Origin of the sequence: Streptomyces lanatus (assembly GCF_014655715.1) — a bacterium.
GTDB classification, from domain to species: Bacteria; Actinomycetota; Actinomycetes; order Streptomycetales; family Streptomycetaceae; genus Streptomyces; species Streptomyces lanatus.
In genome coordinates this window covers 355,737-403,691 of record NZ_BNBM01000009.1, presented here as the reverse complement: position 1 = coordinate 403,691, position 47,955 = coordinate 355,737, and the positions used below count along the sequence as shown (strand labels likewise).

The 47,955-nt window shown below is 72.1% G+C and carries 46 protein-coding genes; 23 read left to right on the top strand and 23 right to left on the bottom strand.

Features of this window, described 5'->3' with window-relative positions:
• The 7 genes from glyA to IE325_RS25210 form a co-directional block, all read left to right on the top strand.
• Positions 1 to 839, top strand: an 839-nt coding sequence (gene glyA / locus IE325_RS25240) for a serine hydroxymethyltransferase (RefSeq protein WP_190072309.1), incomplete at its 5' end; no start/stop codon positions are given.
• A gap of 33 nt (positions 840 to 872) precedes the next feature.
• Positions 873 to 2,255, top strand: a complete 1,383-nt coding sequence (locus IE325_RS25235) for an L-serine ammonia-lyase (RefSeq protein ID WP_190072308.1) — start codon at positions 873 to 875, stop codon at positions 2,253 to 2,255.
• A 158-nt stretch (positions 2,256 to 2,413) separates the two neighbouring features.
• Positions 2,414 to 3,157 (top strand): hypothetical protein, encoded by a 744-nt coding sequence (locus IE325_RS25230; protein ID WP_229912011.1) that lies wholly within the window; start codon positions 2,414 to 2,416, stop codon positions 3,155 to 3,157.
• The gene (locus tag IE325_RS25225) at positions 3,154 to 3,696 is read left to right on the top strand and encodes a SixA phosphatase family protein (RefSeq protein WP_190072307.1); all 543 of its coding nucleotides are present in this window, start codon (positions 3,154 to 3,156) and stop codon (positions 3,694 to 3,696) included. Before IE325_RS25230 ends, IE325_RS25225 begins: the two co-directional genes overlap by 4 nt.
• A gap of 20 nt (positions 3,697 to 3,716) precedes the next feature.
• Positions 3,717 to 4,343, top strand: a complete 627-nt coding sequence (locus IE325_RS25220; RefSeq protein ID WP_190072306.1) for a YigZ family protein — start codon at positions 3,717 to 3,719, stop codon at positions 4,341 to 4,343.
• Positions 4,344 to 4,456: 113 nt separating this feature from the next.
• Positions 4,457 to 5,626 carry an exonuclease SbcCD subunit D gene (locus tag IE325_RS25215; RefSeq protein WP_190072305.1) on the top strand — a complete coding sequence of 390 codons (1,170 nt, stop codon included), beginning with the start codon at positions 4,457 to 4,459 and terminating at the stop codon, positions 5,624 to 5,626.
• A complete protein-coding gene (locus IE325_RS25210) occupies positions 5,623 to 8,685 on the top strand; it encodes an AAA family ATPase (protein WP_190072304.1) in 3,063 nt (1,020 codons plus the stop codon). Before IE325_RS25215 ends, IE325_RS25210 begins: the two co-directional genes overlap by 4 nt.
• Here the strand turns inward: IE325_RS25210 and IE325_RS25205 are convergent.
• A complete protein-coding gene (locus tag IE325_RS25205; RefSeq protein WP_190072303.1) occupies positions 8,679 to 9,125 on the bottom strand; it encodes an Lrp/AsnC family transcriptional regulator in 447 nt (148 codons plus the stop codon). The genes IE325_RS25210 and IE325_RS25205 overlap by 7 nt on opposite strands.
• 94 nt (positions 9,126 to 9,219) lie before the next feature.
• Between IE325_RS25205 and IE325_RS25200 the strand changes: the two genes are divergently transcribed.
• The 3 genes from IE325_RS25200 (at position 9,220) to IE325_RS25190 (ending at position 11,225) form a co-directional block, all read left to right on the top strand.
• Positions 9,220 to 9,702, top strand: a complete 483-nt coding sequence (locus IE325_RS25200; protein WP_190072302.1) for a rhodanese-like domain-containing protein — start codon at positions 9,220 to 9,222, stop codon at positions 9,700 to 9,702.
• 57 nt (positions 9,703 to 9,759) lie between these two features.
• The gene (locus tag IE325_RS25195) at positions 9,760 to 10,275 is read left to right on the top strand and encodes an immunity 21 family protein (protein WP_190072301.1); all 516 of its coding nucleotides are present in this window, start codon (positions 9,760 to 9,762) and stop codon (positions 10,273 to 10,275) included.
• Between the two features lie 116 nt (positions 10,276 to 10,391).
• Positions 10,392 to 11,225, top strand: a complete 834-nt coding sequence (locus tag IE325_RS25190) for an SDR family oxidoreductase (protein ID WP_190072300.1) — start codon at positions 10,392 to 10,394, stop codon at positions 11,223 to 11,225.
• Between the two features lie 13 nt (positions 11,226 to 11,238).
• Here the strand turns inward: IE325_RS25190 and IE325_RS25185 are convergent, their stop codons facing one another.
• Positions 11,239 to 12,927, bottom strand: coding sequence for a DUF885 domain-containing protein (locus IE325_RS25185; protein ID WP_190072299.1), 1,689 nt, complete (start codon positions 12,925 to 12,927; stop codon positions 11,239 to 11,241).
• 33 nt (positions 12,928 to 12,960) lie between these two features.
• On the bottom strand, positions 12,961 to 13,452 hold the full coding sequence (locus IE325_RS25180; protein WP_190072298.1) for an Lrp/AsnC family transcriptional regulator: 492 nt from the start codon (positions 13,450 to 13,452) through the stop codon (positions 12,961 to 12,963).
• 59 nt (positions 13,453 to 13,511) lie between these two features.
• Here IE325_RS25180 and IE325_RS25175 point away from each other — a divergent pair, with 59 nt between their 5' ends.
• Entirely contained in the window at positions 13,512 to 14,741 is a 1,230-nt protein-coding gene (locus IE325_RS25175; protein ID WP_190072297.1) for a trans-sulfuration enzyme family protein, read from the top strand.
• 12 nt (positions 14,742 to 14,753) lie between these two features.
• Here the strand turns inward: IE325_RS25175 and IE325_RS25170 are convergent, their stop codons facing one another.
• From IE325_RS25170 to pdxR, 5 genes are all read right to left on the bottom strand, one after another.
• Entirely contained in the window at positions 14,754 to 16,175 is a 1,422-nt protein-coding gene (locus IE325_RS25170) for a GNAT family N-acetyltransferase (RefSeq protein WP_229912010.1), read from the bottom strand.
• A gap of 130 nt (positions 16,176 to 16,305) precedes the next feature.
• A complete protein-coding gene (locus tag IE325_RS25165) occupies positions 16,306 to 18,966 on the bottom strand; it encodes a DUF7824 domain-containing protein (RefSeq protein WP_190072295.1) in 2,661 nt (886 codons plus the stop codon).
• On the bottom strand, positions 18,963 to 20,363 hold the full coding sequence (locus tag IE325_RS25160) for an SWIM zinc finger family protein (RefSeq protein ID WP_190072294.1): 1,401 nt from the start codon (positions 20,361 to 20,363) through the stop codon (positions 18,963 to 18,965). Before IE325_RS25160 ends, IE325_RS25165 begins: the two co-directional genes overlap by 4 nt.
• A 151-nt stretch (positions 20,364 to 20,514) precedes the next feature.
• Positions 20,515 to 22,089, bottom strand: coding sequence for an alkaline phosphatase D family protein (locus IE325_RS25155; RefSeq protein WP_190072293.1), 1,575 nt, complete (start codon positions 22,087 to 22,089; stop codon positions 20,515 to 20,517).
• Between the two features lie 139 nt (positions 22,090 to 22,228).
• Positions 22,229 to 23,680: a MocR-like pyridoxine biosynthesis transcription factor PdxR gene (pdxR, locus tag IE325_RS25150; RefSeq protein WP_190072292.1), complete on the bottom strand. Its 1,452-nt coding sequence runs from the start codon at positions 23,678 to 23,680 to the stop codon at positions 22,229 to 22,231.
• 47 nt (positions 23,681 to 23,727) lie between these two features.
• On the opposite strand from pdxR, the gene IE325_RS25145 reads away from it, so the two are divergent.
• The 3 genes from IE325_RS25145 (at position 23,728) to IE325_RS25135 (ending at position 25,558) form a co-directional block, all read left to right on the top strand.
• On the top strand, positions 23,728 to 24,645 hold the full coding sequence (locus IE325_RS25145) for an EamA family transporter (protein ID WP_229912008.1): 918 nt from the start codon (positions 23,728 to 23,730) through the stop codon (positions 24,643 to 24,645).
• Positions 24,646 to 24,695: 50 nt separating this feature from the next.
• Positions 24,696 to 25,049: a hypothetical protein gene (locus IE325_RS25140; RefSeq protein WP_373315207.1), complete on the top strand. Its 354-nt coding sequence runs from the start codon at positions 24,696 to 24,698 to the stop codon at positions 25,047 to 25,049.
• Positions 25,050 to 25,270: 221 nt separating this feature from the next.
• Complete coding sequence (locus IE325_RS25135) at positions 25,271 to 25,558, top strand: hypothetical protein (RefSeq protein ID WP_229912003.1); 288 nt, start codon at positions 25,271 to 25,273, stop codon at positions 25,556 to 25,558.
• Between the two features lie 13 nt (positions 25,559 to 25,571).
• Here IE325_RS25135 and IE325_RS25130 read toward each other — a convergent pair whose 3' ends face one another.
• Entirely contained in the window at positions 25,572 to 26,402 is an 831-nt protein-coding gene (locus tag IE325_RS25130) for an alpha/beta fold hydrolase (protein ID WP_190072291.1), read from the bottom strand.
• 170 nt (positions 26,403 to 26,572) lie between these two features.
• Here IE325_RS25130 and IE325_RS25125 point away from each other — a divergent pair, with 170 nt between their 5' ends.
• The 3 genes from IE325_RS25125 (at position 26,573) to IE325_RS25115 (ending at position 29,248) form a co-directional block, all read left to right on the top strand.
• Positions 26,573 to 27,460, top strand: coding sequence for an RNA polymerase sigma-70 factor (locus IE325_RS25125; protein ID WP_190072290.1), 888 nt, complete (start codon positions 26,573 to 26,575; stop codon positions 27,458 to 27,460).
• 170 nt (positions 27,461 to 27,630) lie between these two features.
• The gene (locus IE325_RS25120) at positions 27,631 to 28,392 is read left to right on the top strand and encodes a GntR family transcriptional regulator (RefSeq protein ID WP_190072289.1); all 762 of its coding nucleotides are present in this window, start codon (positions 27,631 to 27,633) and stop codon (positions 28,390 to 28,392) included.
• A gap of 196 nt (positions 28,393 to 28,588) precedes the next feature.
• Complete coding sequence (locus tag IE325_RS25115) at positions 28,589 to 29,248, top strand: maleylpyruvate isomerase family mycothiol-dependent enzyme (protein ID WP_190072288.1); 660 nt, start codon at positions 28,589 to 28,591, stop codon at positions 29,246 to 29,248.
• A gap of 25 nt (positions 29,249 to 29,273) precedes the next feature.
• Here IE325_RS25115 and IE325_RS25110 read toward each other — a convergent pair whose 3' ends face one another.
• From IE325_RS25110 to IE325_RS25100, 3 genes are all read right to left on the bottom strand, one after another.
• Entirely contained in the window at positions 29,274 to 30,431 is a 1,158-nt protein-coding gene (locus IE325_RS25110) for an ROK family transcriptional regulator (RefSeq protein ID WP_190072287.1), read from the bottom strand.
• A 112-nt stretch (positions 30,432 to 30,543) separates the two neighbouring features.
• The gene (locus tag IE325_RS25105) at positions 30,544 to 31,206 is read right to left on the bottom strand and encodes a response regulator transcription factor (protein WP_190072286.1); all 663 of its coding nucleotides are present in this window, start codon (positions 31,204 to 31,206) and stop codon (positions 30,544 to 30,546) included.
• Positions 31,207 to 31,220: 14 nt separating this feature from the next.
• Positions 31,221 to 32,390: a sensor histidine kinase gene (locus tag IE325_RS25100; protein WP_190072285.1), complete on the bottom strand. Its 1,170-nt coding sequence runs from the start codon at positions 32,388 to 32,390 to the stop codon at positions 31,221 to 31,223.
• Positions 32,391 to 32,498: 108 nt separating this feature from the next.
• Here IE325_RS25100 and IE325_RS25095 point away from each other — a divergent pair, with 108 nt between their 5' ends.
• Genes IE325_RS25095 through IE325_RS25085 form a run of 3 tightly spaced genes read left to right on the top strand, consistent with a single transcriptional unit; the run spans position 32,499 to position 34,603 of the window.
• Complete coding sequence (locus IE325_RS25095; RefSeq protein WP_190072284.1) at positions 32,499 to 33,419, top strand: ATP-binding cassette domain-containing protein; 921 nt, start codon at positions 32,499 to 32,501, stop codon at positions 33,417 to 33,419.
• A gap of 3 nt (positions 33,420 to 33,422) precedes the next feature.
• Complete coding sequence (locus IE325_RS25090) at positions 33,423 to 34,148, top strand: ABC-2 transporter permease family protein (RefSeq protein WP_190072283.1); 726 nt, start codon at positions 33,423 to 33,425, stop codon at positions 34,146 to 34,148.
• A gap of 41 nt (positions 34,149 to 34,189) precedes the next feature.
• Positions 34,190 to 34,603, top strand: a complete 414-nt coding sequence (locus IE325_RS25085; RefSeq protein ID WP_190072282.1) for a hypothetical protein — start codon at positions 34,190 to 34,192, stop codon at positions 34,601 to 34,603.
• Between the two features lie 16 nt (positions 34,604 to 34,619).
• On the opposite strand, the gene mug is transcribed toward IE325_RS25085, so the two are convergent.
• Complete coding sequence (gene mug, locus IE325_RS25080; protein ID WP_190072281.1) at positions 34,620 to 35,168, bottom strand: G/U mismatch-specific DNA glycosylase; 549 nt, start codon at positions 35,166 to 35,168, stop codon at positions 34,620 to 34,622.
• A gap of 13 nt (positions 35,169 to 35,181) precedes the next feature.
• A complete protein-coding gene (gene purB / locus IE325_RS25075; RefSeq protein WP_190072280.1) occupies positions 35,182 to 36,624 on the bottom strand; it encodes an adenylosuccinate lyase in 1,443 nt (480 codons plus the stop codon).
• A 260-nt stretch (positions 36,625 to 36,884) separates the two neighbouring features.
• On the opposite strand from purB, the gene IE325_RS25070 reads away from it, so the two are divergent.
• On the top strand, positions 36,885 to 37,712 hold the full coding sequence (locus tag IE325_RS25070; RefSeq protein WP_190072279.1) for an LPXTG cell wall anchor domain-containing protein: 828 nt from the start codon (positions 36,885 to 36,887) through the stop codon (positions 37,710 to 37,712).
• Positions 37,713 to 37,735: 23 nt separating this feature from the next.
• On the opposite strand, the gene IE325_RS25065 is transcribed toward IE325_RS25070, so the two are convergent.
• The 7 genes from IE325_RS25065 to IE325_RS25035 form a co-directional block, all read right to left on the bottom strand.
• Positions 37,736 to 38,518, bottom strand: a complete 783-nt coding sequence (locus IE325_RS25065) for an SGNH/GDSL hydrolase family protein (RefSeq protein ID WP_190072278.1) — start codon at positions 38,516 to 38,518, stop codon at positions 37,736 to 37,738.
• A 71-nt stretch (positions 38,519 to 38,589) separates the two neighbouring features.
• On the bottom strand, positions 38,590 to 39,603 hold the full coding sequence (locus IE325_RS25060; RefSeq protein ID WP_190072277.1) for a hemolysin family protein: 1,014 nt from the start codon (positions 39,601 to 39,603) through the stop codon (positions 38,590 to 38,592).
• A complete protein-coding gene (locus IE325_RS25055; protein WP_190072276.1) occupies positions 39,600 to 40,940 on the bottom strand; it encodes a hemolysin family protein in 1,341 nt (446 codons plus the stop codon). Before IE325_RS25055 ends, IE325_RS25060 begins: the two co-directional genes overlap by 4 nt.
• Before the next feature lie 142 nt (positions 40,941 to 41,082).
• A complete protein-coding gene (locus tag IE325_RS25050; RefSeq protein WP_190072275.1) occupies positions 41,083 to 41,508 on the bottom strand; it encodes a GNAT family N-acetyltransferase in 426 nt (141 codons plus the stop codon).
• A gap of 56 nt (positions 41,509 to 41,564) precedes the next feature.
• Positions 41,565 to 42,461: an LLM class F420-dependent oxidoreductase gene (locus IE325_RS25045; RefSeq protein WP_190072274.1), complete on the bottom strand. Its 897-nt coding sequence runs from the start codon at positions 42,459 to 42,461 to the stop codon at positions 41,565 to 41,567.
• A gap of 46 nt (positions 42,462 to 42,507) precedes the next feature.
• Positions 42,508 to 45,075: an ABC transporter permease gene (locus IE325_RS25040; RefSeq protein WP_190072273.1), complete on the bottom strand. Its 2,568-nt coding sequence runs from the start codon at positions 45,073 to 45,075 to the stop codon at positions 42,508 to 42,510.
• A 3-nt stretch (positions 45,076 to 45,078) separates the two neighbouring features.
• Entirely contained in the window at positions 45,079 to 45,903 is an 825-nt protein-coding gene (locus IE325_RS25035; RefSeq protein ID WP_190072272.1) for an ABC transporter ATP-binding protein, read from the bottom strand.
• Positions 45,904 to 46,108: 205 nt separating this feature from the next.
• Here IE325_RS25035 and IE325_RS25030 point away from each other — a divergent pair, with 205 nt between their 5' ends.
• Entirely contained in the window at positions 46,109 to 46,348 is a 240-nt protein-coding gene (locus IE325_RS25030; protein ID WP_190072271.1) for a toxin-antitoxin system HicB family antitoxin, read from the top strand.
• A 4-nt stretch (positions 46,349 to 46,352) separates the two neighbouring features.
• Complete coding sequence (locus tag IE325_RS25025) at positions 46,353 to 46,727, top strand: fic family toxin-antitoxin system, toxin component (protein WP_190072338.1); 375 nt, start codon at positions 46,353 to 46,355, stop codon at positions 46,725 to 46,727.
• On the opposite strand, the gene IE325_RS25020 is transcribed toward IE325_RS25025, so the two are convergent.
• Both IE325_RS25020 and IE325_RS25015 read right to left on the bottom strand, forming a co-directional pair.
• The gene (locus tag IE325_RS25020) at positions 46,728 to 47,417 is read right to left on the bottom strand and encodes a class I SAM-dependent methyltransferase (protein WP_190072270.1); all 690 of its coding nucleotides are present in this window, start codon (positions 47,415 to 47,417) and stop codon (positions 46,728 to 46,730) included. It lies immediately after the preceding gene.
• A 93-nt stretch (positions 47,418 to 47,510) separates the two neighbouring features.
• Positions 47,511 to 47,955: esterase/lipase family protein (locus IE325_RS25015; protein WP_373315206.1), on the bottom strand; the 445-nt coding region annotated here is incomplete at its 5' end.

Here is a 47,955-nt window from a genome sequence, read left to right as displayed (position 1 = left end):
TCAACGTCGTCGCCTACCACGTCGACGAGGCCGGTCTGGTGGACATGGCCGAGGTCGAGCGCCTCGCCAAGGAGCACCGGCCGAAGGTGATCATCGCCGGGTGGTCGGCGTATCCGCGGCAGCTGGACTTCGCCGAGTTCCGGCGGATCGCCGACGAGGTCGAGGCGTATCTGTGGGTCGACATGGCGCACTTCGCCGGGCTGGTCGCGGCCGGGCTGCACCCCAACCCGGTCGAGTACGCCGACGTCGTCACCTCCACCACCCACAAGACCCTGGGCGGGCCGCGCGGCGGCATCATCCTGGCGAAGAAGGACTTCGCGAAGAAGCTGAACTCGTCGGTCTTCCCCGGCTTCCAGGGCGGCCCCCTGGAGCATGTGATCGCAGCCAAGGCGGTGTCCTTCAAGGTCGCCGCGAGCGACGAATTCAAGGAGCGCCAGCGCCGTACGGTCGAGGGCGCACGTCTCCTCGCCGAGCGGCTCACCGCCGCCGATGCGCGTGCGGCCGGGGTGAATGTCCTGTCCGGCGGCACCGACGTGCACCTCATCCTGGTCGACCTGCGCGAGTCGGAGCTGGACGGGCAGCAGGCCGAGGACCGCCTCCACGAGGTCGGTATCACCGTCAACCGCAACGCCGTCCCGAACGACCCGCGCCCGCCGATGGTGACCTCGGGGCTGCGGATCGGCACCCCGGCCCTGGCCACCCGCGGCTTCCAGGCCGAGGACTTCGCCGAGGTCGCGGACGTCATCGCGGAGACGCTGAAGCCGTCGTACGACGTCGAGGCGCTCAAGGCCCGGGTCAGGGCACTGGCCGAAAAGCACCTGCTCTATCCCCATCTGTGACCGGCAACCTCCCGCCAACCCACGGAGCATGGTGTGGCAATCAGCGTCTTTGACCTGTTCTCGATCGGCATCGGCCCGTCCAGCTCGCACACCGTCGGTCCGATGCGCGCCGCCGGGATGTTCGTCGCCCGGCTGAAGCCGGACGGCGTGCTCGCCCAGACAGCCGCCGTCCGGGCTGAGTTGTTCGGTTCCCTCGGTGCCACCGGCCACGGCCACGGCACCCCGAAGGCGGTGCTGCTCGGTCTGGAGGGCAATGCGCCGCACACGGTCGATGTCGCCCGGGCCGACCTGGACGTCGAGCGGATCCGCGGCACCGGGCGCATCCGCCTGCTCGGTGCCGAGATCGGCCCGGCCCACGAGATCGACTTCGATGCCTCGACCCAGCTGGTCCTGCATCGGAGGCGGTCGCTGCCGTACCACGCCAACGGCATGATCCTCTTCGCGTACGACGCCGACGGCGTGCCGCTGCTGGAGAAGACGTACTACTCGGTGGGCGGCGGCTTCGTGGTCGACGAGGACGCGATCGGCGCTGACCGGATCAAGGCCGATGACACCGTGCTCGCCCATCCCTTCCGCACCGGCGACGAGCTGCTGCGTCTGACGAGGGAGACCGGCCTGTCGATCTCGTCGCTGATGCTGGAGAACGAGAAGGCCTGGCGGACGGAGGACGAGATCCGTGCCGGGCTGCTGGAGATCTGGCGGGTCATGGAGGGCTGCGTGGAGCGCGGCCTGTGCGGCGAGGGCATCCTGCCGGGCGGCCTGAAGGTGCGCCGCCGGGCCGCGGCCGCGGCGCGCCAACTGCGCGGCGAGGGCGACTCGTTGGGCCGCGCGATGGAGTGGGTCACCCTCTACGCGATGGCCGTGAACGAGGAGAACGCGGCCGGAGGGCGGGTGGTCACCGCCCCGACGAACGGCGCCGCGGGCATCATCCCGGCGGTCCTGCACTACTACCTCCACTTCGTGCCCGGCGCCGACGACGACGGAGTCGTCCGCTTCCTGCTCGCCGCCGGCGCCATCGGCATGCTCTTCAAGGAGAACGCCTCCATCTCCGGGGCCGAGGTCGGCTGCCAGGGCGAGGTGGGCTCGGCCTGCTCGATGGCCGCCGGGGGGCTCGCCGAGGTCCTCGGCGGCAGCCCCGAACAGGTCGAGAACGCCGCCGAGATCGGCATGGAACACAACCTCGGCCTGACCTGCGACCCGGTCGGCGGCCTCGTCCAGATCCCCTGCATCGAGCGCAACGGCATGGCGGCGGTGAAGGCGGTCACCGCCGCGCGGATGGCCCTCCGCGGCGACGGCCGTCACCACGTCTCCCTCGACAAGGTCATCAAGACCATGAAGGAGACCGGCGCCGACATGAAGGTCAAGTACAAGGAGACCGCCCGGGGCGGCCTCGCCGTCAACGTCATCGAGTGCTGAGGGCGGGAGCCGACCCGGAGCGTCTCCGTCCCGACGCCCGAGGTGCCGCCACGCGCGCGTGAACGCGCCGTACGCCCACGGGTGACCAGCCGACTCCCGGCAGTCGCGACGGCCGCCACGATGTCCGGAACACGGGCCGGAAGGCTGCGGACGGAGCCTTGTCCGCCTACGCTCACTTCGTGCTGCGCATCATCGACGCCCGAACCGGCGACCCCGTCGAGGCCGCGCCCGCCCGCCGTGGCCTGACCCGTGTCGAGGCGCATACGGAGGGCTTCGACGTCACCGCCCTGCGGGTCCTGCTGACCGCCGACCTCCTGGTCCGCGCCCTGGAGCTCGGCGGTACGCCCGTCTGGGCGCTGCTCGACGAGGAGCGGCAGCAGGCGGAGCTGCGGGCCGGTGCCGCCGCGCTGGGCATCCGGCCCTTCGAGGACGGCCGGGACGCCGCCTCGGGGCTGGGCGAGGCGCAGGTCATCCATGTCGTGCGCGAGGACGGGGGCGCCGAACCCGACGGCGTCCGGCTCGCCGTCGCCCCAGTGCACTCGGAGGCGCCCCCCGGGGACGCCGACCCCGCCGCCCTGCGCCTCGCCCTGCTCGCCCGGCGCAGAAATGTGCCCCTGCCGCTCGACGCGGCCACTCTGACCGACGCCCACGACACCCTCGTACGGTGGCGCCGTGCCGTGGCGGGCTGGGCGAGGCAGCCGTCGCGGCCCATCCCCGACGAGGTGCGGGCGGAACTGCGTACCGCCTGGGAGGACGATCTCGATGTGCCCGGCGTGCTCGGAGTGCTGCGCTGGGTGGAGAGCGCGCCGGACCTACCGGACGGCGCCCGCTTCGAGACCTACGCCTACGCCGACCGCCTGCTCGGCCTGGACCTCACCCGCGATCTGGGAGCCCTGACGTGACCGCACACTTCGGAGCGGGTCCGCTGCGCCGACTGGTCGTCCTGCGGCACGCCAAGTCCGCCTGGCCCGACGACGTCGCCGACCACGAACGCCCGCTCGCCCCGCGCGGCCGGCGCGACGCCCCGGTCGCGGGCCGGCTCATCGCCGACGCCGACTGCCTGCCGGACCTCGCCGTGTGCTCCACGGCCGTACGCACCCGCCAGACCTGGGAGCTGGCGTCCGCCCAGTGGGGCACACCGCCCCCGGTGCGCCATGACCCGCGCGTGTACGCGGCGGAGGTGTCGGAGTTGCTGGAGGTCGTCCACGAGGCGCCCCCCGAGGTCGGCACCCTCCTCCTGATCGGGCACAACCCCGGCCTGGAGGACCTCGTCCTCGAACTCGCCGGGGACGGCCTCGACGACGCCCTCGACGACGTCCGTACGAAGTTCCCCACCTCGGCGATCGCCGTCCTGGCCTGGCACGGCACCACCTGGCGGGCCCTCGCCCCCGGCACGGCGCTGCTGACCGGAGTGATGGTGGCGCGGGGCAAGAAGAAATGAGGGCCGCTTAAGCTGGCCGGATGCAGGACGAGTACCGCACAGTCGCCCACGCGGGCGTGCACGAGACCGAGGTCAACCGCTCACGCTTCATCTGTGCGCTCGCCCCGGCGGCCACCGAACAGGAGGCCCAGGACTTCCTCGCCGGCATCCGCAAGGAGCACGCGGACGCCACCCACAACTGCTGGGCCTACGTCATCGGAGCCGACGCCGGGATCCAGAAGGCCAGCGACGACGGCGAACCGGGCGGCACCGCCGGCGTCCCCATGCTGCAGATGCTGCTGCGCCGCGACATGCGGTACGTCGTCGCCGTCGTCACCCGCTACTACGGCGGCGTCAAGCTCGGCGCGGGCGGCCTGATCCGGGCCTACGGCGGTGCGGTCGGCGAGGCACTCGACACCCTCGGCACGATCACCCGGCGCCGCTTCCGCCTCGCCACGGTCACCGTCGACCACCAGCGCGCCGGGAAGGTCGAGAACGACCTGCGGTCGACCGGACGCGAGGTGCGGGACGTGCGGTACGCGGAAGCCGTCACCATCGAGATCGGCCTGCCGGACGCCGACGTGGAGGCGTTCCGGGCCTGGCTCGCGGATGCGACGGCGGGCACGGCGCGGTTCGAGCTCGGGGGAGAGGCGTACGGGGACGCGTGACGCCCATGGCTCGGGTGAAATGTCCGTAACGGGTGCATGGCGACCCCGTCATGACGGGGCGATACGGGAGTAACCACCCGTGCTGTCAGACCCGGCCGTTAGTCTCGGGGATCATGAGACTGCTGCACACTTCCGACTGGCATCTCGGCCGGGCGTTCCACCGGGTGAACATGCTCGCCGCCCAGGCCGAGTTCATCGGCCACCTCATCACGACCGTGCGTGAGCGCGGCGTGGACGCGGTGGTCGTGTCGGGGGACGTGTACGACCGGGCGGTCCCGCCGCTCGCCGCGGTCGAGCTGTTCGACGACGCCCTGCACCGGCTCGCCGATCTCGGGGTCCCGACCGTGATGATCTCCGGCAACCACGACTCGGCGCGCCGGCTCGGCGTGGGCGCCGGACTGATCGGCCGCGCGGGCATCCATCTGCGGACGGAGCCGTCGGCGTGCGGCACACCGGTCGTGCTGCGGGACGACTTCGGTGACGTGGCCTTCTACGGCCTGCCCTATCTCGAACCCGCCCTGGTGAAGGACGAGTTCGGGGTGGAGAAACCCGGGCACGAGGCCGTGCTGGCCGCCGCCCTGGACCGGGTGCGCGCCGACCTCGCCACCCGCGCGCGTGGCACACGGTCCGTCGTCCTCGCCCATGCCTTCGTCACCGGCGGCGAGGCCAGCGACAGTGAGCGCGACATCACCGTCGGCGGGGTGGCCGCGGTACCCGCCGGGGTCTTCGCCGGCGTCGACTACGCGGCGCTGGGGCATCTGCACGGCTGCCAGACCATCACCGAGCGCGTCCGCTACTCGGGCTCGCCGCTGGCGTACTCCTTCTCGGAGACCGACCACCGCAAGAGCATGTGGCTCGTCGACCTGGACGCCGAAGGCGCGGTCACCGCCGAACGAGTCGACTGCCCGGTGCCGCGCGCCCTGGCCCGCATCCGGGGGACGCTGGAGGACCTGCTCGCCGATCCCGGGCTCACCCGGCACGAGGAGGCGTGGATCGAGGCGACGCTCACGGACCCGGTGCGCCCCGCGGACCCGATGGCCCGCCTCGCCGAGCGCTTCCCGCACACCCTCAGCCTCGTCTTCGACCCCGAGCGCGCGCCGGACGACCCCGACGTGTCCTATGCGCAGCGCCTCGCGGGCCGTAGCGATCAGGAGATCGCGGAGGACTTCGTGGCCCATGTGCGCGGAGCCGGGCCCGACGAGCACGAACAGGGCGTGCTGCGCGACGCGTTCGACGCGGTGCGGGCCGACGACGCCGTGCGGGAGCGGGAGGTGGCGCGATGAGGCTGCACCGCCTCGACATGACGGCCTTCGGGCCCTTCGGCGCCACCCAGAGCGTCGACTTCGACGCGCTGTCGCTGGCCGGCCTGTTCCTGCTGCACGGACCGACCGGCGCCGGCAAGACGTCCGTCCTCGACGCCGTCTGCTATGCGCTCTACGGCTCCGTGCCGGGCGCCCGGCAGACCGGCCAGGGCATGACACTGCGCAGCGACCACGCCGCGCCCGGCACCCGCACCGAGGTCGCCCTCGAACTGTCGGTCTCCGGACGGCGATTGGAGATCACCCGGCAGCCGCCGTGGGAGCGACCGAAGAAGCGTGGCTCGGGCAAGACGCTCGACAAGGCCCAGAGCTGGCTGCGCGAATACGACGCGCAGACCGCGACCTGGAAGGACCTCAGCCGCTCCCACCAGGAGATCGGCGAGGAGATCACCCAGCTGCTGGGCATGAGCCGCGAGCAGTTCTGCCAGGTCGTGCTGCTGCCCCAGGGCGACTTCGCCCGCTTCCTGCGCGCCGACGCCGAGGCCCGCGGCAGGCTGCTCGGCCGCCTCTTCGACACCCACCGCTTCGCCGAGGCCGAGAAGCGCCTCGCCGAGCGTCGCCGGGCGGCCGAGGCGCAGGTGCGCGACGGTGACGCCGCGCTGCTGGCCGACGCGCACCGTATGCAGCAGGCGGCGGGCGACGCCATGGCGCTGCCCGACCTCGCACCGGGCGAGCCGGGGCTGGCCGAGGTCATCCTGGGTGCCGCGGCCGTCGCCCGCAGCACCGCCCGCGAACAGCTGACCATCGCCCACTGCGGGCTCCTGGCCGCCGAGTCCGCCCAGGCCGGTGCCGAGCGCGCGCTGGGCGACGTACGCGAAGTGGCCCGGCTGCAGCGGCGGTTCGCCGACGCGCGTGAGCGGGCCGGGCTGCTGGAGGACCGGGCCGACGCCCACCGGGACGCGCAGGCGCGCATGGAGCGGGGGCGCAAGGCGGAGGTCGTGGCACCGGCCCTGGAACTGCGCGAGGCCGCCGACGCGGAGCACGGGCGGGTGGCCACGGCGGAGGCACGCGCGCGTGCGCTGCTGCGGGGCGCCCTGGCGGGCGGGGGAGCGGATGCCGCCTCCCGTGCCCTGGCGGGCGGGGGAGCGCTACCTCAAGGCGCTGCTCTCGCCGAAGCCGATGCCGCAGGGCTCGCCGCCGTGGCGCGCCGGGTCGCCGAGGAGCTGGGCGGGCTCGAATCGGCCCGCCGAGGCGAACGGCGGCTGGCCGAACTCATCGAAGAGCGCACCCGGTTCGACCGCCAGGAGCGCGCCGACGACGACGTCCGGGTGGAGACCGAGGCATGGCTCGCCGGGTGGGACGAGACCCGGGGCGGGCTTCAGGCGCGTATCGAGTCGGCGCAGGAGGCCGCGAACCGCGCCGACCAGCTGGCCGTGCAGCGCGAGCCCGCGCGGCAGCGGCTGGCCGCCGCGCGGATGCGGGACCAGCTGGCCGGCGACACCGACGCGGCCGCCCAGCAGGCGTCCGAGGCCCAGGACCGGGCGCTGAAGGCCAAGGAGCACTGGCTGGACATCAAGGAACAGCGCCTGAACGGCATCGCCGCCGAACTCGCCGCGCAGCTCGAGGACGGCGAACCCTGTGCCGTCTGCGGTGCCGTCGACCACCCCGCCCCCGCCCGTAAGGACGCCGGTCATGTGGACCGGGAGGCCGAGGAGCGGGCCCTGGCCGCGTACCAGCGGGCGGAGGAGCGGCACGCCGAGGCCGAGCAGCGCCTCGGCGTCGTACGGGAGGCCCTGGCCGCCGCCACCGCCGAGGCCGGCGACATGCCGACAAGTCGACTCGCGCAGGCGGCCGACGAGTTGGAGCGGGAGTACGCGCTGGCGCGCAGGGACGCCTCCGCGCTGCACTCCGCCCACGAGGAGCTGCGCCGGGCCGAGACGGAACACGAGCAGCGCACCGCCGCCCACCAGCAGGCGGAGGTCCGCGCCGCCGCCCGGGTGGGGCACCGTGAGCGAATGGACCGCGAGAAGGCCGCTCTGGAAGCCGAGTTGGCGCAAGCCCGAGGCACCGCCGGCAGCGTCGCCGCGCGTGCCGCGCAGTTGGAGCGCCAGGCCGCGCTGCTCACCGACGCCGCCGACACCGCGCGGGTCGCCGAGGACACCGCCCAGCGCCTCAAGGACGCCGACGCCCGCCTCGCCGACGCCGCGTTCCGCGCGGGCTTCGACACCCCGCAGGCCGCGGCGGCGGCGCTGCTCGACGACGACGCCCACCGCGATCTGCAACGCCGGCTGGACGCCTGGCAGTCCGAGGAGGCGGCCGTCCGCGCGGTCCTCGCCGAGGCCGACACCGCGGCCGCCGCCCAGCGGCCGCCCGCCGACCTCATGGCCGCGGAGCGGACCGCGTCCACCGCCACCCAGCGAGTGCGCGACGCCGCCTCCACGCGCGACGCCGCCGCCCGCCGCTGCACCGAACTCGACCGCCTGTCCGCGCGGGTGGTGGCCGCCGTACGCCAACTCGCCCCGCTGCGCTCGGAGTACGACCGGGTGGCCCGCCTCGCCGCGCTAACCGCGGGCACCTCGGCGGACAACGAACGCAAGATGCGCCTGGAGTCGTACGTCCTGGCGGCCCGTCTTGAACAGGTGGCCGCCGCCGCGACCGTCCGACTGCAACGCATGTCGTCCGGCCGCTACACCCTGGTCCACTCCGACGACCGCACCGGCCGCGGCCGCAGCGGCCTCGGACTGCATGTCGTCGACGCCTGGACCGGCCGTGAGCGCGACACCGCGACCCTCTCCGGCGGCGAGACCTTCTTCGCCTCCCTCGCCCTCGCCCTCGGCCTCGCGGACGTCGTCACCGACGAAGCGGGCGGTGTCCGCCTCGACACCCTCTTCATCGACGAGGGCTTCGGCAGCCTCGACGACCAGACCCTCGACGAGGTGCTCGACGTCCTCGACTCCCTGCGCGAACGCGACCGCAGCGTCGGGATCGTGAGCCATGTAGCCGATCTACGGCGGCGGATCCACGCCCAGTTGGAGGTCGTGAAGGGAAGATCGGGGTCGACGCTGCGGCAGCGGGGTCACTGACCGAGCGGGCGGCGCGGCAGCGGTGACGAATAGACCACGCTCGTCGTCACCGAACCCAGCGTGCCGATCCGGCCCGACACCTCTTCCAGGTGCCGCATCGAGCGGGCCGTGACCTTGATGACGAAGCAGTCGTCGCCCGTGACGTGGTGGGCCTCCAGAATCTCGGGGGTGGCGGCGACCAGATCGTGGAAGGGCTTGTAGTTGCCGTTCGGATAGCGCAGACGCACAAACGCCAGGATCGGCAGCCCGAGTCGCTCGGGGTCCACGACGGCGGCGTACCCCTGGATCACACCCGCCTCCTCCAGCCGCCGCACCCGCTCCGTCACCGCGCTCGCCGACATCGACACGGCACGGGCCAGCTCGGCGAAACTTGCGCGGCCCTCGCGCTGGAGGACATCGAGAATGCGCCAGTCGGTGGCGTCCGGGGAATACGTGGTCATGGGCGAGGAATAGCAGGGGAATCCCCGGCGGATCAAGAGGGGTGCCGAGGATTGCCCCTTCTGGGGCTGGATCGCCGGATCTAGGTTGGTGGGCATGACGAACACCGCCCTCACCGCCAATCCCGTCCTCCGCGTGCCGCCCGCCAGACCTGCCGACGCCGCCGCCTATTTCCGCGCGAGCCTCGCCTTCCACGCCGACGTGTCCGACGTCGCCGCCGCACTCGCGGCCGGGGGCGACCCGGGATTCGTCGTCGTGGACTCCCGCTCCACCGAGTCCTGGGACCAGGGCCACATCCCTGGCGCGATCCACCTGCCCACCGCCCTGATCCCCGAACAGGCCGGGCAGCTCCTCGACCGGTCCGTGCCCGTGGTGACGTACTGCTGGGGCCCCGGCTGCAACGGCGCCACGCGTGCCGCGCTCGCCCTCGCCGAACTCGGCTACCAGGTCAAGGAGATGCTCGGCGGATTCGAGTACTGGGCGCGCGAGGGCTTCGAGGCCGAGACCTGGCAAGGGAGCGAGCGTCGCCCCGCCGACCCGCTGACGGCGCCGGTGGACTCCGACAACTGCGGCTGCTGAGGCCCGAGTTGGACACGGTGGACTTGTGAGGCCGCTGTGCGTGTAGGTTCTGCTGCCATGGTGAGATACGCGGATCCGGGCGCGGTGGAGTGGATCGAGTCGGGCGGCGGCCCCCTGATAGCCGTGCCGGAGACGGTGCTGCCGTTCTGGGCGGGCGCCGACGGCGACGAGACGGCGTCGGACTACGACCGGGCCTGCGAGGTCGACGGATCCGTCGGACTGCTGCCCGTGGGGGACAGCGCGGCGCTGGTCCTCGGCGACGAGCCCGCCTCGACCTCCTATCTGCCGGACCAGGGCATCTTCGTACGGTGGTGCGCGGCCGACTCCGAGGAGGAACTGCTCGCAGAGGTCCCCGCCGCGCTGGCCACCGCGGACTGGGGGGACGAGGTGCGCTGGAAGGTGCCCGGCACGGTCCTGCTGTTCGACTCGGCCTGGCCGGGACCGGAGACGGAGCGGACCGAGCATCTGCGGGTGTCCCTGGAACCGGGGGCGTACGCGGTCCGCGCCGCCAGGGTGCAGCCCGGCCCGGAGACCTGGCTGGGGCTGGTCCAACTGCGTCGGCTGCCGCACTGATCCGACGGCAGCGGTAGTCGTCCAAGGGCACGAGCGAAAAGGGCGTGCGTCCGGTCCAGCCGTTCCGTGCGAAAACGGCGTGCGTCGGACCCGACAGTTCCGCATCATGATCTGTCATGCCCCGACTCCCGCACCCCGCCCCCGAAGCCCTGCGCCGCGACCCGCTGCCCCTGCGCGGCCGTACTGCCCTCGTCACCGGCGCCAGCAGACGCGCGGGCATCGGCCATGCCGTGGCCCGACGGCTCGCGGCGTACGGGGCGAGCGTCTATCTGCACCACCATGTGCCGCATGACGCCGCCATGCCCTGGGGAGCCGACCGGCCCGAGGAAGTCGCCGCCTCGGTGCGGGAGGCGCTCGGCGATCCCGACGCCCGGGTCCTCGCGGGCCCCGGCGACCTCTCCGACCCGGCCGCGCCCGCCGAGTTGATCGCGACGGCCGCCTCGGCGCTCGGCGGACGGCTCGACATCCTGATCGCCAACCACGCGGTGAGCGGCTCCGACGGCACCCTCGACGAGATCGACGCGGCCATGCTCGACACACACTGGGCGGTCGACGCCCGCTCGGTGCTGCTGCTGGTGCAGGCTCACGCCCGGCTGCGGCCGGCCGGTCCCGGTGGCCGCGTCGTCATGATGACCTCCGGCCAGGACATCGCCGGCGGCATGCCCGGCGAGATCGCCTACGCCCTCCAGAAGGGCGCCCTCGCCTCGATCACCCGTTCCCTGTCGATGACGCTCGTCGAACAGGGCATCACGGTGAACACCGTCAACCCCGGCCCCGTCGACACGGACTACCTGACCGGCGAGGCGTACGAGGCCGTGGCGGCCCGTTTTCCCGCCGGACGCTGGGGCATGCCCGACGACCCCGCCCGTCTCATCGCCTGGCTGGCGACGGACGAGGCGGGCTGGATCACCGGTCAGGTCATCGACTCCGAGGGCGGATTCCGGCGCTGACTGGCAGGGGCCGCTACAGCGCGGACAGCTCGTCCACCAGGTCGTCCAGACCCAGGGCACCCTGGGACAGCGCCGCCATGTGCCATGCCTTGAGGTCGAAGGCCTCGCCGTGCCGCTCGCGGGCCTTCTCCCGGCCCAGCAGCCACGCCCGCTCACCGAGCTTGTAGCCGATGGCCTGGCCCGGGATCGTCAGATAGCGGGTCAGCTCGCTCTCCACGAAGTCCGCCGGTCGGCTGCTGTGCGACCCGAAGAACTCCTGCGCCAGCTCCGGAGTCCAACGCTCACCTGGGTGGAACGGCGAGTCGGCCGGGATCTCCAGCTCCAGGTGCATGCCGATGTCGACGATGACCCGGGCCGCCCGCATCATCTGCGCGTCGAGGTAGCCGAGCCGGTGCTCCGGGTCGGTCAGGAAACCGAGCTCGTCCATGAGGCGCTCCGCGTACAGCGCCCAGCCCTCGGCGTTGGCGCTGACCATGCCGATGGTGGCCTGGTAGCGGGAGAGGTTCCCGGCGACGTACGTCCACTGCGCGAGCTGGAGGTGATGGCCGGGCACGCCCTCGTGGTACCAGGTCGAGACCAGGTCGTAGACCGGGAACCGGGTCTGCCCCATCGTCGGCAGCCAGGTGCGGCCCGGACGGGAGAAGTCCTCCGACGGAGGCGTGTAGTACGGCGCCGCCGCGCCGCCGGGCGGGGCGATGCGCGACTCCACCTTGCGCACCGGCTCGGCGAGTTCGAAGTGCGTGCCGTCCAGCTTCTCGATCGCCTCGTCCATGAGGCCCTGCAGCCAGTCGCGGACCTCGTCGACGCCCTCGATGTGATGGCCGTGCTCATCGAGGTGCGCCAGCGCGACCCATGGGGTCGCGGCGCCCGGAAGGATCTTCTCGGCCTCCTGCTTCATCTCCCCGAGGAGGCGGTGGTACTCGGCCCAGCCGTACGCGTACGCCTCGTCCAGGTCCAGGTCGATGCCGTTGAAGTAGCGCGCCCAGCGGGCGTAGCGCTCGCGGCCCACCGTGTTCGGGGCGCCCTCGATCGTCGGCGCGTAGACGTCGCGCATCCAGTCCCGCAGTTCCACCACGGCGGCCGTGGCCGCACGCGCGGCCTCGTCCAGCTCCGCGCGCAGCGAGTCCGGCCCGGACGCGGCGAAGTCCTCGAACCAGCCGCGCCCCTCACCGGTGTCCGCCCACTCGGTGAGCTGCCCGATGAAGGTGGCCGTCGGACGCGGCGGCGCGTACAGCTTGCGCTCCAACCCCAGTGCGAGGGCCTCGCGGTAGCCGGCGTACGCGGTCGGCACCGCGCGCAGCCGCTCGGCGATCGCCTCCCAGTCCTCGTCGGACTGGCTGGGCGTGACGGTGAAGACCTCGCGGATCGAGTGGGCGGGCGTCGCGATGTTGCCGACCGTGCGCAGGCCCTCGTCGGCGTCGTGCACGGCGAGTTCGGCGGTCAGCCGCTCGCGCAGCAGGCGTGCGCACCGGCGCTCGATGTCACTGTCCGCGCCGGGCCGGCCCTCGGCCTCGTCGAGCCGGGCGAGCGTGTCCCGCTGCAGCCGCGCGAGCGCCTTCTGGCCCGAGGGCGAGAGATCGGGGAGCCTGCGCGAACTCTCCGGCACGCCGAGATACGTACCGGTGACCGGGTCGAGGGCGATGAGCTCGTCGACGTAGGCGTCGGCGACCTGACGGGGAAGCGGGCTGTTGGTCTCAGACATGCGGTCCATCCTCATACGAAGGACCACGGTCCGTCACTCCGATTGAGCTGAGGGCGAAGGCGGCAGCAACGGGCCGCACTCCCACTGCTGGAAGATCAACCGCGTCTCCACCCGGGCGACCTCGCGATGGGCGGTGAACTCGTCCAGGACCAGACGCTGAAGATCCGCCATGTCGGCCACCGCGACATGGACGAGATAGTCGTCGGGACCGGTGAGATGGAAGACGGTCAGCGCCTCCGGCAGGGCCCGGATCCGCTCCACGAAAGGCCCCACCAACTCCCTTCGGTGCGGCCTGACCTGCACCGACAGCAGCGCCTGCAGACCGCGCCCGAGCTTCGCCGCGTCCAGCTGGAGCCGGTGGCCGAGGATCACGCCCGAGCGGCGCAGCCGGGTCACCCGGTCGAGGCAGGTCGAGGGCGCGACCCCGACCTGCGCGGCGAGGTCGCGGTAGGTGATCCGGGCGTCGTTCTGCAGAAGCCGCAACAGCTCAAGATCCACCGGGTCCAGTACGACAGTTTCGGCCATTGGCCGAACGTAGCACGGACAATCACCTCATCAACCCGTTCGCTGTTCACCCTTCAGTCATGGACACGCCCCTGGACACGCAGGCGTACGACGGCGTACGCCACACCGCGCCGAGAGCTCTCGCCACCGAGGCCGTGCACGCCGGCCGCGACGACCTCGCCCGGCAGGGCCTGCACGCCCCGCCGATCGACCTGTCGACCACCTACCCGTCCTACGACAGCCGCGGCGAGGCCGCCCGGATCGACGCCTTCGCCACCACCGGCGCCGAACCGGACGGCCCGCCCGTATACGGCCGCCTGGGCAATCCGACCGTCGCCCGCTTCGAGACGGCCCTGGCCCGCCTCGAGGGCACCGAGGCCTCGGTCGCCTTCGCCAGCGGGATGGCGGCGCTGAGCGCGGTCCTTCTCGTACGGGCCTCGATGGGCCTGCGCCATGTCGTCGCCGTACGCCCGCTGTACGGGTGCAGCGACCATCTGCTCACCGCCGGACTGCTGGGCTCCGAGGTGACCTGGACCGACCCGGCCGGCATCGCGGAGGCGCTGCGCCCGGACACCGGCCTGGTGATGGTGGAGTCCCCGGCGAACCCGACCCTCGCCGAACTCGACCTGCGGGCCGTGGCCCACGCCTGCGGTTCCGTCCCGCTGCTCGCCGACAACACCTTCGCCACGCCCGTGCTCCAGCGCCCCGCCGAACACGGTGCCCGGCTGGTGCTGCACAGCGCCACCAAGTACCTCGGCGGGCACGGCGATGTGATGGCCGGTGTGGTGGCCTGCGACGAGGAGTTCGCCGGACGGCTGCGGCAGGTGCGGTTCGCCACGGGCGGCGTCCTGCATCCGCTGGCCGGCTATCTGCTGCTGCGCGGTCTGTCGACCCTCCCCGTCCGGGTCCGGGCCGCCTCGGCGAACGCCGCCGAACTGGTCCGCCGCCTCGCCGCCGACCCGCGCGTGGCCCGGGTCCACTATCCGCGCATCGGCGGCGCCATGATCGCCTTCGAGGTCCACGGCGACCCGCACGAGGTCATCGCGGGCGTCCGTCTGATCACCCCCGCCGTCAGCCTCGGCAGCGTCGACACTCTCATCCAGCATCCGGCGTCCATCAGCCACCGCATAGTGGACGCGGACGACAGGCGGGGCGCCGGGGTCAGCGACCGTCTGCTGCGGATGTCGGTGGGCCTGGAGGACGTGGAGGACCTGTGGTCCGATCTGGACGGCGCACTGCAGCGCTCCGTAAGTGGCGCGGGGAACTGCGCGACCAGCCACAACCAACCCGCAGCCGCCGCCCGGCCCTAGCCCCAACGGCGCCTAGGCCTTCCCCCACTCACCCGCACCGGAAAGCCGTTCCACGACCGGCTCCTCCACCGCGGCATCCAGCCGGGCAGTGATGACCAGGGTCCCCTCCTCGATCTGATAGTCGAGGGGGAGCCCCAGCCCCCGCATCGCCGCCACCATCCCGGTGTTGGACGCCTGCGTCACGGCGTACACGCTCTCGCAGCGCGCCTCGATCGCCATCCCGACCAACCTGCGGAGCAACTCCGCTCCGATCCCGCGCCGCTGCCATGTGTCCTCGACGAGCAGCGCGATCTCGGTCTCGTCACCGTCCCACAGCAGATGACCGAGGCCGACGATGCGCCCCGAAGCGGTGTGCACGGCGAGCGTGCGGCCGAAGCGAGGGCTCAGCAGGTGGTTCAGATAGCGGTCCGCGTCACCGATCGGCCCGTGGTAGCGCATCCCGAGCGTCCGCGCCGAGCACCGCTCGTGCATCTCCTTCGCGGCCTGGAGATCACCGGTGTCCGCCCGGCGCACGGTGATGTCGTTGCCCTGGGGCAGCGTCAGCACGTCCTGGCTGCGCGGCACCCGCGGGCCCAGCCGGGCGTCCAGCTCCACCAGCGCCCGTGCCCGCGCGAACTCGGTCGGCGTGAACGGCAGATACGGCCGCTCCACAGTGATCACTCCGCCTTCCGGCGCCCGCAGCCGCATCACGGTGTCCTCCAGCGCCCCTTCCACCGGCACCGGCTCGGGCCCCCGCCCGCCCGCCGCGGGTACCGCGGGCAGCGACCGGATGGTGCACCTGCCCAGCAACTGCCGCAGCGTCAGCGGCAGTTCGGCCGCGTCCAGCGCGGTACGGGTGGCCAGGCCCAGCACCCGGGTCGGTGCGTCCACCAGATCATGGGCGTCGGCCCGCTCGATCCAGGTCCCCTCACCGCCGGCCGCCGAGACGGCATGGGCGATGCCGTCCGCCGCCAGCCCCGCGGGCGCCCGCAGCAGGAACTCGTCCACCGTGCCCTCGGCCAGCGGATGCGTCTGCAGGCTCAGGATGTCGACCCGCAGTTCGGCGAGCGCCGCGCACAGCGCGGCCAGCGAGCCCGGTTCGTCCTTCACCGTGGTCCGCATCCGCCACAGCGCGCCCTCCCCGGCCACCGTCACGGGCGTCCGCCCCGGCCGGTCCGACGGCCCGGTCCGCTCCTCGGAGCGCGGCCGGGCACCGGTATCGCTCGGCGGCGGTGCGTGACCGTGGCGGCGTGTCCGCCATACGTGGAACCCTGCCGTGCCGGCCAGCAGCGCCGCCGAGGCCATCAGCAGCACCGGTCCGTAGGGCCCGTGCCCGATCAGATCCGCCAGCGGGTCGGCCGCGGCCACCGCCGTCAGGAGCGCGGCGAGTTCGACGACATTGCGCCGCCAGTGGTGTACCGGACGTCCGTGCTTCGCACGCGTCACATCAGACATGTCTCGACTCATGCACCCACTGTGAAGGAACGGTGTTGCGTGATCACGAACGCATTGTGACCGCGCGGTAAAGAACCCTTATGCCTGGATTGTGGCTTCTTCAACTTAAGGCGGTGGCGATGTGCCCCCGTCAGGCCGCCACCTCCTCGCCCAGCGCCGTGTGCAGTCGCCGGGCCTGCGCCACCAGCCGGGACGAGCCGCGGCGCTCCGCCGTCCCCGCCAGGTGCGGCAGCTCCTCGCGCGCCCCCGTCCGCTCGGCGCACTCCGCGGCGACGGCCAGGAGATCCGCGAGCCCCCGCGCCGGAGCGGCCGTCCCACCGGTCGCGAGGTCCCCGAGCAGTACGGGCAGTGCGTGCCGCAGCACTCCCCAGACGGTGGCGTACGCTCCCGTGGCCGCCGCCGTGCGCACCGACTCCACGAGCCGTGACGGCTTCACGGCCCCGGAGCGGACCAACTGCCCCAGATCCGCGCCCAGTTGGTCCGCGTTCAGCTGCTCCCGCGCCGCCAGCACCAGCAGGGCGTCCACGGCGGCGAGCCGGTCCTCCGGATGCCGTGCGCCCAGTCCGTACGCCACGCACAGGTGCACCGACTCACCCGCCTCGCCGCCCGATTCGGCCAGCTGGGGCAGGACGGCCGCGTCGCCGCGGGTGTCGTCGACGGCCGTCGACGACAGTTCGCGCAGCATCCTGGTCGCCACCAGTTCGCGGCGCTCGGGCAGCAGGGCGAGCCAGTGCGGACGCATGCCGTCGCTCCAGTGGTAGCAGTGCCGGCGATCCCCGAGGCCGGTCAGGGGCCTGCCCAGCGGACGGAAGCCGGGCGGGAAATCGCCCTGCAACTCCGCGACCTCCCCGGACTCGACGAGTATCCGGGCCCCCGATATGCGCCGCCGGGACGTCGGCCGCGCGGAATCACCGGTGACCAGCCACCCGGCCAGCCGCGTCCCCTCCGCGGTGCCGAGCGCCGCGGCCCGCCGGGCGGCCGCCTCGGCCACCGCGCGCTCGCCGCGCCGGACCCGCAGCAGCGCCTGCGCGAAGTCGGCCGCCGCCACCCGCGCTCCCAGGCGCCCGTACTCCTCCAGCCGCGCCACCAGCTCGTCCGGCTCGAGCAGTCCCGTGCCCCAGGTCGGCGTCGACAGCAGGAACGGCGCCGGTTCGGTGCGGATGCGGTACGCCACCTCCCATATACGGGCCTCGAAGGCCCGGGTCAGCGGGCTGTGGCCGCAGTCGCCGGTGACGGTCCCGTGCTGGACGGCCTTGTGGAGCGTGCCGGTGAGCACCTTCCCCCGCAGCGTCGCCAGCACCAGCTCAAGGCCGTGCGCCGCGTTGATCAAGCCGTGGTGCCGCGTGAAGTAGTCGTCCACGCTGAAGCCGTACTGCGGACTCGCGTCGTCCCACCAGCGGCGCGCGACCACGGGCTCCAGCGCCTCCAGCAACGCCTCCCGGTCGCGGTGCGCATGCCGGACCAGTCCGTCCAGGGCCCGCTCGAACGCCGCCACGTCATCGCTGGACAGAAGCAACGCCCCGACTTCTTCGGCCAGTTCAGTTGCCGATTCGGGGGCGGGTGCGACCCGCACCGGCGTCGGCGCGGGCGGCAGGACCTCCTCGTACGGCACCGGCTCCGACGCCACCGGGGACGCCCCCAGACTCTGCGATGCCCGCCTGCGCAGCGCCGGGATCAACTGGTCGGCGGCCGACGCGAGTTCCTCCCGCACCTCGGCGGCGTCGACCCTGCCGACATGCCGCTCCACCAGCTTCAGCGCCCGCTCCTGCACCTCGGAGTCCTCGTGCCCGAAGGCCTGTGCGGCGGCCGGAAGCAGCTCGCAGGCGGTGGTGGCGTCACGGGTGATCACCTTGCCCAGCAGGACCAACTGGGCGCGCACGAGCTTCTTCTCGGTGCGGAACAGGACCGCGCCCGACATCTCGACCAGCCGGTGCGCGCCCAGTTCGCCGTCCAGGGCGAGCGAGGCGAGCACCGACTGGGCGTGCGCGGCCACGACGGACGGGGCGTCCGCGGCCAGCGCCAGCCAGTCCGCCGTGTGCGCCCGCTGCTCGTCCCGGGTCAGGCCGAGCGCCTGGAGCATGCGCAGGAACACCCGGTGATCGGCGGCCGAACCGCCCCGCAGCAGCCGCGCCAGACACGCCCTGACGGTCGCCTCCCGGTCCAGGACGCCCTCGACGGTGAGCGACGAGATCGACTCGGTCCAGCTGTCGGGACCCTCGGTCGCGGTCCATGCCAGACGGCTGCCGATGTCGTCGGTCTCGAAGAGCGCGGCAACGAGCCGCGCGAGATGCGGGTCCTTGCGCAGCCGCGCAAGGACGGTGTCGCCGCGCTGCCAGGTGTGACCGATGTGCTCCACCCATCCGTGGACGTAGGCCTCCGTCGTCGGCACGTCGCAGCCGGAGAGCCGCACCAGCCCCGCCATCAGCTCGTACGGCACCCGCGCGGTCGACGGCCGCTCGGCGATCCGGTGCGCCACATCGCCCAGCCAGCCCGGGGCCCGATCGCCCAGGACGTCGATCAGTACGCCCGGCGAGGCGGGCCACCAGCGCATATCGGCGGCGGCGAGCCAACCCGCCACGCCGGCCGCGCCGGTCTGGCACGCGGCCCCGGCCGCATGCAGAGCCGGATAGGCCTTGCGGGACGGCGCGCTCCACTGATCCGCCCTCAGCTCCTTGCGCAGCGCCTTCAACTGCGGGAAGCACGCCCGCCGTTCGGGGTCCGTCATGCCGTCCAGGAGGCTGACCACCTCGGCCGTACGCCCCGCCCGCACCGCTTCCATCAGTGAACTCATCGCGCATCCCCCTCGACCACTGCCATGTCCCGCTCCGCCACGGTGACACCGCGCCGCACCATCCGCACCGCCAGCGCGTGCTTGCACGGCCCGCGTCCGCCCCGGTACTTCGCCCACCACACACAGCTGCAGCTGAGCACCCCCGCCTCGTCCCGCACCCGGTGCACATGCCCGTCCTCGGCCGTCACCGTCCCCACCGCGCCGTCCAGCGCGACCGCGCCCGCCGCCACCAGCGCCCGGGCCGAACGCAGCCGGGGATTGTGCCGCTCCACGCGCTCGGCGTCGTACGGCAGCTCCCGGTGGAAGTAGGCCGCTTCCGCGGTGTCGTACCCGACCCGCCCCGAGGTGCCGAGGCGGATCAGGGCCGCGCGGACCCGCTCCGCCGTGAGCCCCGAGGCCGCGGCCAGGTCGGCGACGTCGATACGGGGCTCCCACGCGAGCAGCACCGAGATCAGCTCCGCGTCCTCGGCGGCCTCGTCGGTGGCGAGCGCGTCCAGGACGCCGCCCTCGCCGGAGAAGCCGCGCGAGGCATCCGGCGACAACGTCAGCGTCAGCCGCATGCCCGGCAGGACCGCCTCCCAGGCACTCGCCGTGGCGGCGGTGCCGCCGGTGACCGCCGGGCCGTACACCCGCAGGGCCGTGGCATGCCGCAGCACCCGCTGCAGCGCGACCAGCCGCTCCGGACCCGGCAGGCACACCGCGCCCGGTACCACGCGGGTGGTCGGCCGCAGGCCCCGGCCCGACGGCACCACCCACCGCGGCCCGCCCCGTGTCCCACCGCGCGGCAGCGCCCGCAGGAACCGCACCGCCTCGGTGGCCGGGAGCTCGGCCCGCAGATCGAAGCCGCCCGCTGTCACCTGCGCCTCGGCGAAGCCCTGCAGCCAGCGGTCCGGCAGCGGCACCTTCTTCTCCACTACCGGACCGTCCAGGGTGGTCACGGCCAACTCCGCGGGGCCCACCCGCATATGGAGCGGATCGTCCGAGCCGATCCTGGACAGGGCCTCGCGCAACGGGTTGTTGACATCGACGTTCGTCGTGCCGTGCCCCACCTCGCCGCCGTCCAGGCCTGAGTCCAGCACGTCAAGCCGGGCGTACACCCCGCAGCAGCCGGAGAACGACTCGAAGCGCAACCGGTCGCCGTTGCCCGTCACCACCGGGTCCAGGGAGGCACGCAGCTGTCGCTGGTAGTACCGGGCGGCCGCCACGTCGGCCACCGCGAGCAGTGCGGCCGACGCCACCTGAGGGGACGTCAGAAAGCCCGTGAAGAACTGCGGATGGTCCTTCACTCCCGAGGGGGTCGCACCCCTCGAAGTCTCCAGTCCCAGCAGTCGTCCGCCCGCTGCGGACTCCAGCACGGAGGGTCGCCGATAAGCCACGGCCTGCAAAGATCGCGTCATGGAAAAACCGTAGAGGCGACCACTGACAATCAGCCCTGACCTGCGAAAACACCTCGGCGGCGGGCGAGTTGGCCGGGTCTGCGCCGGACATGCGAATGCCGCGCACCAGGGGATGACTCAGGTGCGCGGCACTGTCATGAGTTTATGGGACCTACTGGCCGACGCGTCCCGGCTGGAGCACCTGGGTGAACAGGACCGTGCCGTCCTGCTCGCGCAGCCGCACCGTCAGCTCTCCGCTGTGCCCGTCGATGTCGACCTCGCCGAAGAACTGGTATCCGCCGGCTGGGGAGACGTTCGCCGTCGTCGGCGCCTTGATGAACACCCGCTCCGGGCCGAACGTGCCGTCCAGCGTGTTGGCCGGGAAGGCGCCCGCGTTGAGCGGACCCGAGACGAACTCCCAGAACGGCTCGAAGTCGGAGAAGGCCGCCCGCGACGGCTGGTAGTGCTGGGCGGAGGTGTAGTGCACGTCGGCCGTCAGCCACACCGTGCCCGTGATCCGGCGGTGCTTGATGAACCGCAGCAGCTCCGCGATCTGCAGCTCACGGCCGAGCGGGGCGCCCGGGTCGCCCTGCGCGACGGCCTCGATGTTGGGCTTGCCGTCACCGGTGTCCGGCACCACCAGGCCCAGTGGCATGTCCGAGGCGATCACCTTCCACACCGCCCGGGACCGGGACAGCTCCCGCTTCAGCCAAGCCAGCTGCTCGGCGCCGAGGATGCCCTGCGCGTCGGTGGTCTGGTCGTCCGTGGAGTTGGCGTTGCGGTAGGTCCGCATGTCCAGCACGAACACATCGAGCAGCGGACCGTGGTTGACCACCCGGTAGACCCGGCCGTCGGGGCGGCGCAGGGTCGAGATCGGGAAGTACTCCGAGAACGCCTGCCGGGAGCGGGCGGCCAGGACGTCGACGTTCTTCTCCGTGTAGCGGGTGTCGCCGAGGATCTCGCCGGGATACCAGTTGTTCGTCACCTCGTGGTCGTCCCACTGGATGATCGAGGGCACCTGGGCGTTGAACCGCTTGAGGTTGTCGTCGAGCAGGTTGTAGCGGAAGTTGCCGCGGAACTCGGCCAGTGTCTCGGCGACCTTGGACTTCTCCTCGGTCGTGATGTTCCGCCAGGTGCTGCCGTCGGGCAACGCGACGGAGGCCGTGATCGGGCCGTCGGCGTAGATGTTGTCGCCGCTGCACAGGAAGAAGTCCGGGTCCAGCGCGGCCATCGCGTTGTAGATCTTGTAGCCGCCGAAGTCCGGGTTGATGCCCCAGCCCTGTCCGGCGAGGTCGCCCGACCAGACGAACCGCACCCCGTCGCGCCGCCGCGCGGAGGCGGTACGGAAGGTGCCGGTGACCGGTTCGCCGGTACGGCGCGGGTCGTCCAGGTCGGCGAGCAGCACTCGGTAGTGGATCTGCTCGCCGGACGGCATTCCGCGCAGTCGGGTCGTGCCGGTGAAGTCGGTGCCGGCGTCGAGCAGCGGGCCGTGCCATCTGCGGGGATTGCGGAACGACTCGGTCGCGGACGTCTCCACGATCATCCGGGCCGGACGGTCGGAGCGCACCCACACCAGGCCCGAGTCGCAGGTCACATCTCCCGTCTGCACGCCCCAGCCCGCCTTGGGGCGCCCCGACAGGGCGAACGCCGGTGCCGAGCCGAGCGCGGTGGGCAGGGTCAGGGCCGCCGACGCGGCGAGCGAACCGCGCAGGACGCTGCGACGGCCCGGGAAGGGACGGTGTGACATGGAGGCCTCCAGGGGCGGGATCCGGCCAGTGTGCAGTGCCACAACTACTGGTGCGCCGCAGCGCACACGGAAACCACAAGTGAACAACTGACCGCGTCCACCGGGGAAGCACGCCCGCACATGGGGGCGCCGCCCTCCGTCAGCCCTCGCCCGCCGCGAGCGCACGCGCCATCAGCCGTACGCCGTCCCGGATCCGGCTCGGCGACTGATGGGCGTATCCGAGCACCAGCCGCACACCGGGCTCCTCGTCGTGGCCGGCACGCGCGTGTGCGTAGTCCGTCAGTGGCCGCACCGCCACCCCGGCCGCGCCCACGCGCGCGAGGAACCGCTCCTGAGGGCCGTACCGTTCCGGCAGCGTGGCGATGACGTGCAGCCCCGCGGCGATCCCCGTCACCTCGGCGCCCGGAAAGTGCTCGTCCAGGGCGGCGACCAGGGTGTCGCGGCGCTCCCGGTACGCGCGCTGGCAGCGGCGCAGCTGGCGGTCGTAGTCGCCGCGCTCCAGGAACCGGGCGAACAGCGCCTGGTCGAGGGTGGGATGACCGAGGTCCATGGTCCGCTTGCGCTCCACGACGTCCTCCGCCAGCGCCTCCGGCACGAGCAGCCAGCCGAGCCGCAGCCCGGGGGCCAGGGACTTGCTGACCGACCCCGCGTACGCCACCCGCTCCGGGTCGAGCCCCTGGAGAGCGCCCACGGGAGTCCGGTCGTACCGGAAGTCGCCGTCGTAGTCGTCCTCCAGGACGAACCCGTCGACGGACCGCGCCCAGCCCAGGAGCTCGGCCCTGCGGTCGGCGGAGTAGCCGATGCCGGTGGGGAACTGATGCGCCGGTGTCGTCACCACGGACCGTACGCCCGACTCCCGCAGCGGCCCTACGGCGAGCCCCTCGTCGTCCATGGGCAACGGCACGGTGGTGACACCGGCGGCGGCGTACAGGGACTCGTGCTGCGGGCTTCCGGGGTTCTCGACGCCGACTTCGCGGATCCCGCGCGCGTGCAGCACGAAGCCGAGCACCGTCGTCGCCTGCGACACGCCGGAGACCACCACGATGCGCTCGGGATCCGCCACCACACCCCGGCGGCGCGCGAGCAGTTCGGCCAGCGCCGTGCGCAGCCGGGGCAGCCCGCGCGGATCGGGATAGCCGAGCTCGTGATGCGGCAACTCGGACAGCACCCCGCGCTGGGCCGCCGCCCACGCGGCACGCGGGAACAGCGACACGTCCGGCGTGCCGGGGACGAAGTCGGCCCGCGCGCCTGCGGAACGTGGCGCGAGGTCACGCGCGCGTGGCCGGGCGGCCCGCACGGCATCGCCCACCCAGGTCCCGGCACCCCGGCCGCTGCGCAGATAGCCCTCCGCCGTGAGCTGCTCGTACGCCTCGGTGATCAGCCCGCGCGACACCCCGAGGTCGGCCGCCAGATCCCGGCTCGACGGCAGCCGCGTCCCCGACACCAGCCGCCCCGACCGCACCGCCTCCCGCAGCGCGGCCTGCAACGAGCGCCCACGCGCGCGTGCGGGCGCGGCGGCGGCGGCCGGGAGCAGCAGCTCCCAGGCGGGGGAGCCGACCCCAGACTCAGGATTGGTCCGCGATGACGTCATGAAACTGGACCTTAATGCGGGCCGCCGACATCCCTAGCGTCGCCGGCATGAACGCCACCACCACGCGCGGTGCCCTCCTCGCCGCGCTCGCCTGTGTCCTCGTCGGGGGCTCCTTCACCGCCAACAGCCTGCTCGGCGACTACCCGTACGCGGGCGGTCAGTTCCTGCGCTACGGCCTTGCCTGTCTCCTGCTCGCCCCGCTGGCCGCACGCGGCGCCGCGACCCGCCTCCGGTCGCTCACGCCCCGCCAGTGGGCCCGCCTGGCCCTGCTCGCGGCCATCGGCATGGTCGGCTTCAACCTGGCCGTCATCGCCGCCGAACGCACCGCGGAACCGGCCGTCCCCGGTGTCTTCGTCGGCTGTGCGCCCGTGGTCGTGGCCGTCCTGGTGCCGCTGCTGGACGGACGGCGGCCGCAACGGGCCGTGCTGTACGGGGCGTCGCTCGTCGCCGTCGGCGCGTTCACCGTGCAGGGCTGGGGGCGCACGGACGGCGCCGGCATCGCCTTCTCCGTGTGCGCGCTGGTCGGTGAGGTCGGATTCGCGGTGCTGGCCGTGCCCGTCCTGCGGCCCCTGGGCCCGCGGCTGCTGTCCGCCACCGTGTGCGGGATCGCCGCCGTCGAGTCCGCGACGGCAGGGCTGCTCCTGGACGGCACCGCGTGGCTGCGCGGCCCCGACGCCACGGAGGCCGTCGCCCTGCTGTGGCAGGCGGTGGTCGTCACCGTCGTCGGTTTCGTGTGCTGGTACATGGGCATGCAGCGGATCGGCGCCGAGCGCGCCACACTGTTCTCCGGCCTCATCCCGGTGGCCGCCGCGTGCACCGCCCCGCTCGTCGGAACGGGCTCCTACGGCGTCGTACAGGCCCTGGGAAGCGCTCTGGTGGGCGCCGGAGTCGCCCTGGGCTGCCGGGCACACCGATCGACCCCGTGTTACGAGGGGTTGCGGCCGCTCGCGCGTAAACAGGTATGAAAGCCCGCAGGAAAGGAGTCGGCCCCAGCTGCCTCCGCTGGGGCGTGTTCGTGGCGCTCTTCGCGGTGATCGACGTCATCGGTTACCTCCCCGGCGCCGTCGCCCACCGGCGCGCCCGGGGCAGGCGCATCGCACGCGGCTACTACGTGGCCTACAACGTGATGCACAGCCTGGTCACGGCCGGTGTCCTGGCCGGGGTGTGGGTCCTGCTCGCCGGGTCGGAATGGGCCCTGCTCGCCCTGCCGATCCATCTCCTCGGCGGCCGGGCCCTGTTCGGGAACTCGTTCAAACCCTTCGGTGTCGCATTCGAACCCGAAACCCACCCCGCGTACCGCACATTCGAGGAACAGCACCGTGAAATGCGGGGAACGAAGGAGGAGGGTGCCCATGCCGTCCGTGCTTGACACCCTCACCGAACACAGCGACAACCCCAGCTTCTTCATCGCTCTCAACAGCGGAAATGAATTCTTCCGTGACGAGCGGTTCGACGGAATGTGCGCCTGTCGGCGATCCGGGGGCCACTTCATCGGCATCGCCCCCAGCAACCACGGCATCACCGCCCAGGGCCTGATGAACCTCGCCCGACAGATCCCCGGCGCCAGGGAAACTCGTCGAGCAGGGCGCCGTGGGCACGCTCGTCCCGGCCTGGCCCCAGCTCCAGCACAACCACCCCTTCCAGCGGGAACTCGCCGACCTGGGCGAGACCGCCGAGGGCGTCCGGCACACGGTGATCGCCACGCGTCACGACGACGTGGTCACGCCGTACACCTCGTGCGCGCTGGCCGTGACCGAGGGCCGCCACGTCAGGAACGTCGTCCTCCAGGACATCGACTCCGACGACCACACCGCGCACGTCGCGATGCCCTACAACCCGACCGTGCTGACGGTGGTCCTCGACACGCTGGCCGGCTGACCGTACGGCACGCTCAGCGGCTGCCGTCGAGCAGCACCCGGGCGACCAGCGCGGGGTCGTCGCTCATCGGCACGTGTCCGCATCCGGGCAACCGCACCAGCCGGGCCCGCGGAATGATCCGCTTCGCCCGGATGCCCTGCCGGGGCACGAGAAGCCGGTCCTTGCTGCCCCACGCCACCGTGACCGGGATCCCCGACACATCATCGGTGAACCGCAGGTCCCTGCCCGACCGGAGGGTCTCGAAGAAGCCCTCCGCGCGCGCCAGCCCGACCGTCTCGGCGACCACGGACTCGGGCGTACGGCGGCCCGGGTGGGCGTAGATGGTGCTGGTCAGGGCCGCGCGGCCGGCCGCCGAACGGGACAGCCACTCGACGAGGGGGAGCGGCATCCGTTCGGCGGTTCGCCGCATCCCCGTCAGGACGGTGAAGGCGTACTGCCGCTCCAGCTGCGACCAGAAACCGGCCGGGGACAGGGCGGTCACGGATCGCACGAGGTTCGCCCGGCCGAGATCGAGGGCCAGCAGTCCGCCCAGCGAGTTGCCGGCCACATGCGGCCGTTCCAGCTCCAGCGCCTCGCACAGGGCGCGCAGCAGCACGCTCATCGCCGGCAGATCGTGCGCGAGCCCGTCCGGGAGCGCCGGGGACAGACCGCACCCCGGCAGATCCACGGCGATCACATCCCGCTCGGCCGCGAGGACGGGTATCACCGGGTCCCACACCTGGCGGTGATGTCCGATGCCGTGCAGCAGGAGCAGCGGTGCGCCGGTGCCCACGCGCGCGTAGGAGACCGAAACGCTCCGCGGACCGTACGGAGTGGGGACTTTGAAGGAGACGGTGGCGGACATGCTGCTCCTCGTCGAGGCTCATGGGCCGGCGTTGTGTAGACACCTTGTCAGCAATTGCTACCGGCGGGTAGACCCGGCGGACGGACCCGAGGGGAGCTCCCGTCGGGCGGTCCTGCCGGGCGCACCGATTTCGCCTGGACAGAGCCCGGCGCGTGGGCTGGGATGGTTCGGTGACCACCGACACCGGGACCGACGTCTTCGAAGAGCACCGCCCCGTCCTGCTCGGGGTCGCCTACCGCATGCTCGGGCGGGTGACCGACGCGGAGGACGTGGTCCAGGAGGCCTGGCTGCGCTGGTCCGGCGCGGACCGCTCCGAGGTGCGCGAACCGCGCGGATACCTGGTGCGTGTCACCACCCGGCTCGCCATCGACCGGCTGCGCCAGGTCAAGGCGCGGGGCGAGACCTATGTCGGTCCCTGGCTGCCCGAGCCCTACGTCACCGACTTCGGCGACACCGTCCCGGACACCGCGGAACGAGCCGTCCTCGCCGACTCCGTCTCGCTCGCCGTCCTCGTCGTCCTGGAGTCGCTGTCGCCGCTGGAGCGGGCGGTGTTCGTCCTCAGGGAGGCCTTCGGCTACCCGTACGCGGAGATCGCCGCCATGCTCGACCGCGGTGAGGCGGCGGTGCGTCAACTGTCGGGCCGGGCCCGCAAGCACGTCGACGAACGGCGGCCGCGCTACGAGGTCGACCCCGTTCAACGGCGCGATCTCACCGAGCGGTTCCTCGCCGCGGCGGCCAAGGGCGATCTGGAGGGGCTGATGTCCCTGCTCGCCCCCGACGTCCGGCTCGTCGGCGACAGCGGCGGCAAGGCGAAGGCGCCGCTGCGGGTCCTGGAGACCGCCGACCATGTGGGCCGCTTCCTCGTCGGCGCCGCGGGCAAGGGCGACGTCCCGGACGTGTCCTTCCACTTCCTTGAGGTCAACGCCGGCCCGGCGGTGCTGGTCCGGTCCGGCGACAAGCCCGACAGCGTCTTCCAACTGGACGTCCTGGACGGCCGTATCCAGTCCGTCTACATCGTCCGCAACCCCGACAAGCTGCGATCCCTGCCCACGCCGTAGTACGTGCCGCCGTGCCGTTGCCGGGGCCGTGCGAGCGCGTTCCGTGAACGTTCCCGTGGATTGGTATTGACCAAGGGTGAGTGCCGCCCTATGGTCGCAGATAAGTGCAACAACCTTTAATAAACAAGGGCGCTAAACGCCGCCGGGCCACGGCGATTGCGGAGGACAGGGTGGGGACCACGCAACTGGAATCGGTGCCGGAACCGAAGTACTGGCATCTGAGGACCGTGCTCAGTGAGGCACTGGACTCGGAGTTCACCGTGGGCGAGATCCTGCCCAACGAACGTGACCTCGCCGCCCGCTTCGGCGTCGCCAGGGCCACGCTCCGACAGGCCCTGGAACAACTCGAACTGGAAGGCAGGCTGCAGCGCCGCCGCGGTGTCGGTACGACCGTCGCGCCGCCGCGCGTGGGCGTGGCCGTCGGCACCGAGCAGCATGCCTGGCCCGGCGCGAAGGACGACGTCTGGCAGCTCACGGACTGCGCGCTCGCGGTGCCGCCCGCGTCCGTGGCCGATGCCCTGGAGATCGGCCGGGACGAGCCCGTGCACACCGTGCGCCGCTCGCGCGTGACGCACGGCCAGCCCGTCGCCGCCGAGCTGCTCCACATCCCGCAGTCGTCGGTGCCCGACCTCTCCGGAATCGACGCCCCGTCCGGTGCGGCACGCGCGCGTGCCGTGCTGCGCGAACTGCACCGCCTGGAGCTGGAGGGCCAGGACAGCGCCGTCGAACTGGGCTCGGCCCGCGCGGACGACGCGAAGGAACTGGACCGCCTCCCCGGGGCGCCCGTGCTCGTCGTGACCACGCGCTACATCGCCGAGGGCCGCACCGCCGCGCTGTCCGTCGCCACCTACCGCGCGGACACCTGCCGCCTGACCTTCGGTGACTCCGGCGGCGTGGAGATCCACGAGGACCCGGAGCGCCGGGCGTCCTGACGCCGACTTGCACCTGCCGCGCCCCGGGGGTTTCTCCGGGGCGCGTTGTGCTGGGCGGAGGGGTGCGCCGGATCCATTCGCCGACGATGACTTTGCCCTGGAGCAGGAGTCTCCTTCATGAACACCCCGGCCGGACTCCTACCCTGCTCCGGCCCGGGTGCGACGCAGAGCGCCCCGTGACAGGAGACCTTCCCTCATGACCGATCCGGAGCCGACAGCGGACCTGGGCCGCGAGACCGGCAGCTGGCCCTTGATCCATACTGAGCGAGCGGCACTGGCGGCCGATCTCAAGGATCTGTCCGACGCCCACTGGAAGACGCCTTCGCTGTGCGCCGGTTTGACGGTGCGTGAGGTGCTGGCGCATCTCACCGCGGGCGCGAGCCTCAACGCCGTGCGCTGGATGGCGGGGGTGATCCGCTGCCGTTTCGACTTCGACAAGCAGGTGGCCCTGCGGCTGGCCGAGCAGCTGGGCGCGACTCCCGCCGAGACCCTCGACCGCTTCCGACGGATCGTCCCGAGCACGACCAAGCCTCCCCTGCCCGTCATGGCCATGCTGGGCGAGACGATCGTGCACGGAGAGGACATCCGGCGCCCGCTGGGCATCCGCCACGACCATCCGATCGACGTCGTCACGAGAGTGGCCGAGTACTACCGGGGCTCAGACCTCGTGGTCCTCGCCAAGGGACGCATCGACGGACTGAGACTCGCCGCGGATGACGGCCCGTTCGCGACCGGTTCCGGCGCCGTGGTGTCCGGCCCCACCTTGTCCCTGGTGATGGCCATGACCGGGCGCGCCACGCACTGCGACGACCTGGAAGGCGACGGGGTCGAACTTCTCCGCAGCCGCTGCGGCTGAGCGTCGTCGTGCTCGCGCGACGCCCTCACCGCCGAGCCGTCACCGTCCCCTCCACCGCGAACAGCTGCTCCTCGACATGGTCGAGAGCCAGCCGCAGCGCGCCCGTCGCCACCGCGGCCTCGCCGAGGAGGGAGAGGGCGACGTCCGGGGGGCGCAGGCAGTAGCGGGCCAGTTCGCGGTGGAGGGGCTCCAGTACGCCGTCCAGCCCGGCCGCCCAGCCGCCGACGACGACCAGCTCGGGGTCGAGGGCGAGGACGAGCGCGGCCACGTCGTGGACGAGGCGTTGGATGAAGCGGTCGACGGCCGCGAGCGCCTGCTGGTCGCCCTCGCGGGCCTGGGCGAAGACCTCGGCCACGGCGTGCTCGTCGAGGGGGCGCAGCGGCTCGTCCGTCGTGGACAGCAGGGTCTCCGGGGTCACCTCGCGGCCCAGCAGATGCAGCGCGCCGATCTCCCCGGCGGCCCCGCCGAACCCGCGGTGCAACTGCCCGCCGATCAGCGAACCGGCGCCCGGGCTCAGCCCCGCCAGCACGAACACCACGTCGTCGGACTCGGTGGCCGCGCCCTTCCAGTGCTCGGCCACCGCCGCCGCGTTGGCGTCGTTCTCCACCAACACCGGGCACTTGAAGGACCGGCTCAGCCGCTCGCCCAGCCGCAGTCCCGTCCACTCGGGCAGCGCGGCACCCAGCCGCACCGTGCCGTCCGCCTCCACGATGCCCGGCGTCGCGACACCCACCGCCCGCAGCGAGCCCCGCGCGACACCGGCCCGGCGCAGCAGTTCCGCGACCGCCGTACGCACCCGTTCGAGCCGCTCGTCCGCCGGAGCCGTCTCGTCGACGTCCTTGGCGATGGAGCCGAGGATCCGGCCGTCCAGGTCGGCGAGGAGCGCGGCGATCCGGTGCGCGCCGATCTCCACGCCCAGCAGATGCCCCGCCTCCGCCCGGAACCGGAACCGTCGCGCGGGCCGACCCTGGCGGCGGACGACGCTCTCGTCCGCCGCCTTCTCGACGACGTACCCCGCCTCGATGAGCCCCTCGACGACGCCCTCGACGGTCGGCCGGGACAGGCCGGTCACCCGGGTGATCTCCGTCAGCGTGGCGGCGTCCGTGGCACGCAGCGCGTGCAGCACCACCGCGGAGTTGATCCTGCGCAGCAGCGAGGGATCCCCGCCGGTCAGCTGCCCCAACGTCCGTCCTCCCAGCTCGTGCGCATGTTTGGCGGATGGTACTCGCCGGGACCGACACCGGCGAGTGCCGGGCACCGAGGACGCGCGGACCGTTATCGCGCCGTACTTCGTGTCACCCCGGTGCCACGAACCCCGACTCGTACGCCGTGATCACCGCCTGGGTGCGATCACGCGCCCCCAGCTTCGCCAGTACGGCGCTCACATGGGACTTCACCGTCTCCGTCCCGACCACCAGCCGGGCGGCGATCTCCGCGTTCGACAGCCCGCGCGCCATCAGCCGCAGCACCTCGGCCTCCCGCTCGGTCAGCCGGGCGCGGTCCAGGACCGCCCGTGCCGCGCGGTTGCCGCCGTCGTCGCCGTACTCCGCGGCGAGTTGCCGCACCGACGCGGGGAACAGCAGCGACTCGCCCTCGGCGACCAGCCGCACCGCGTGCACGATCTCGGCCGGCCGCGCCCGCTTCAGCAGGAAGCCGTCGGCACCGGCCCGCAGTGCCTCGTACACGTACTCGTCGTTCTCGAAGGTCGTGACGACCAGGATCTTCGGCGGCTCGTCGACCGTGCGCAGCACCGCGCGCGTGGCCTCGATCCCGTCCAGCAGCGGCATCCGTACGTCCATCGCGACCACGTCCGGCCGCAGCTGCCGTACCAGCGGAATCACCGCCGCCCCGTCGGCCGCCTCCCCGACGACCTCGATGTCCGGCTGTGCCTCCAGCACGGCCCGCAGACCCGCGCGTACGAGGGGTTCGTCGTCGACGAGGAGAACGGTCACCGGCATCCGGCCAGCCTAGATCAACTCACCGGCAGCTCAACATGCACCTGCCAGTCACCTCGGTCGGGTCCGGTCTCCGCGTGTCCGCCCAGCAGGGCGGCCCGCTCGCGTATCCCGCGCAGGCCGCTGCCTCTGCCGGGCCCGGGTATGTCCGCGGGGAGGGGATTGCGGATCTCCAGGGTGAGGGCGGCGTCCGCCACGGCGATACGGACCCGGGTCGGGACCGCGCCCGCGTGACGCAACACATTGGTCAGTGCCTCCTGGAGGATGCGATAGCCCTCCCGGGAGACCGGACCGGGTACCGTGTCCAGCGCTCCCGTCGTCTCGATGTCGACCTTCGCACCCGACGCCCGCGCGGACTCCAGCAGCCGGTCGGCGTCCGTGAGCGTCGGCCGGCTGCTGACCGGCCGCTCGGACTCGCGCAGGACGCCGAGGACGCGTTCCAGGTCCTCAAGGGCGGCCCGGCCGGTCTCCTCGATGGCGCTCAACGCCCGGTCGGTGAAAGCGGGATCGCCGGCCGCGCGGGCCGCCCCCGCCTGAACCACGGCCACGGTCAGGGCATGGCCGATCGAGTCATGCAGCTCACGGGCGATACGCGTGCGCTCCAGGAGCTGCTCGGTGCGCTCCTCCAGGGCGGCGCGGCGCTCGGCGGGGGAGGGGCCCAGTAGGCGCAGCGCGAGCGCCGTGACGAGGTGGCCGGAGACGAGCACGGCCCCCGCCAGGGCGATCAGCGTCGGCGGCACGAGCAGAATGTGCCACCAGGCATGACCGCCGAGGAGGGACAGCCGGCCCTCCTCGAAGTCCCGGCCGAACGGCGCCGCGCTCAAGTCGACCAGGGCGAAGACCAGTTGGGCGGAGACCGTCGTGGTCAGCCAGCCCAGCACCAGCCGCGCTTCCAGCCAGACGACGAGCCGTCCCCGGTCGCCCCAGGTGGCGGACGGCGCGACGACGATGCCGGCGCCCTCCTCGTCATGCCGGTGACCGGTCAGCAGCAGCCTCGCCTGGAGCCCCTCCACGGTCCGCATCGCGGGCACCAGAGCCGCCGGGGCGAGCGCCACACCCGCCACCACCCAGGTCCACCACGCCTCCTGGACGAACAGCCACAGAGCGGGCCACACGATGGCGATGCACAGATGCAGCCACCGTGTGTATGTCACCGCCCGACCGAACGGGCGCAGCAAGCGGACCATTTCGTCATCGTGCCAGCCACCACTGACAACGGGCCTCCCCCGCACGGGGGAGCCGATCTCCACCGGCGGGGGAGGGCAGCGGCCGGGCTCGACGGTCAGGCTGCTGCCATGACCAGCATCGAAGTCCAGCAGCTCACCAAGGAGTACGGCACCGGACGAGCCGTGGACGACCTCACCTTCACCGTCCTCCCCGGCCGTGTCACCGGCTTCCTCGGCCCCAACGGCGCCGGAAAGTCCACCACCATGCGGCTCGTGCTCGGCCTCGACCGGCCGACCTCGGGCACCGCCACGATCGGCGGCCGTGCCTACCCGACGCTGCACGAACCCCTCCGTCATGTGGGTGCGTTGCTGGAGGCCCAGGCCGCGCACGGCTCCCGTACCGGCCGCGATCACCTCCGTGTCCTCGCGGTCAGCAACCGCATCCCTGAACGCCGGGTCGACGAGGTGCTGGAGGAGACCGGGCTCGCGTCGGTGGCCCGGCGCCGGGTGAAGACGTACTCCCTGGGCATGCGCCAGCGGCTCGGCATCGCCGGGGCCCTCCTCGGCGACCCCGAGGTCGTGCTGCTCGACGAGCCGTCCAACGGCCTCGACCCCGAAGGCATCATCTGGATCCGCGAGTTGCTGCGCCGGCTCGCGGGGGAGGGGCGCACGGTCCTGGTCTCCAGCCATCTCATGAACGAGACCGCGTCCTTCGCCGACCATCTGGTGGTCCTCGGTCGAGGGCGGCTGCTGGCCGACACCCCGATGCGGGAGTTCATCCACGCACGCGTGGAACCCCGCGTCCGCATCCGCACCCCGGACGCCACCGCGCTCAGAACCGCGCTCGCCGGGCACGGCTACGACGCCGTCCAGCACGAGGACGGGCACTGGACGGTGCGCCACGCACGCGTGGACGACATCGGCCGCCTCACCTCCCAGGCAGGCGTTCCGCTTCTCGAACTCGCCGCCGAGGAAGGCACCTTGGAGCAGGCCTACCTCGACCTGACGGCCACCGAGACCGAGTTCACCGCACAGCCCCAGGAGGCCTGAACCATGGCATTCGCGCCCGCACTCCACTCGGAGTGGCTCAAGATCCGTACGCTTCGCTCACTGCCGGGAGCGCTGCTGGCGCTGTTCGCCGCCACCACCGCGTTCTCCGCGCTGGCCGCCGCCGACGGGAGCTCCGAGCCGGACTTCGACCCGCTCTTCACCGCACTGTCCGGAGTACTGCCCGGTCAGATCGCCGCCGTCTCGTTCGGTGCCCTGGCCATGTCGTCGGAGTACCACGGGGGTGCGCTCCGGCTGACGCTGGCCTCGGTGCCGCGGCGAGGGCGGTGGTTCGCGGCCAAGGTCACGGCCGTCGCCGTGCCTGCGCTGCTCGCCGGGCTGGTCACCGCGGGCACGGCGCTGGCGGTGGCACGCGCGGGCCTCGGTTCGGCGGCGAGCGGCCTCACTACGGCCGAGCAGGTGCGCGGGGTGCTGGGCTGCGGGGTCTACCTCATGCTCATGGCCCTGTTCGCGGCCGGCCTCACCGCCCTGCTCCGCAGCGGAGTGGCCACGCTCTCCCTGCTCATCCCGTTCATCCTCGTCGTGTCCTTCGTCATCGGCGACGCAGCGGGCACTGTGGCCGACTTCATGCCCGACAAGGCCGGCCAGATCGCCCTGCACCAGACGTACGACGGCACACTCGGCCCCTGGTCGGGGCTGGCGGTGACCGCGCTGTGGACCGTGGGCGCGTTGGCGGCGGGGGCGTGGAGCGTGCGACGCCGGGATGCCTGACGGCACACCAATTGTCAGTGGCGGCGGCAATACTGGATCACATGGACGTCGCGAAGGATCTGGCCCTGACCGACCTGCTGTGCACCGAGCCCTTTCCCACGGAGCGCGACAGGACGGAGTTCCCCCTGGGCGGACCGGGCTACTACATAGCCGAGTTAGGGCCGGGCTCATGGCCGAGCACGGACGATCTCTACGCCTATGAGGCCGCGCTTGTGCTGCTGTTCGACGAGCGATGGGGAAAGGGGTCGTGCTGGGGGAGCGTGACCTTCATGGAGCGGCGCGACCGGGGAGAGGAGATAGCCGAGGCGTGGGTCGTGCTCGGTACCCGGGCCGACGACCTGCACACCTGGAGCGCGACCGGCACGGGCCGCTATGTCACCCTGGCCGTCGCCGATCGGAACCCGGAGGCCGTGCCCGAACTCCTGCTCATGGTGACGGAGTTCGACCCACCCTGAGCCCCGCCCCGACCCGTCACACCTCGGCCGCCGCCACCCGCAACCGCCCGTACTCCTCCGCCATCGTCGCCGCCGTCCAATGCGCGTTCAGCCCGCTCGGATTCGGCAGCACCCACACGCGCGTGCCCCCGATCACCCGCTCCTGAGGCCCCACCTGGGCCCTGCGGTCGTCGAACGCCGCGCGATACGCGGTGACCCCCACGACGGCCAGCCAACGCGGCCTGAGCCGCGTCACCTTCGCCGCCAGCAGCCGCCCGCCCTCGCGGTACTCGTCGGCGCTCAGCTCGTCCGCCCGCGCGGTCGCCCGTGCGACGACGTTCGTGATGCCGAGCCCGTAGGACAGCAACTCCCCCTGCTCCGCCGGCTTCATGAGCCGCGGCGTGAAGCCGGACAGATGCAGGACGGGCCAGAACCGGTTGCCGGGGCGGGCGAAGTGATGGCCGGTCGCGGCGGTCATCAGACCGGGGTTGATACCGCAGAACAGGACGTGGAGGCCGTCCGCGACCACGTCCGGGACGAGTCGGTCGCGGGCGGCCTCCAGCTCCGCCTGAGTGAAGCGCGTCATGGCCTGGGAGGCGTCAGAGGATCGCCCCGGGCGTGTACGCCGCCGCCTCCGGGCGCTGCTTCACGATCTCCTCGACGCCGCCCACGACGACGCCGACCTGGTCGGCCGCCGCGCCGGTGAAGGACAGCTTGTCGGCCATCAGCGCGTCCAGCTCGGCACGGTCGAGCGGGAGGCGCTCGTCGGCCGCCAGCTTGTCGAGCAGCTCATTGCGCTCGGCGCCCTGCTCACGCATCGCCAGCGCGGAGGCGACGGCGTTCTCCTTGATCGCCTCGTGTGCCACCTCACGGCCGACGCCCGCACGCACCGCGCCCATCAGCACCTTGGTGGTGGCGAGGAAGGGCAGGTACCGGTCCAGTTCACGCGCCACGACGGCCGGGAAGGCGCCGAACTCGTCGAGCACCGTCAGGAACGTCTCCAACAGGCCGTCCAGCGCGAAGAACGCGTCCGGCAGCGCGACCCGGCGCACCACCGAGCAGGACACATCGCCCTCGTTCCACTGGTCGCCCGCCAGCTCGCCCGTCATCGAGGCGTAGCCGCGCAGGATCACCATCAGGCCGTTCACGCGCTCACAGGACCGCGTGTTCATCTTGTGCGGCATCGCGGAGGAACCGACCTGGCCCGGCTTGAAGCCCTCGGTGACCAACTCGTGCCCGGCCATCAGCCGGATGGTCTTCGCCAGCGACGACGGCGCCGCCGCCAGCTGCACCAGCGCGGTGACGACCTCGTAGTCCAGCGAGCGCGGGTAGACCTGGCCGACCGAGGTGAACGCCTGCGAGAAGCCCAGGTGCCCGGCGATCCGGTCCTCCAGGTCGGCGAGCTTCGAGGCGTCCCCGCCCAGCAGGTCCAGCATGTCCTGCGCCGTGCCGACCGGGCCCTTGATACCGCGCAGCGGATAGCGGCCCAGCAGCTCCTCGACCCGGCTGTACGCGACGAGCAGCTCGTCGGCGCCGGTCGCGAAGCGCTTGCCCAGCGTCGTGGCCTGCGCGGCGACATTGTGCGAGCGGCCGGCCATGACCAGCTCGCCGTACTCCCCGGCCAGCTTGCCCAGACGCGCCAGCACGGCCACCGTACGGTCGCGCATCAGCTCCAGGGAGAGCCGGATCTGAAGCTGCTCGACGTTCTCCGTGAGGTCACGGGACGTCATGCCCTTGTGTACGTGCTCGTGCCCGGCGAGGTCGTTGAACTCCTCGATCCGCGCCTTCACGTCGTGCCGCGTGACCTTCTCGCGCTCGGCGATGGAGGCCAGGTCGACGGTGTCGAGGACGCGCTCGTAGTCGGCGATCGCCGCGTCCGGCACCTCGATGCCGAGGTCCTTCTGGGCCCGCAGCACGGCGAGCCAGAGCTGCCGCTCGAGCTTCACCTTCTGCTCGGGGGACCAGAGCGTGGCGAGCTCGGTGGATGCGTAGCGTCCGGCGAGGACGTTCGGGATGCGGGGCTTGGCGGGCGCAGAAGTCACGTGCACGGAGTTTACCCGGGGCGCTCCGCGCGCCGTCCGTCGCCCGCACTGCGAGACGGACGCGCGACGGATACGACCGACGGAGACGAGAGGGATATCGCTCCGGGTCGGGCGTTCGGGTGAATTCATCGGCGGCCGACGCGTTCCGGTTTCCCGGGGCCTTCACATTTCGTTCATAGTCTGCACGTCGTGGCGAGTGTGAACGTACGACATTGAACGACGTCGGCTTCCCCATTCCGTCCGAGAGAGAGAAAACGAGAATGCGACAGGCTCTGACCAGGGGATTGATCGTGGCCGCCGCCGCGACCAGCGCCCTGTCCCTCTACGGCACATCGTCGTCCGCGGCCGCACCGCACACGCAGGGAGCCCTGGTGAACTCCGCCGCCGCACTGCCGGGCCAGGCGGATCCATGGGACCCGGCGCAGCTGGACGAGAAATTCGGCAGGATGCAGGAGAAATTCGATGAGATCCAGGGCGAATTCGAGGAGGTGAATGAAAGGTTCAGCGACCTCCACCTGCCGCAGCCCGCCGCCGGAAACGACTCCTCGGGATATGGAAACTCCGGATACGGCACCGAGGAGCCGAGCAGCCAGGGCTATGGCACCGAGAACCCGGCCGACCAGGGCTACGGTTCGGAGCAGCCGAGCGGCTACGGCCACGAGACGCCCAGCCACCAGGGCTACGGCCCGGACAAGCCGACCCACCACGGCTACGGCGACGAGAAGCCGAGCGGCTACGGCTACGGCTACGGTTCCGAGGAGCCGAGCGGCTACGGCGACGAGAAGCCCGACGACCACGGCTACGGCTACGGCGACGATCACGGGTACGGCCACGGCGACGATCACGGCTACGGCCGCGAGGAACACCCCACCCCCACCCCGACGCCCACCAAGACCCACACGCCGCCCCCCACCCACGAGCCCACGCCCGAGCCGACGCCGACCAAGACGCCGCCCGGGAAGCCGGATCACCCCCACCTGCCGGAGACCGGCGCCGAGAGCATCATCGGAGGCATCGCCGCCAGCGGGGCGCTGCTGATCGCCGGGACGGTCGTCTACCGGCGGAGCCGGGCCGCGTCCCGGCGTTAGCGCACAGGGCTCAGCGAAGCGGCCTACGCCGCCGGACCCTCGTACGGCAGGAGTTCGGGTCGCTTCGCGGGCAGACCGTCCCCGGAGGACCGGCCGGTCAGCCGGCGCCCGATCCACGGCAGCAGGTACTGCCGTGCGAACCGCGCGTCGGCGACCCGTCGGGTGACCCACCCCGGGGGCACCGTGGCCGGCATCGGGGTCCGCCACTCGGTGTCCTCGGGGTCGTGGCCGAGCGACTGCCACACGGCCTCGGCGACCCGGCGATGCCCGTCCGCCGTCAGATGCAGCCGGTCCACGTCCCACATGCGGGGATCGGAGAGCGACGGGGCCCCGTACAGGTCGACGACGACCGCCCCGTGCCGCTCGGCCAGCTCGTCGACGCAGACGAACAGCTCCTCCATACGCGGCCGGAACCGCTCCAGGACCGGCCCCTGCCGCCCAGGGCTGCGCATCAGCACCAGCTGCCGGCAGGCCGGGGCGAGCTTCTCCACGGCCTCCTCCAGCAGGCCGCGCACCCGCCCCATGTCGCACTTGGGCCGCAGCGTGTCATTGAGCCCGCCGACGAGCGTGATCACATCGGCGCCCATCGCGGCGGCCACGTCCACCTGCTCCTCGACGATCTGCCCGATCAGCTTCCCGCGCACCGCGAGGTTGGCGTACCGGAAATCGGGGTTGCGGGCGGCCATCCGCCCCGCGAGGAGGTCGGCCCAGCCCCGGTAGGTGCCGTTCGGGAGGAGGTCCGACATGCCCTCGGTGAAGGAGTCGCCGATCGCGACCAGGCTGCTGTATATGGGGTTCGTCTGCATGGCGACAGAAATGGTAACCGGGCTCCATACCCGTCGGTCGGTCGGCCCGGGTACCAGTTCCGCCGAGGCCGTCAGGTCCGCTGCCCGAACAGCTCCCGCAGCACGTCCTCCATCGTCACCAGGCCCGCCAGCCGCCCGTCGCCGCCCGAGACCGCCGCCACATGCGTACGGCTGCCCCGCATCGCCGTCAGGACGTCGTCCAGCGGCGTGCTCTCCCGTACGCGCGCGATGGACCGCATGTCCGCCACCTCGAACGGCACGTCCTGGGTGACGGCGTCCAGCGCGTCCTTCACATGGAGGTAGCCGACGATGTGGCGGCCCTCGTCGACGACCGGGAAGCGGGAAAAGCCCGACTCGGCCGACAGCCGCTCCAGCTCCTCCGGCGTGACGCCCACGCGCGCGTAGACGACGCTCTCCAGCGGAAGCACCACGTCACGCACGGGTCGGCGGCCCAGTTCCAGGGCGTCGTGCAGCCGCTCCCGCGCGCGGTCGTCGATCAGGCCGGCCTCGCCGGAGTCCCGCACCAGCCGGGCCAGTTCGGCGTCGGAGAAGGTCGCGGTGACCTCGTCCTTGGTCTCGACGCGCAGCAGCTTCAGCAGGGCGTTGGCGAAGGCGTTGATCGTGAAGATCACCGGCCGCAGCGCCCGGGCGAGCGTGACCAGCGGCGGGCCGAGCAGCAGGGCGCTGCGCACCGGCTCGGCCAGCGCGATGTTCTTCGGCACCATCTCGCCGAGCAGCATGTGGAGGTAGGTGGCCAGCGTCAGCGCGATCACGAAGGACACCACGCGCCCGGCGCCCTCCGGCACGCCCACCGCGTGGAACACCGGCTCCAGGAGGTGCTCGATGGCCGGTTCGGCGACCACACCGAGCACCAGCGTGCACAGTGTGATGCCGAGCTGCGCCGCCGCCATCAGGGCGGACACATGCCGCAGACCCCACAGCACGCTCTTGGCGCGCCGGTCGCCCTCCTCGGCGTACGGCTCGATCTGTGAGCGCCGCACCGAGATCAGCGCGAACTCGGCGCCCACGAAGAAGGCGTTGACGACCAGCGTCAGAAAACCGATGAACAGCTGCAGGGCGGTCATCGTCCGTCCTCCTTCCCGTGTTCCGCCGAGTCGTCGAGCGGCGCGTGCAGCAGCACGCGCGCGGCCCGGCGCCCCGAGGCGTCCACGACGTCGAGCCGCCAGCCGGTGACCTCGACGCGGTCGCCGACGGCGGGGATGCGGCCGAGTTCATGGGCGACGAGCCCGGCCAGGGTCTCGTAAGGCCCCTCGGGCGCCCTGAGGCCCACGCGCGCGAGCTGGTCCATCCGCGCGGAACCGTCGGCCGAGAACAGCTCCCGGCCGTCGTCGTCGACGCCCGCGCGGGCGAGGTCGGGCGTCTCGTGCGGGTCGTGCTCGTCCCGCACTTCGCCGACGACCTCCTCGACGATGTCCTCCAGCGTGGCCACACCGGCCGTACCGCCGTACTCGTCGATGACCACGGCCATGGTGCGCTTGCCGGAGAGCCGGTCGAGGAGTCGGTCGACGGTCAGGGTCTCGGGGACGAGGAGGGGTTCGCGCATCAGCTCGGAGACGGGGACGCGGGGGCGGCGCTCGGCGGGTACCGCGAGGACGTCCTTGATGTGTGCCGTGCCCACGACCGCGTCGAGGCTGCCGCGGTAGACGGGGAACCGGGACAGCCCGGTCGCCCGCGTCGCGTTCGCCACGTCCTCGCAGGTCGCCTGGGCGTCCAGGGCGACCACCTGGACACGCGGGGTCATCACGTTCTCCGCGGTCAGGTCGGCCAGGTTCAGGGTCCGTACGAAGAGCTCGGCGGTGTCCGCCTCCAGGGCGCCCTCCCGCGCGGAGTGCCGGGCGAGGGCGGCCAGCTCCTGAGGACCGCGGGCCGCGGCCAGTTCCTCGGTGGGCTCCACGCCGAAGCGGCGCACGATGCGGTTCGCCGTGTTGTTGAGGTGGGTGATGAAGGGGCGGAAGGCCGCGCTGAACCAGCGCTGGGCGTTGCCGACCCGCTTGGCCACGGCCAGGGGCGAGGAGATCGCCCAGTTCTTCGGCACCAGCTCACCGACGACCATCAGCACCACGGTCGACAGGCCTGTGCCGATCACCAGCGCGACCGAGCTCGCCGTCGAGCGGGAGATCCCCATCGACTCCAGCGGGCCCGCGAGCAGCGCGGCGATGGACGGCTCGGCGAGCATGCCGACGACCAGGTTGGTGACTGTGATGCCGAGCTGGGCCCCGGAGAGCTGGAAGGTCAGATTCCGTACGGCCTTCAGGGCGCCCGCGGCACCCCGGTCGCCGCGCTCCACCGCCCGCTCCAGCTCGGCACGCTCGACGGTGGTCAGTGAGAACTCGGCCGCGACGAAGGCACCGCAGGCGAGCGACAGCAGGATCGCCACCAGAAGGAGGAGCACTTCGGTCATCGGGTCACCTCCGTCCCATGATCGGACAGGGTGGGGAGGATCGCTCGATGTCTGCTACTGGGAGGCTCGCCCATGGGCGGACGCTCACACCTTTCATGAGAGGACCGAAGTTTCCCCCAATAGTAAAGGGTCGGCAAAGCAGTCAGTCCGTGAGCGGCTTCACCCACCGCCGCCACTGCTCCTCGGGCGTGTACCCGGCCGCGCGCCAGGCATGATGCGCGGTCTCGTTGCGCCCCAGCACCATCGCGTCACCGCGACGCCCGCCCAGCCGTACGAAGCGCTCCTCCGCGGCGGCGAGCAGCGCCGAGCCGATGCCCCCGCGTCGACGCTCCGGGTGCACCGCCAGCCGGTACAGATGGCAACGCCAGCCGTCGAAGCCCGCGATCACCGTGCCGACCAGCTCGCCCTCCAGCTCGGCCAGGATCAGCGCCTCGGGGTCGCGGGCGACCAGCCGCTCCACGCCGTCCCGGTCGTCGCTGATGCTCGTGCCCTCGGCGGCCGTCTTCCAGAAGGCCAGCACGGTGTCGAGGTCGTCGGCCGTGGCGGCCCGTATCCGCAGATCAGTCATGGCGCGATCCCATCACGGGCGGCGGAACGGGGCGTGGAATTCCGGTATGCGGACGGCTACTTGCCGCGCAGCTCCTCGATCACCGGCGCGAACGCCTCCATGTACGGCTCCAGCACGGTCAGATACGAGAACCCGTACCGCTCGCGCTGGGCCAGCACCTGCGCGGTGATCTGCTCCAGGGTGCCGATCAAGAGGATGGGCAGCGCCAGCGCCTGGTCGAGGGTCAGCTCCGGGACCCGGTCGAGGAGGGGCTGGATGACGGCCTCGCGGTCCTGCGTCACGGTCACCATCTGGAGGAGCAGATTCAGCTCGGCGGGCTCCGTGGCGAACCCGTGGTACCGGGCCACCCGCTCGTCGAGCCGCTCGGCCGTGACGGGGACCAGCCGCCCGGTCGTGCTCTTCGGGTCGGGGTACGCGCCCCCGAACGCCGCGATGTCGGCGTGCTCGGCGGTCAGCCGCAGCACGCGGTCACCATTGCCGCCGATCAGCAGCGGCACCCGGGGCTTCTGGACCGGCCGCGGCTGGTACGACTCGGATTCCAGGAGCCGCCGTAGCTCCTCGACCGTGCGCCGCAGATGGTCCACACGCTCGCCCGGAGTGCCGAAGGGCAGGCCCGCCGAGTCGTGCTCCGCCTGCACATAGCCGGCGCCCAGGCCGAGTTCGAGGCGTCCGCCGGTCAGCGCGTCGGTGGTCGCCACCTCGCGGGCGAGCAACGTCGGGTTCCACAGGCCCGCGTTCAGCACGAACGTGCCCAGGCGCACCCGCTCGGTGGCCTCGGCCGCCGCGACCAGGGCCGGGAACGGTGCCGGCATGCCCAGGTGGTCGGGGACCAGGATCACGTCGTAGCCCAGTTCCTCGGCGCGGCGGCACTTGGCCCGCCATTCGTCGGCCGGGGCGGAGGTCATCAGGTTGACGCCGAAGCGGAAGGGGCGTGGGCTCAGGGATTGCGGCATGAACTCTCCTCACCAGTAAGGGACTTGAGGGCCTTCCGCGATTCCATCATTCGTGCGCGATAGCCGCCAGCACATTCATGCGCGATGCACGCAACGCCGGCAGCAGCGCCGCCACGACCCCCACCACCGCCGAGCCGATCATCACCGCGACGATCGTGCCCCAGGGGATCGCCAGCGCGTTCATGCCCTGGAGAGCCAGCACCTGCTGGGTGCACACGCCCCACACCAGCCCGAGCGCAAGCCCCAGCACCGCGCCGAATACGGCGATCACCACCGACTCCAGCCGGATCATCCGCCGCAGCTGCCGCCGGGCCAGCCCGATGGCCCGCAGCAGCCCGATCTCCCGGGTGCGCTCCACGACCGACAGGGCAAGGGTGTTGACGACGCCGAGCACCGCGATGATGATCGCTAGCCCGAGCAGGGCGTACACGAGATACAGCAGTACGGCGATCTGGTCGTGCACCAGGTCCTTGTAGTCGGCGATGTCGCGGACCTGGACCTGCGGATAGGGATCGAGTGTCTTCTCCAGGCCGGCCCGCAGATCGTCCGCGCCCGTGCCGGAGGCGGCGTTGACGTACACGGCCGCGTCCTGCCCGCCCGGCGCGTACTTCTCCAGCGTGGCGAGACCGAAGTAGATCCCGCCCTGCGAGCCGAACCCGTCCGCGGACTCCTGGTCGGTGAGGGCGCCCACCGTCAGCTCGGCCCTCCGGTCGCCCTGGAACTCGACGGGGACGGTGCTGCCGAGCCGTACCCCATGATCCTCGGCGAAGTCCTTGTCCATGGCGAGGTGCCCTGCCGCGAGCGCGGCGGCCGAGTCGCCCTGGGCGTAGGTGATGTTGGCGACCTCGTCCAGCTTCGGTTCGTAGGCCGCGGCGGTCGTCTTGACGCGGTCGCCGTCCGGGAGGCGTACGGCGATCGTGGTGAACTGCAAGCGTACGACGAGCCCGACGCCCTCGGTGTCGCGGATCCGCTCGGTGATCTCCCGTGGGAACGGCACGAAGTTGGCGTTCTGCACCACGAAGTCGGCGCCCAGCGTCTTGTCGATCTGCTGGTCGAAGGACTTGGTCATCGAGGCGCTCGCCACCGACATCCCGCCCACCAGGGCGAGGCCCACCATCAGCGCCGCCGCGGTGGCCCCGGTGCGGCGCGGATTGCGCAGGGCGTTGCGCTGGCTCATCCGGCCGATCGAGCCGAAGACGGCCGGGAAGGCGCCGCCGAGCACCCGGATCACGGGCCGCACGAGGAGCGGTCCCGCGATCACCGTCGCGATCAGGGTCAGGAGCACCCCGAGGCCCAGCAGGGACGCCGCCGACGAGGTCTTCGACGCCGTCGCACAGCCCACCAGCGCCGCCGCCCCGGCCGCCCCGACCACCGAGCCCACGATCGCGCGCAGCCGCAGCGGCCGTCCGATGTCGGCGATCTCGGCGTCCGCGAGCGCCGCCATCGGCGAGACGCCCGCCGCGCGGCGGGCCGGGAGATACGCGGCCACGAAGGTGACGCCCAGGCCCACGACGTACGCGGTCACCGGCGTCCCCCAGCCGATGACCATCTCCGTCGTCCTGATGTTCATGCCCATCAGGCCCATCAACTCGATGAGTCCTACGGCCAGCCCGATCCCGGCCGCGAGGCCCGCCGTCGAGCCGACCAGGCCCAGCAGCAGCGCCTCGGTGAGCACCGAGCGCCGCACCTGGCGCCGGTCCGCGCCGAGCGCCCGCAATAGGCCCAGTTCACGGGTGCGCTGGGCGATCAGCATGGAGAAGGTGTTGACGATCAGGAAGACGCCCACGAGGACGGCGACCCCGGCGAAGCCGAGCATCACATATTTGATGATGTCGAGGAATCCGCCGAGCTGCTCGACGTCCGACTCGGCCTGCTCGTCGGCGGTGCGCAACTCGTAGGCGCCGCTGTCCAGGGCGGCGGCAACCCGCCGCTTCAGGTCCGCGTCACTGACCCCCTCCGCCGCGTCGAGCGAGATGCTGGTGGCGCCCTTCGGGTCGCCGATCAGCTTGGTCTGCGCGGTCGGGGTGTCGAAGAAGACCAGGGCGGCACCGGGGTTGGTGGTCGTGAAGGTGACGATGCCGACGACCTCGACCGGGAACGAGCCCTCCTGCCCGATGACGGTCAGCCGGTCGCCGATCCGTACGTCCTTGTCGTCGGCGGTGTCGGCGTCGATCATGACCTGACCGTCGCCCTTGGGGGCGTGACCGGAGGTGAGCTCGACGGGGCTGCGCTCGGTCGGGTTCCAGGCGGTGCCGATGGTGGGGGCGCCGGTGGTGGGGCCCACGGACTCGCGGTCCTTGTCGGCGACGGTGATGCCCTCGACGTCCACGTCCGGGCGTGCCGCCGCCACACCGTCGACCTTGGCGAGGCGGTCGGCGAGCGAGGCGGGCAGGGTCAGGGTCTGTCCCGAGGGGATCGTCTCGTCGAGGGTCTCCTTCGGGGTCACCGTGACATCGGCGGCCGTCGAGGCGAAGAGCCGGTCGAAGGTGCGGCTGACGGTGTCCGAGAAGATCAGGCTGCCCGCGACGAACGCCACGGAGAGGATCACCGCCAGCGCCGACAGCAGCAGTCGCCCCTTGTGGGCGAGGAAGCTCCTGAGCGTCGCCTTGAGCACCGGTCAGCCCTTCTCGGGCGGCTCTGGGGGAGGGGCCTGGTCGCTCGCCATGGGGTTGGTACCGGCGAAGAGGCGCATGCGCTCCAGTACGGCCTCCGCCGTCGGGCGCTCCATCTCGTCCACGATCCGTCCGTCGCCCAGGAACAGCACCAGGTCGGAGTGGGCGGCGGCGCCCGGATCGTGGGTGACCATCACGACGGTCTGTCCCAGCTGGTCGACGGCGTCCCGCAGAAAGCCGAGGACCTCCAGACCGGCCCGCGAGTCCAGGTTGCCGGTCGGCTCGTCCGCGAAGATCAGCTCCGGCCGGGAGGCCAGCGCGCGGGCGCAGGCGACGCGCTGCTGCTGACCGCCGGAGAGCTGGGACGGCCGGTGCGCCAGCCGGTCCCGCAGCCCGAGGGTGTCGATGACCTGGTCCAGCCACTTCTCGTCGGGCTTCTTGCCCGCGATGTCCATGGGGAGCGTGATGTTCTCGGCCGCGTTCAGGGTGGGGATCAGGTTGAAGGACTGGAACATGAACCCGATCCGGTCCCGCCGCAGCCGCGTCAGCTCGCGGTCCTTCAGCCCCGTGATCTCGGTGTCGCCGAGCCACACCTGCCCCGCCGAGACATTGTCGAGCCCCGCCAGACAGTGCATCAGCGTGGACTTTCCGGAGCCCGACGGCCCCATGACCGCCGTGAAGCGGCCGCGCGCGATGTCCACGTCCACCGCGTCGAGGGCGAGCACCGTCGTCTCGCCCGAGCCGTACGCCTTGGTCAGCCCCCGGGCGCGGGCGGCCACACCGTCGGCCGACGCGGGACCCGGGACGTACTGGGCAGCTGCTGTGGACAAGACCGCCTCCTCGCGGAACGGACTCGACGACTCGACGACCCTCGTCCCCGCCGAGCGTAATGTGATCCAACGCACACCAGTATCCGTCCGAGGTCCTGGTCGCTCTCCGCCCCAGGTCGGGCCCCCGATATCGGTGTAAGGGGCACCCTCCATGGCCCGGGCCGCACCCTTGCCGGTGCTAGCGCTTCCGCGCTAGCTTCTAGGTATGGCGAAGACTCAGCTGAACGTGAGAGTGGACGAGGGCACGGCCCGCGCCGCCCGCGAGCGTGCCCTGGCCCGCGGCATGAGCGTCAACCGCTACATAGAGGAACTGGTCAAACAGGACACCGGCGAAGTCGGCCATACGTTCGTGGAGGCCGCGGCCGATTTCATGAAGCAGTACGAGTCGGTGTTCGTCGAGGAGTTCGGCGCCGACCGTGAGGGCTCGCGCGAAGGTCGCCACTGATCCGTTGAACGAACTGAACATCGACCTTGCCTGGCTGCTCATGCTCGCCGAGAAGCGGACGCCGGGGGATCCCGAGGTCACCGACTGGGGAGCCCTCGTCGCCGCCGTCGCACGCCATCAGGCCGAGATATTCGACGTCCCCGTCTACGACAGCCCGCACGCCCGGGCCGCGGCCCTCCTCCAACTCCTCATCCACGTCCCCGCGTTGGAGCGCTCCAACGCCCTGTTCGCCTCCGCGGTCGCCTACGCCTACCTCGTCGCCAGCGGGCTCAAGGTCGTCACCTCGCCGGAGCAGGTACGCGACCTGGCCCGCCTGGTGAAGAGCGGCGAGGCATCGGTGCAGGACATCGCGCGGGAACTGCGCCAGTGGAGCCTGTGACTACTCGGGCCCGACCGGCGGTCGCCATGCCGTGCCCAGCGTGCAGTACGAGGAGGGCAGCGTCGGCCCCTCCTCCGGCATCATCACCTGTCGGCAGGGCCCGAGCTCGAAGCCGACCTCCCGCAGTGCCGCGACCGGATCGCGGGAGACATGGCAGCCGCCGCTCACCAGCGGCCACACCGTCCGGTCCAGGGCGCGCTGGGTGAGGAGCATCGCGCGACCGCCGCCCCGGCCGTGCTCGAAGAACCGCACCACACCGCCCGGGCGCAGCACCCGCCGGACCTCCGCGAGCGCCCGCGGCACATCCCGCACGCTGCACATCACCAGCGACAGCACCACCGCGTCGAAGGCCTCGCTCTTGACCGGCAGTGCCTCCGCCGCGCCCGGCACCACATCCACCGGCACCCCGGCGCGCAGCGCGGACTCCACCGCCAACTTCCGCAGCACGCGCTCCGGTTCGATGGCGACGACCTCCGAGACGGTGCTCGGATAGTGCGCGAAGTTCAGACCGTTGCCGGCCCCGATCTCGATCACCCGGCCGGACAGCCCGGCCAGCAGCCGGTCGCGGATGCCGGCCATGCCCATCTTCGTCTCGGCATTGACGCTGATGCGGGCGTAGAAACGGGCGAACAGCGGATGGTGCACGGCATCCCGTGACACCTTGCCGGAGCCGGTGGACCTCAGGGCCATGGGGGACCTCCCGGGAAGACGGGACTCACACCCGATTGTCCCCCGTACGGGGCCCGCGCACCCCCGCTGTCGTCGGGGCGGTTTCGTCGGCCGTCAGCCGATGAAGTCCCGGACCTGCTCGTACACGCCCTGGTCGTTGTTCATATCGGTGTGCGAGACGCAGCCGACCTCGACATTGGTGGCGCCGTTCAGGATCGCGGTGGTGTCGGGCGTGAGCGCGTCGTCGCAGTTCGACCAGTAGCTGGCGTACGACACACTGCCCGGGGTCTCGTCCCCCGAGTTGAGGGCGGTCAGGAACGAGCTGCCCGTGTTCATCTCCGCGCAGGAGGTGTACAGCCACGCGCACCACGAGGCGGTGGACGTGCCGTGGTTCGTACCGGCCGTCGAGACGAAGTCGTCCACGTACGACGTGCCGCCGAGGTTCTTGAGGTAATAGCGGGCACCGAGCGCGCCCATGGAGTGGACGACCAGGTCCACCTTCGAGGCGCCGGTCCGGGCGAGCACGTTCTTGATCTCGGTCGAGAGCTGCTGGGCGGTC

What these genes read in the sequence shown, in the direction of transcription:
- IE325_RS25155 (WP_190072293.1), bottom strand. Translation starts at nt 22,089, where the DNA reads ATGTCACACCGTCCCTTCCCGGGCCGTCGCAGCGTCCTGCGCGGTTCG.
- IE325_RS25130 (WP_190072291.1), bottom strand. Translation starts at nt 26,402, where the DNA reads ATGTCCGCCACCGTCTCCTTCAAAGTCCCCACTCCGTACGGTCCGCGG.
- pdxR (WP_190072292.1), bottom strand. Translation starts at nt 23,680, where the DNA reads ATGACGTCATCGCGGACCAATCCTGAGTCTGGGGTCGGCTCCCCCGCC.
- IE325_RS25020 (WP_190072270.1), bottom strand. Translation starts at nt 47,417, where the DNA reads ATGGCCCTGAGGTCCACCGGCTCCGGCAAGGTGTCACGGGATGCCGTG.
- IE325_RS25160 (WP_190072294.1), bottom strand. Translation starts at nt 20,363, where the DNA reads ATGACGCGATCTTTGCAGGCCGTGGCTTATCGGCGACCCTCCGTGCTG.
- IE325_RS25070 (WP_190072279.1), top strand. Translation starts at nt 36,885, where the DNA reads ATGCGACAGGCTCTGACCAGGGGATTGATCGTGGCCGCCGCCGCGACC.
- IE325_RS25180 (WP_190072298.1), bottom strand. Translation starts at nt 13,452, where the DNA reads ATGGCCGAAACTGTCGTACTGGACCCGGTGGATCTTGAGCTGTTGCGG.
- IE325_RS25205 (WP_190072303.1), bottom strand. Translation starts at nt 9,125, where the DNA reads ATGACCACGTATTCCCCGGACGCCACCGACTGGCGCATTCTCGATGTC.
- IE325_RS25060 (WP_190072277.1), bottom strand. Translation starts at nt 39,603, where the DNA reads ATGACCGCCCTGCAGCTGTTCATCGGTTTTCTGACGCTGGTCGTCAAC.
- IE325_RS25055 (WP_190072276.1), bottom strand. Translation starts at nt 40,940, where the DNA reads ATGACCGAAGTGCTCCTCCTTCTGGTGGCGATCCTGCTGTCGCTCGCC.
- IE325_RS25095 (WP_190072284.1), top strand. Translation starts at nt 32,499, where the DNA reads ATGACCAGCATCGAAGTCCAGCAGCTCACCAAGGAGTACGGCACCGGA.
- IE325_RS25145 (WP_229912008.1), top strand. Translation starts at nt 23,728, where the DNA reads ATGAACGCCACCACCACGCGCGGTGCCCTCCTCGCCGCGCTCGCCTGT.
- IE325_RS25195 (WP_190072301.1), top strand. Translation starts at nt 9,760, where the DNA reads ATGGTGAGATACGCGGATCCGGGCGCGGTGGAGTGGATCGAGTCGGGC.
- IE325_RS25175 (WP_190072297.1), top strand. Translation starts at nt 13,512, where the DNA reads ATGGACACGCCCCTGGACACGCAGGCGTACGACGGCGTACGCCACACC.
- IE325_RS25210 (WP_190072304.1), top strand. Translation starts at nt 5,623, where the DNA reads ATGAGGCTGCACCGCCTCGACATGACGGCCTTCGGGCCCTTCGGCGCC.
- IE325_RS25190 (WP_190072300.1), top strand. Translation starts at nt 10,392, where the DNA reads ATGCCCCGACTCCCGCACCCCGCCCCCGAAGCCCTGCGCCGCGACCCG.
- IE325_RS25185 (WP_190072299.1), bottom strand. Translation starts at nt 12,927, where the DNA reads ATGTCTGAGACCAACAGCCCGCTTCCCCGTCAGGTCGCCGACGCCTAC.
- IE325_RS25115 (WP_190072288.1), top strand. Translation starts at nt 28,589, where the DNA reads ATGACCGATCCGGAGCCGACAGCGGACCTGGGCCGCGAGACCGGCAGC.
- IE325_RS25045 (WP_190072274.1), bottom strand. Translation starts at nt 42,461, where the DNA reads ATGCCGCAATCCCTGAGCCCACGCCCCTTCCGCTTCGGCGTCAACCTG.
- IE325_RS25100 (WP_190072285.1), bottom strand. Translation starts at nt 32,390, where the DNA reads ATGGTCCGCTTGCTGCGCCCGTTCGGTCGGGCGGTGACATACACACGG.
- mug (WP_190072281.1), bottom strand. Translation starts at nt 35,168, where the DNA reads ATGACGCGCTTCACTCAGGCGGAGCTGGAGGCCGCCCGCGACCGACTC.
- IE325_RS25050 (WP_190072275.1), bottom strand. Translation starts at nt 41,508, where the DNA reads ATGACTGATCTGCGGATACGGGCCGCCACGGCCGACGACCTCGACACC.
- IE325_RS25030 (WP_190072271.1), top strand. Translation starts at nt 46,109, where the DNA reads ATGGCGAAGACTCAGCTGAACGTGAGAGTGGACGAGGGCACGGCCCGC.
- IE325_RS25215 (WP_190072305.1), top strand. Translation starts at nt 4,457, where the DNA reads ATGAGACTGCTGCACACTTCCGACTGGCATCTCGGCCGGGCGTTCCAC.
- IE325_RS25065 (WP_190072278.1), bottom strand. Translation starts at nt 38,518, where the DNA reads ATGCAGACGAACCCCATATACAGCAGCCTGGTCGCGATCGGCGACTCC.
- IE325_RS25200 (WP_190072302.1), top strand. Translation starts at nt 9,220, where the DNA reads ATGACGAACACCGCCCTCACCGCCAATCCCGTCCTCCGCGTGCCGCCC.
- IE325_RS25105 (WP_190072286.1), bottom strand. Translation starts at nt 31,206, where the DNA reads ATGCCGGTGACCGTTCTCCTCGTCGACGACGAACCCCTCGTACGCGCG.
- IE325_RS25170 (WP_229912010.1), bottom strand. Translation starts at nt 16,175, where the DNA reads ATGTCTGATGTGACGCGTGCGAAGCACGGACGTCCGGTACACCACTGG.
- IE325_RS25085 (WP_190072282.1), top strand. Translation starts at nt 34,190, where the DNA reads ATGGACGTCGCGAAGGATCTGGCCCTGACCGACCTGCTGTGCACCGAG.
- IE325_RS25090 (WP_190072283.1), top strand. Translation starts at nt 33,423, where the DNA reads ATGGCATTCGCGCCCGCACTCCACTCGGAGTGGCTCAAGATCCGTACG.
- IE325_RS25220 (WP_190072306.1), top strand. Translation starts at nt 3,717, where the DNA reads ATGCAGGACGAGTACCGCACAGTCGCCCACGCGGGCGTGCACGAGACC.
- IE325_RS25165 (WP_190072295.1), bottom strand. Translation starts at nt 18,966, where the DNA reads ATGAGTTCACTGATGGAAGCGGTGCGGGCGGGGCGTACGGCCGAGGTG.